Source organism: Nocardia araoensis NBRC 100135, from assembly GCF_000308435.1.
In the GTDB taxonomy this organism is placed as follows: domain Bacteria; phylum Actinomycetota; class Actinomycetes; order Mycobacteriales; family Mycobacteriaceae; genus Nocardia; species Nocardia araoensis.
In genome coordinates this window covers 1-57,671 of record NZ_BAFR01000164.1, presented here as the reverse complement: position 1 = coordinate 57,671, position 57,671 = coordinate 1, and the positions used below count along the sequence as shown (strand labels likewise).

The following is a 57,671-nucleotide window of genomic DNA, read 5'->3' as shown; positions in this document are numbered from 1 at the left end:
GGTGATGCCCATGATCACCGAGAAGTTCTCGACGAGGTACCTCATGCGGCCCTCCGGATTCCGGCGCAGCAGACGCCGTTTCGTTCGCGGCCGTTCACAGCACTCGTTCCTCGAAGAAGTGCCGGTTGCGTTCGGCGTCTTCGTTGGCGCGCTGCCCGGCCAACTGCTCGAGCACCTCGGTGGCCAGCACGCCGCCGCGCACCGCACCGGCGCTGTCTACGGCGACACCGATTCCGGACGGCGAGGAGATCGCGGCGTCCAGCGCCTGGCGCAGGTCGCCGGACGGGGTGAACAGCGAGCCGCCCGCCGACATGCTGTCGGCCAGTGCGCGGCCGGCACGGAATCCTTCCACGCCGGTGACGTCCATCCAGCCCATCGGCTTGCCGTCGGCGTCAACCACCAGCACCCACTCGCCCGCGTCCAGCCGCAGCTCGCGCACTTCGTCCGGGACGGCCGTCCGGATCTCCCGCAGCGGAACCTCGTTCGCGGACCGGAAGGACAACCCGCGGTAGCCGCGGTCGCGGCCGACGAAGTCGGCGACGAAATCGGTGGCGGGCTGGGCGAGCACGCGTTGCGGCGCGTCGTACTGCTGGAGCACACCGCCGCGCCCGAACACCGCCACCCGATCGCCGAGCGTGATCGCCTCATCGATGTCGTGCGTGACGAACACGATGGTCTTGTGCAATTCCGCCTGCAACCTTTGCATCTCGACTTGCAATTCGGCGCGCACCACCGGGTCGACGGCACTGAACGGCTCGTCCATCAGCAGCACCGGCGGGTCCGCGGCCAGCGCGCGGGCCACGCCGACGCGCTGCTGCTGACCACCCGACAGCTGCGCTGGGTACCGCTGAGCCAGCGAACGGTCCAGGCCGACCCGGTCGAGCACCTCGAGCGCCGCCGCGCGGGCAGCGCGGCGCGAGTCGCCGCGGAGCACCGGAACGGTCGCGACATTGTCGACGACCGTCCGGTGCGGCAGCAGGCCGCCGCTCTGGATGACGTACCCGATCCCGAGACGCAGCCGGACCGGATCGACGGTCGAGACATCCTGTCCGGCAATGGTGATCGTCCCCGAACTGGGCACGATCATGCGGTTGATCATCCGCATCGAGGTCGTCTTACCGCAGCCGGAAGGCCCGACGAACACGGTGAACGACCCGGACTCGATGCGCAGATCCAGGTCGGTGACGGCGTGTGTGCCGTCCGGATAGGTCTTGCTGATACCGGAGAATTCGATATCGGACACCGAATCTCCCTCCCTAGCCGACCGGCTTGTTCAGCCCCTTGGCGGCCACCCAGGCCGCGGCGGCGGCCTTGGGCTCGGTCTTGCCGGTCCCGGAGACCGCCTCGTTCAGCTTGATCAGCTCGGCGGTGGTCAGCTGCGCCGACACCGCGTTCAGCGCCGCGAGCGCCTTGTCCGACTTCTTGCTCGCGTTGAGCAGCGGCACCACGTTCTGCGCGGCGAAGTTGTGCTTCGGGTCGCTGAGCACCACGAGGTCGTTCTGCGGGATGGCAGGCGAGGTGGTGAAGATGTTGGCGGCGGTCACCTGGCCCTCGACCAGCGCACGCACCGTGGCGGGGCCGCCGCCGTCGGCGATCGGCACGAAATTGCTCGCCGCGATATCGAGGTCGTAGTTCTTCTTCAAGCCGGGAAGTCCGCCTGCCCGTTCCTGGAATTCCGCCGGGGCGCCGAATTTCACCTCGGCCGAGTGCGCGGCCAGGTCCGCGATGGTGCTGAGATTCCAACGCTGCGCGGTGGCGCGGGTGACGACGACGGCGTCCGAGTCCTCCCCGGGTGCGGGCGTGCCGATCGCGAGATCGGAACCGAGCGCCTTGCCGAGCGCGCTGTTCACGTCGGCCGCGCTGGTGGCGGTGGCGTTCTTGTCCAGGTACTGCAGCAGATTGCCGGTGTATTCGGGGATCACCGAGATGGCGCACTTCCGCAATGCGGGAACGTAGGCCTCTCTGCTGCCGATATTCAGCTTGGTGTCGACGCTGAAGCCGTTGACGCGCAGCACTTCCGCGTACACCTCGGCGATGGTCTCGGACTCGGGGAAGTTCGCCGAACCGACGATCACCCCGTCTCCCGAACAGCTGCCGCCCGTGGCGAGTGGATCGGAATTGCCACAGGCCGACAGGGACATCGCGACGGCGAGGGCCGTCGCGACGGCGAGGACACGGGCCGCGCGTAGCGCGACGCGCGCAGCGGGGCGCCGGTGCGCGGCGGCACCGGGGGTGCGGGTGGATTTCACGAGAGTCCTTCCGACATGACGGCGGGCGCGGTCTCGGCACCGAGCGGCCGCCGGTACATTCTGGGTGTCCATACTGCCCGCTTCCGGGTTTTTCTGTTGGCCGTGTCGAGTCGTCGGAGAGTTGGTGTCGCCGGATGGTGTTGGCCGCGTCACAGCGGGTGCTGGCCGGATTGCTGGTCGTCGCTTCGGTCGCGCTGGTGGTGTCCTGCGGGAACGACGAGCCACAGCGGTCGATCACGGTCGGCGCGGGTGACTCGATCGAGTCCTCGGTGCTCGCCGAGATCTACGCGGGGGCGCTGGCGCGTACCGGCCTGCGGACCGCGGTGGACCCGCGACTGGGCAGCCGCGCGGATTACCTCGCCGCGCTCGATGCCGACCGGGTCCAGGTGGTCGGCGAGCACACCGGCGCGTTGCTGGGCTATCTCGATCAGCACTCGACGGAGCGGTTGCCGAAGCAGGTGGCGGACGCGGTGAGCGCTGGGCTGCCCGAAGGTCTGGTCGTCTCCGATATCGCCGACGGCACCGATCTGCGACCGCGGGTATTGGTCACCGCGCAGGCGGCGGCGCAGGACAAGGTGCGTTCGGTCAGCGATCTCGCGCCCCGCTGCGCCGGGCTGACCGTCGGCGTGGCAGCCACGCCCGGCCTGCTGCCGCCGACTGGAACCGCTCGCGTCGCCAAGTGCGATTTCGCGGCTACCGTAGCCTTCCCGGATCCGGCGGCGCTGCGGAAAGCGTTGCTGGAAGGCCGGGTTCAGGCCGGTCTGCTCGGCGGTCCTCCTGAACTCGCGCCCGGCGCGACCGACGGATTGGCCGTGCTGTCCGATGACGAGTACGCCGTGCGAGCCGAGAACGTGCTGCCGCTGTTCCGCAAGGGACTGCTCGACCAGCGGCAGATCAAGAAGCTCAACTACGTCGCGGGCGAACTGACGACGGACGAGCTGGCGGTCATGATCCGCGATGTCCGGGACCGAGGCGCCGCGCCCAGCGAGGTCGCGCGTGCCTGGTTGGACAAACACTCGTTGTAGGAGCCGAAACCGAGAGGCCATCGAGATCCCACATCTCGATGGCCTCTCGTCGTGTACGGGCCGGGGCATCGGGAACGCGATACCCGAGGCCGTGGATTGTGGGGACCATCACGGATCGCGACGTCTTGTTCACAGGCTGTTCCACGCCGTATATTCCACGTGGAATATTTAGCGTGGAGCATGTCGGGACCGGGCGATAGCGTGCCGGTCGGCGGCAGGCTCGCAGCGTCGGCGGCCGACGGCCGAGACGATCGAACGACGGAGGTGAACAGGCATGGGGCAAGGGCAGGCGCATCCATCGGTGACGCCGTTGGCCATCGCCGTGCTCGCGCTACTGGAGGAGCGGCCCATGCATCCGTACGAGATGTTCCAGTTGCTGATCGCCCGGCGCGAGGACAAGCTGGTCAAGGTACGGCCCGGCTCGCTGTACCACACCGTGTCCCGCCTCGCCGACCAGGAATTGGTCCGCGCCGAGGGCGTCGACCGGGCGGGCAACCGGCCCGAACGCACCACCTACCGGATCACCGGGCGCGGCAGGGAGGCGCTGCGCAACCGGATCGCCGAGATCGTGCGGCGGCCCGTCCCGGAGTATCCGATCTTCCCGTTGGCGCTGGGGGAGTTGCACAACCTGCCCAAAGCGGAGGCGCTCACGCTGCTGCGCGAACGAATCGGCGTACTGGAAACCGAACTGGCCGATGCCGACATGCTGAGCGCGTGGGCCGAAGAACATGTCGTCCCCCGGCGCTACTGGGTCTCCCTGCCCTATCTGCGGGCGATGCTCACCGCCGAACTCACCTGGGTCAAGGAGTTCACCGCCGAATTGGCCGGCGGCGCGATCGAATGGCAGGACTTCGACCCCGTGACCGGCGAACGCTCCGAGCCCGCCGACTCCGGAGTGTCGCCGCCGGTGCCGCGCCGCGCCGCGGCGAACCCCGCCCCGAGCTTTTCAGATAATCCGAGTTAGGAAACGAAACAGATGTCCACACAACGCAATCCGTGGCTGGCGCTGTTCGCGCTGGTCGTCGGCTTCTTCATGATCTTGCTGGACATGACGATCGTCGCGGTCGCCAATCCCGCGATCATGACCAGCCTGCACGCCGACATCTCCCAGGTCATCTGGGTGACCAGCGCCTACCTGCTCACCTACGCGGTGCCGCTGCTGGTCACCGGTCGGCTGGGTGATCGGTTCGGCCCCAAGAACATCTATCTGATCGGCCTGACCGTGTTCACCGCGGCGTCACTGTGGTGCGGCCTGTCCGGCACCATCGGCATGCTGATCGCGGCCCGCGCCGCCCAGGGCATCGGCGCCGCGCTGATGACGCCGCAGACCATGGCCGTGATCACCAGGACCTTCCCGCCGGACCGGCGCGGCGCCGCCATGGGTCTGTGGGGCGGTGTCGCAGGATTGGCGACCCTGGTTGGTCCCATCCTCGGCGGTGTGCTGGTGGACGGTCTCGGCTGGGAGTGGATCTTCATCGTGAACGTCCCGGTCGGCGTCGTCGCCTTCGCGCTGGCGGTCTGGCTGGTGCCCGACCTGCCGACGCACGAGCACAAGTTCGATATTCCCGGCGTGGTGCTCAGCGGCGTCGGCATGTTCCTGCTGGTCTTCGGGATTCAGGAAGGCAACACCTACGACTGGTCGTTGCGCATCTGGCTGCTGATCGGTGCGGGCCTGGTGGTACTCGCGGTGTTCCTGGTCAACCAGGCCAGGAACAAGGGTGAGCCGTTGCTGCCGCTGAGCCTGTTCCGCGATCGCAACTTCGCGCTGTCGAATACCGCGATCGCCGCGATGGGCGCGGCGGTGACCTCCCTGATGGTGCCGACCTACTTCTACCTGCAGGCCGTGCGGGAGATGTCGCCGACCAAGTCCGCGCTGGTCTTCGCGCCCATGGCGATCGTGACCGGTTTCTCCGCGCCGCTGGTCGGCAAGTTCGCCGACAAGCTGCACCCGCGGATCGTGCCCACCCTCGGCTTCGGCCTGTTCGCGCTGTCGGTGTTCTGGTTCGCGGCGCTGATGAAGCCGGACTCGTCGCTGATCTGGTTCCTCGTGGCCGCGGCGCTGGCCGGTTTCGCCAACGCCTGCATCTGGGCTCCGCTGGCGTCCACCGCCACGCACAATCTGCCGATCCAGCAGGCCGGTGCGGGCGCCGGTGTCTACAACACCACCCGCCAGGTGGGCTCGGTGCTCGGCAGCGCGGCGATCAGCGCGCTGGTGGCGGCCCGGATGACGGCGAACGGCCTGGGCGGCGGCCCGGTCGCCGAAGGAGGCGCGGGTCAGGGCCCGCTCCCGGAGTTCGTCAAGGATTCCTTCAGCACGGCGCTCGGCCAGTCCGCGCTGCTCCCCGCGGCCGTCCTGCTCATCGGCGTCGCCGCCTCGGTGCTGTTCATCCGCCACGGGGAGTCCGCTCCGCCGCGGCTGGAGAAAGAACGGGTCGAGGCCGACTCCGTAGCGAGCTGACCGATCCAGACCATGCCCCGCAGAAGACATTCTTCTGCGGGGCATGTTCGTCAGCGAACCCGAGCCTGCGGAAGACAGCGGCGCGGGGGAAGGCTGGTGGATAGTCGGCTGTTTCAGGCGACCTGGACGGTGACCGTGGGGTAGCCGGTGGCGCCGTCGGGGATCACGTCGCGGCGTTCGGCGGTTTGGGTTTCGCCGGTGCCGTCGGTGGCGCGGGCGCGGAGGGTGTGCGGGCCGGAGGTGGCGTCCCAGTCGAAGACCCACTGGCGCCAGGTGTCGATGGACTGCTCTTCGGAGAGGCGGGCCTGTTGCCAAGGGCCGTTGTCGATTTGTACTTCCACGGCGCGGATGCCGCGATGCTGTGCCCAGGCCACTCCGGCGATGGGGACGCGACCCGGCTGGAGGCGGCCGCGGGCGCGCGGAGTATCGATGCGGGTGCCGGTCTTGATCGGTCCGCGTGCCGACCAGCCGCGCCGGGTCCAGTAAGCGGTGGCGCGATCGAAGCGGGTGACTTCGAGTTCGGTCACCCACTTGGTGGCCGAGACGTAGCCGTAGAGGCCGGGCACGACCAGCCGGGCCGGGTAACCGTGCTGCACCGGAAGGGGTTCGCCGTTCATGCCGACCGCGAGCAGCGCGTCGCGTCCGTCGGTGAGCACGGCCAGCGGCGTGCCCGCGGTCCAGCCGTCGGCACTGTGGGACAGGACCATGTCCGCGTCGGGGTGCGGCCCCGCCTCGGCCAGCAACTGATCCACGCGGTAGCCGAGCCAGCGCGCGTTGCCGATCAGGTCGCCGCCCACCGGATTCGACACGCAGGCCAGCGTGACCAGGTGTTCCTCCACCGGACGAAGCGCCAGATCCGCCCAGCTGAGCCGGATCTCGCGGTCGACCATGCCGTGGATGCGCAGCGACCAGCCGTCCTTGGACACTTGCGGCACGATCAGCGCGGTGTCGATCCGGTAGAAGTCGTCGTTCGCGGTGAGATACGGCGTCAGCCCGGGCACGCGGAGATCCACACCCGGCGCCACCGGTTCGGCAGGGGCGGACGGTTCCGGCAACTGCACCGCGGCTCGCTCACCGGACACATCGCTGCGGCGCGCACCCAGCACGCGTCCGCCGACTCCGGTGACCACGGCCAAGCCGCCGGCTACCAGCAGTCCTCGCAGAACTTGCCTGCGCTCCGGGGAGCGGGACCGGCTGACGGCGGGCGACTCGGTGGAGTACGAGGCAGGCTCTGCGGAGGCGCTATCGGCCGGTGCGAATTCACCTCCGCGCGAGCCTGTTTCCGGTTCTTGGTCAGGGGACTCCGTACTTTCTACGTTTCCCGGTATATCCGCAGCCGCACCGATAGCGGCGTCAGACCTCTCTCCGATACCCGCCACGCCCCCGGAACGGCCTACATTCGCACCTTTTTCGGTAGACGCGGCTCCCTCGGTCGCGGTCCGCGGTCCGGAATCGCCGGTCGACGGAACCGCATCGGTCGGCGTATCGGCAGACTCTTCGATCGCCGCGTCGATGCGACGGGTCAGCGCCCGTAGCGAGTAGACGCCGACGGCGACGCCGACGACCGTCGGCAACGCGGCGGACAGACCGGTACGCGCCACCGCCACCCAGGCCGTGATCACCCCGAACACGACGAACAACCACGACCCGGCGGCACGGGTGGTCCGCTCGATCGCTCCGGCCACTCCGGCGACCAGCACGGTGATCACGCCCATGATCAGGTACAGCGCGGCTTTGTCTTCGGTGCCGAAGGTGGTGATGGCCCATTCCCGCACCCTGTCGGGCGTGTGGTCGACCACGGCCGAACCGAGCAGGTGCAGCGGCGCGCTGTCGGGGCCGAGGAAAGCGGCGAGCAACTCGGCGACGCCCAGCGTGAGGCCCGCCGAGACGATCCCGGCCACCACACGCAGTCGCAGATCGGCCATGGCATCGAGACTACTGCCGGACGGCCGCCGCAGCCGCCGACCCGATCGGTCCGAGCTCCTCGGACCGCGACGGCGCGCTGTTCGTCGCGGACGGACCACGACACGCGAAAGGCGCTGCCCGCGAACGGACAGCGCCTCTCGACGATCGGCTCAGTTGTAGATGCTCGCCACGTCGTCGGCGTGCTGCTTCATCACGACCGCGCGCTTGAGCGACATCTTCGGGGTGAGTTCGCCGGTCTCCTGGGTCCAGTCGATGGTCAGCAGACGGATCTTCTTGATCTGCTCGGCGTGCGAGACCTTCTTGTTGGTCTCGGCCACCGCCGCGTTCACCTCGGCGAGCAGGTCGGGGTTCTCGATCAGCTTCTCGATCGGGGTGTCGGCGGGCAGGCTGTGGCGTTCCTTCCAGCCGGGCAGCGACTCCGGGTCCAGCGTGATCAGCGCGCCGATGAACGGCTGACCGTCGCCGACCACCATCACCTGGCTGATCAGCGGGTGCGCACGCAGCGAGTCCTCCAGCAGCGCGGGGGAGACGTTCTTGCCACCGGCGGTGACGATGATCTCCTTCTTGCGGCCGGTGATGGTGATGAAGCCGTCGCTGTCGATGGCGCCGAGGTCACCGGTCTTGAACCAGCCGTCCTCGAACGCGTCCTCGGTGGCCTCCGCGTTGCCCCAGTAGCCGCTGAACACGACCGAGCCGCGCAGCAGCAGCTCGCCGTCCTCGGCGATCTTGGCGCCGTGACCCTCGATCGGCCGCCCGACCGAGCCGACCCGGATGTGCTCCGGGGTGTTGACCGCGATGGCCGCGGTGGTCTCGGTGAGGCCGTAGCCCTCGTAGATGGTCACGCCGACGCCGCGGAAGAAGTGACCCAGCCGTGCGCCGAGCGGCCCGCCGCCGGAGACGGCGGCCTCGCACTGGCCGCCGAGCGCGGCGCGCAGCTTGGCGTACACCAGCTTGTCGAACAGCGCGTGCTTCAGCTTCAGCACCACGCCCGGTCCGCCGTTGTCGAGCGACTCGCTCCAGGCGATCGCGGTCTCGGCGGCGGCGTCGAAGATCTTGCCCTTGCCGCCGTCGTGCGCCTTCTGCTTGGCGCTGTTGAACACCTTCTCGAACACCCGGGGCACCGAGAGGATGAAGTGCGGCCGGTAGCTGCCGAACTGTTCGACCAAGGTGGACCAGTCGGCGGTGTGCGCGACGATCACCTTCGCGTCGAACGCGGCCAGCGCGACGGCGCGCGCGAAGACGTGCGCCAGCGGCAGGAACATGAGGGTCTTCTTGCCCTCGGTGACGTACTTGTTCAGCGCGATCCGATCGGACTTCGACTCCGCGTACAGGTTCGCGTGGGTCAGCATGACGCCCTTCGGGCGGCCCGTGGTGCCCGAGGTGTAGATCAGGGTGGCGGGAGACTGCGCACCCACCTGCGCGCGGCGCTCGTGCACAGCCTGGTCGTCCAGGGCGGCGCCCCGGCCGAGCAGTTCGTCCACCGCGCCCTTGTCGATCTGCACGATCTCCCGCAGGTCCGGCAGCGACCCGGCTTCGATCTCGTCGATCACCTTGCGGTGCTTGTCGCTGTCCACGATCAGCAGCTTGGTGGCCGAGTCCTGCAGGATCCACTTGGCCTGTTCGGCGGCGGAGCTGTCGTAGATCGCGACCGTGCAGCCGCCCGCGGCCCAGGTGGCGAAATCGAGGACGGCCCACTCGTAGCGGGTGGGGGCCATGATGGCGACGCGATCGCCGAGTTCGATACCCGAGGCGATCAGGCCTTTCGCCACCCCGGTAACGGTTTTCGCGAATTCCGCGGCGGTGACATCCCGCCAGCCGCCACTGCCGTTCGGCACGTTGAACAGCACCGTGTTCGGCGACTGCTCGGCGTGGCGGAAGACGTTGTCGGAATTGTTCGCGTCATCCGGAATGGTGTAGGAAGCCGGGACTTCGAACTCTCGCATCAGTGCCCTTCCACGTGGGTTTACTCGCCAGTAATCTACGACACCTGCGTCAGGGCCGTGAGGTCGACCACCGCCAATCGCCTCCGCGCATCACCGCAGGCTGGGGACCCGCTCGAATTTCATCCTAGTTCGCGCAGGTCCGCCGGTTGAATCGCTTCGCGAAGGAACTCGGCGAGTTCGCGCAGCGCGGCCGCGGCGGGCGCCGCCAGCGCGGCCTGCAACTGAGCGACGTGCCACAAGCCCTTGCTCTCGGTGAAGCGCACGTGTACCCCCGCCTCGCGCAGTGCGGCGACCAGCGCGACGCACTGCCGGTGCAGCAGCTCGCTGACGTCCACCTGCACGTACGTCGGCGGCAGGCCCCGCAGCTCGCCGGTCAGTGGCGCGTAAGCCGGATCCGCGGCATCGCCGTCGCCGAGGTAGGCAGCTGCGCAAGCGCGTGACCAGGGCTTGTTGATCACCAGATCGCGTTCCCGCTCCGGGATCTCGTTCGGGTCCGCCCAAGGCGCGATCAAACCGAGCGCGGCCGGGGTCTGCCCGTGGCGGGCGATCAGACGCTGCGCCAGCGCGAGCGACAGACCGCCGCCCGCGGAGTCGCCGGAGACGGCGATCCGGTCCGGCCGCAGACCCGACGCCACCAGCTCCAGGAACGCCGCCTCGGCGTCGTCCAGTGCCGCGGGGAAGGGGTGCTCCGGCGCCAGCCGGTAATCCAGCACGTAGACCGGGCAACCGGTGTCCAGCGCCAGCCGGGCCGCCAGCGAGCGGTGCGTGGCCGGCGAGCCGACCGCGTATCCGCCTCCGTGGAGATAGAGCACGGCGCCGTGCTCGGAGGTGTCCGCGAAGTCGATCCGCTCGGCGGGCCTGCCGCCGAGGCACACCGGCCGCACGACGGCGCCCGCGGGCAGCAACTGTGCCCGCGACGTCACGTCGAGCAGCCTGCGCTGCACCGTGAACGGCAATCGTTTGTTCAGTGTGACCCGGAAGATCGGATTCAGTATTGCCCGCGCGAGGGGCAGCGGAAAGTCGATGTCCCGCATTCGTCGTTCCTCGGCTCCCGGCTCAGGGAAGGAAGCGGCGTTCGACGTTGGCCGCGATCCGCTGGTAGCCCGACGCGGTGACCCGGACGAACAGATCCAGCAACTTGGCCTCCCAGCCGATCAGCACGCGGCCGTGCCCCTTGCGCACGCCGTCGACGATGGTCTGCGCCGCCATCTCCGGGGTGTGGATGGCCAGCTTCCGGTCGAACATCGACGCGGCCGACTTGGCGTCGATGCCCTCGGCGTAGGTGGCGTTGCGGGCGACGGCGGTCTTGATGCCGCCGGGATGAACGCAGGTGACCTTGACCGGGTGCCGCGCGACCAGCATCTCCTGGCGCAGCGACTCGGTGAATCCGCGCACCGCGAACTTCGCGGCGTTGTAGGCGCTCTGCCCGGGGATCGCGATCAGGCCGAACAGGCTGGACACGTTGACGATGTGGCCGTCGCCGGACTCGATGACCATCGGCAGGAACGCCTTGGTGCCGTTGACGACGCCCCAGAAATCGACGTCCATCACGCGCTCGAAGTCCTTGTACTCCGAGCGGACGACCTCGCCGTGGTGGGCGATGCCCGCGTTGTTGTAAACCTGGTGCACCGTGCCGAAGTGCGCTTTCACCGCGTCGGCGTAGAGGATCACCGCTTCGCGCTCGACCACGTTCAGCCGGTCGGACTTGACCTCGGCGCCGAGCTGCTCACAGCGGCGCACGGTCTCGGCGAGGCCGTCGACATCGATATCCGACAGTGCCAGTTTGGCGCCGCGCCGGGCCAGATTCACCGCCAGCGCGCGGCCGATCCCGGAGCCCGCTCCGGTGATCACACATACCTTGTTCTCGAAGTAAGCGTCACTGCTCACGATGCCACTGCTTTCAAGTCGGCGTTGGAAATGGAGATGTCGTACGCCGCCACGTCGAATGTCTTGGTCAGCCTACGGAATTCGAAAGTGAAGTCCGGCCACAGCGTGGTGTTGTTGCCGTGCTTGTCCAGGTACCAGCTCGAGCACCCGCCGGTCAGCCAGACGCTGCCCGCGAGCTTCGCCTGCAGATCGGCGTTGTAGGCATCCTGCACATCGCGGCGCACTTCTACGGTACGCAGGTCGAGGCGGTCGATGGTAGCCAGTGCGTCGGCGATGTAATTGATCTGCGACTCGATCATGTAGACCATCGAGGTGTGCCCGAGGCCGACGTTCGGGCCCAGCAGGAAGAACATATTGGGGAAATTCGCGATCGCGGAGCCCTTGTAGCCCTGCTGGCCGATCTCGTCGAACACTTCCGCCAGGGTGCGGCCGTCCCGGCCTGCGATGGTGTTGTACGTGGGGGAGTCGGTGACGTGGAAGCCGGTCGCCACGATCAGCGCGTCGATCTCGCGCTCGGTGCCGTCCTGGGTGACGATCGAGTTCGCGCGCACCTCGGCGATGCCATCGGTGACCACGTCGACGTTGGGGCGCGACAGCGCGGGGTAGTAGTCGTTGGAGATCAGCATGCGCTTGCAGCCGATCCGGAAATTCGGAGTCACCTTCGCGCGCAGCTCGGGGTCGCGGATCTCGTAGCGCAGTTTCGCCTTCGCGATCGCCTCGAACAACTGCATCAGGGCTGGGACCTTGGCCAGGCCGACGACCTGGGTCTCGCGGGCGGCGTAGATGGCGGCGCGGGACAGTCGCTGGAGGCCGGGTACGTGCTTGAAGGCCAGTCGCTCGGCCGTCGTGTACGGGCGGTCGAGGCGCGGCAGCAGCCACGGCGCGGTGCGCTGGTAGACGTCCAGGTGGCCGACCTGCCCGGCGATGGCGGGCACGATCTGGATCGCCGAGGCGCCGGTGCCGATGATGGCGACCCGCTTGCCGGTGAGGTCGGCGTCGTGGTTCCAGCGGGCGGAGTGGAAGATCTCGCCTTCGAACCCGCCGATGCCTTTGATGTCCGGGAGGGCGGGCTCGCACAGCGCGCCGACCGCGGAGATCACCGTGTTCGCGGTGAAGCTGCCCTTGGTCGACTCGATCTCCCAGAGCGCGGTCTCGTCGTTCCAGCGGGCGCTGGTCACGTCGCAGTCGAAGATGTGCTTGTCGCGCACGGCGTAGCGCTTCGACACATCCTGGATGTACTGCTGGATCTCGCCCTGCCGGGAGAAGGAGCGCGACCAGTTCGGGTTCAGCGCGAACGAGTACGAGTACAGGTGCGAAGGGACGTCGCAGGCCGCGCCGGGGTAGGTGTTGTCGCGCCAGGTTCCGCCGACGTCGTTGCCGCGTTCCAGCACGAGGAAGTCGTTGCGACCCTCCTGGGTCAGCCGGATGGCCAGACCCAGACCCGCGAACCCGCTGCCGATGATGATCGTCCTGGCGTGGCGCGTGGGTCGGCCGGCGACAGCTTTGTCTGTAACCTTGCGACTCATGTAACCGAGCCTACGATCCTATTGAGCGTGAGTCAACAGTGTATTGACTGACGTTCAGTAGGATTGGCGCGTGACGAGAACCCAGGGAGACGCCCCCAAGCGCACGCGGCTGAGTCCCGACGAGCGCCGCGAGCAGTTGATCACCTTGGGCGCGAAGATGCTCGGCGAGCGTTCCATCGAGGACATCTCCGTCAGCGAGATCGCCGCCGAGGCGGGCATCTCCCGCGGCCTGCTGTTCCATTACTTCCCGACCAAGCAGGATTTCCAGCTCGCGATCGTGCACCACGCCAACGCCGAACTGCTCGAGCGCGTCGCCCCGGATCGCTCGCTCGGCCTGTTCGAGATGCTGCGCGACTCGATCGAGCGCTACATCGAGTACGTCACGGAGAACCGGACCTCCTATCTGGCGCTCCTACGCGGCCCCACCAGCGTCAGCCCCGAGCTGGCCCCGCTGGTCGACCAGACCCGCGACGCCATCATCGGGATCATCCTGGCCGAGACCCCCGTGCCGGTCGCCGAAGCCGACCATCCCCGCCTCATGCTCGCCATGCGCGGCTGGATCGCGTTCGTCGAGGAATCCACGCTCACCTGGCTGCGCTCGGAGCCCATCTCGCGTACGGAGTTGATCGACCTACTGGTCGAATCGTTGATCGCCATCGCGTTCGCCGTTGACCCGGATCTGGCCGCGGCGCTGCGAGGTTGAGCGGGGCTCGCTCGCGTCCGCCGCGCCGGCCGTGTGCCGATCAGCCGTCCGCCGCGTTGTAGCGGACCAGGTACCCGGCGAGTTTCGCGAGGTCATCGTCGTCCCAGTCCCGGAACCGTTCGGCGAACGCCTCCCGGCGGCGCTGCTCGGCCTCCCGTGCGATCCGCTGCCCGGCGGGGGTGGCGCGCAGGATGTGGTTGCGGCGGTTGGCCGGATCGACCTCCCTGGTGAGATACCCGAGCCGTTCCAGCGCCGCCACCTGCCTGCTCACCGTGGATTTGTCCAGCAGGAAGTGCTCGGCCAGTTCGGTGGCCAGGCAGCCGTCGCGTTCGATGACCAGGTCCAGGATGCTCGACGCGACCAGCGGCAGTTCCGGATGCAGTTCGGCGGCTCGGCCACGGGCTCGGCGGGCGAATGCGGTGAGCTCGCGCTGAATGGTGTGGATCGCGGTCGAGCGAGTGGGGAATGCCGGAGATTGCCGCATGGTTGTATAGTACAACGAAGATAGTTGTATTTACCAACCGTTTGGGGAGTCGTCTCATGCACCAACTACGGCATGTCGCCGCGCATCTGCTCACCCCACTGCTGATGTGCCTCGGCATGGCACTGGCGTATCTGGGCGCGTTCCACCAACCCGAGCCGAACCACCTGAAGGTGGCGATCGTGGGTGACGCACCGCAGGTCAAGGTGCTGGCGCAGACGCTGAAGGACCGGGCCGGAGACGCACTGGAGGTGGTCACCCTGCCCGGCCGGGAGGAGGCGGTGCGGCAGTTGCGCGAGCGGACGCTGGCCGGCGCCTATGTGCCGGAATCGCACGAAGCGCTGGTCGCCAAGGCTGGTTCCGACACCACGGCGATGGCGGCCGAGGCCGTCTTCGGCCGGATCGCCGCCCAGCAGGGCGCACCGGTCGAGGTCACCGATATCGCTCCGCCGAGCACCGGCGATCCGACCGCGCAGGGCCTGTTCTTCCTGCTGGTGGCATTGAGCATCGGCTCCTACGGCAGCGTCGCGGCGATCGGCGCAGCCGGGGCGGGACTGAGCATGGGCGTTCGCGCATTGCTCGGCCTGGTCACGTCGCTGGCGGTGAGCGTCATCGGACTCGGCGTCGCGGGGCCGGTATTCCATGTGGTCGACCACGACTACGCCGCCGTCTGGGCGATGTCGTGGCTGTATTCGGCCGGGATTCTCGCGGTGGGCATCGGGCTGCACACCTTCTTACGGCGCTGGACCACGCTGACGATGATGGTGCTGTTCGTGATGCTCAACTTCACGACATCGGGCGGCGTGTACGGGCCGTGGCTGCAGAACGATTTCTTCGGCGCGCTGCATTCGTTCTGGAACGGAGCGGGTTTCGTCGAGGGCGCGCGCACCCTGTTGTACTTCGACGGCGGTGCGGGATTCGGCAACCGGGTGTTGAGCTTGGTGCTGTGGCTGGCGGCCGGTGCGGGACTGGTGCTGGTGGCGGGGGGCTACGAACGCAGGCTGCGCGGGCCCGCCCGCACCGAGACGGTTCGCGTCACGGAACACGCGGCCGAGGAAGAGATCGAAGAAGCGGTCGGAGTCTGACGCACCCGAGTGTGGCGCTGCCCACACGCCGTCCTTCGCACGCCCTTGTGCTGCCAATACCCGCCTGCTCCAGTGCCTTTCGATTTTGTGGCGGAAATCCCGGCGCATACCGTTGGGTGGTCGATGGTGTGGGACGGCGATGGAGGCCGCCGATGTTGGTCATCAATGAACGAACGACGGCGCCGCGATCCGAACAGCGCGTGCTCGACTGGATGCGTACTTGGACCGGCCAGTACGTCATTGTGGGACTCGCGATCTCGGGGTGTTACCTACCCGACCGCGAACGCAAGGACGAAACGCAGGAAGCCGATCTGGTGGTGATCACCCCCAGGGCGGCGGTCGTCATCGAGGTCAAGGGCACCGTCCCGGAGGCGACGAGCGGCGTCCTGTCGGTGCAGGCCAACGGCCGCTGGCGGCTGTCCGGCTACGCGGGCGACCCGATCCATGTGCGCGACCACGACAGCAGCCCGTTCGATCAGGTGACGAACAACGTCTTCAATCTGAAGGCGCTGGTGCGCAAGCACAATGCCGAAGCCTTCGTCGACGGCCTGATCGTGGTGGTGCCGCCGAGGGATTCGAACCTCACGCTGAACATCGAGTCCCGCAGGCGCGGTTGCGCGGTGGTGCTCGGAGCCGGGCAGGCCGATTTGCGAGCGTGGTTCCACCGCACCGCGAGCCGCAAGCTCATCTGGACCGCCGAGCGCACCCATGCCCTGCTGACCGAGTTGAACCTGGGCGATCAGGTCACCGTCGACGACCTGGTGGCCGACGGTTTTCCGCCGGAGCGGAAGTTGCGGGCCGGAACGCTGGCGGCGTTGGACAGCGTCACGCGAAAGGCTCCCGAGCTCGAGGGCCGGGCGTCCGGCGGGGGTTCCGACGCGGATGACGTGGCGGCTGGTTCGACGCCTGGAGATGCCGTGCCGGAGCAGCCGGATGCCGGGCCGGAGACAGCGGATGCCGTACCGGAGGCACCGGATGCTGTGCCGGAGGTGCCGGATGCTGTGCCGGAGGTGCCGGATGCCGTACGGGATCGGGATGTGCCGGAGGTGCCGGATGCCGTTGCGGAGTCGCAGGCTGCCGTTCTGCGGTCGCCGGCTGCCGTTGCGGAGGCCGCGAGCGCTGCCGTATCCGGTTCGACGGAAGCGTCCGGGAACGGGGACGAGCGAGAGGTAGATCGGCAGGTCCCGGAGTCGGATGAGTCACTTGCGTCGCCCGCGCCGAACGAGACCGATGCCACGGAAACCGGCGAGCGGCACGAGGACTCGGAGCCTGCGCCGTCGACGCGGTCCGGTTCCTCGAGCGCATCGCAAGCCGACCGGTCATCTCGGCAGGACACCGCCCTTCCGGACGGCAGTCACGACCCCGCGTCCGAGCCGCAGCCCGCGCACGCACCCGCTACGCCCGCGCGAGCCTCGGCCGCTGAAGTAGATCCGTTCGCACCGGAATTCCTCGCGCCGGAGCCGGTACCGGCGCCTGCGTCGTCGGACACGGCAGCACGTTCCGATCGGTACGCCCGGGAAGAACACCGTTCGGCCTCGTATCGCCCAGAGGCGCTGCCCGATTCCGATGTGTCGGAGCATGACCGGCTCGAGTCGCCTCGCTTCGAAGGCAGGCTCGCGGCGAGACCCGCAAGGGAAGGTGACGCCGAGCCGTATGCAGACGAAGCGCAACCATTGGCGACCGGAGCCGCGGCGTCGATACGGCGTGTCCCGGCCGAGCCCGCCGCGGCCGAGCTGACCGACAACGAACCCTATTCTGCCGATGAGGACTTCGACCCGGCTGCGCGCTCGGGTACCGCGCCGTCGTCGTTCACCGACAGTTGGTCGTCGTGGATCGATCCCGCCCCGGACCGTCCGCTGCGCCCACGTCCGGTGCAAGCCCCGGTGCCGAGCCGACCCGCGTCATGGTCAACACCTACCCGCGAACCCGAGCCACTGCGCCGTCCCACGCCGACCGCAGTGCTCGAGCGTCGCCCCCGGGTCGCGGTTCGCGAGCAGCTGACCGCACTGTCCGCGCGCATCCCCGGTCGCGGTTCCGAGAAATCGAAGCCACGCGGCCACCGCACGCAACAGATCGCCGCGATAGCGCTGATCGTGCTCGTCATCGGCACGCTTTGGATACTGGCCGCCTCCTGCTCGACACCCACGGGCGGCGCCGTACAACCCACCCCGGCACCCGTGCTGACCACCGAGGCAGTCCCACCACCGCCGACCGTCACGGAAACCCCGGCCCGCATGAACCTGCTGCCGTTGTGCACTCCACGCACCCCCGAATGCTGACGCCGCCGGGCTCCGCTCAGGAGTCTCGGTCCCGCGGCGCACTGACGGCTTGCCTCCATCGGGTCTCGCCCTCCGTGCCGGTGGGGGTGGGAAGCGCGTCGCGAGCGCGCCGCTGACATGTGAGTATCCCGCGAGATGGAGCGCCGAGGTGAGACGAACAGCTTCATCGAGGAGCCTGCCGTTGGCGGTGACGCGGGTCGACAAGTAGGCCAGCCGTCGACCGCAAAGCCCGCTCAGCCCCCAACTCGGCCCCCTCACCCCCCACCTCTGGCAGTTCACGGCAAGGCCCTGAAAGGACGCGCGGGCGTAGAGTGCTCCCAGCGCTCCTCCGTATGACTCCACGGCCTGACTTGTGTTCTGGCGGAACCCAATTGACGGAGGAGTGATGTTGACAGCACTGATCTCTGGAAGGACGCGTGTTCACCACCACCGACTCCGAGCTGGACGATCTCTACGCGGCCATTGAGAAATCCGCGCGGCTATGGGACGTGCCGTGCACCCGAGAAGCCGTCTGGCCCACTCTGTCCGCATACGGCGCGATGCTCACGCGCTCCGTGATTTCTCTCCGCGTTGTCACCGACGCCCGCCGCGCGGGAGACCTCGACTACCGCTTCTTGACGCTGCCCAGCGACGTCGACCCTTACCGCATCGCCCTTGCGAACGAACTCCTTCCCGAGACGGATCATCCGATCGGCACCCTGCTCGATCAGGTCCGCGAGCGGTGCCCCATCCACAGTTACGGGATAGACATCGGTGTAGTCGGCGGCTTCAAGAAAATCTGGCCGTTCTTTCCCGCCGATGGCATGCAGAAGGTATCGGAACTCGCCGAACTACCGTCCATGCCGCCCAGTCTCGCCGACCACGCCCGCATGTTCGCGCGTCACGGCTTGGAGGACAAAGTCGGCTTGCTCGGCATCGACTACCACGACAAGACGATGAACGTGTACTTCCCCGGCCTGTCGGCCGACTACTTCGAGCCCCGCGCCATCCTGGCGCTGCACCGGGACGCGGGACTCCCGGACCCGAGCGATCAATTCCTCTCGCTTACCGAGAAAGCATTCGATATATACGCCACCATCAGCTGGGAATCGGCCCGGATCGAGCGCCTCTGCTTCCCCGTGATAACACCGGACCCGAGAACGCTTCCGGTTCCTATCGAGCCACGCTTCGAGCACCTCGTCGACGAGGTGCCGATCAACACGCCCGACCGCCGCTTCACCTATGCCGCCACCTCGTCACCCGACGGCGAGTCCTACAAATTCAGTTGGTTCTACCAATGGCAGCCCAGAATTCTGGACAGGATGAAGACTTCCGATTCATAGAGCTGTGGGTAGGGCGTGTCAGCTGAAGAGTCCCACTCTGCTGACACGGCCCTTCGCTAGCAGTGCCGACCGGAGGAGTTGGACGGCCGCCTCGAACGGGGCGCCCTGCTGATGAAGATGTCGGCGCTGGTTTGCGAGTCCGGGGAATCGGTGGACCAGCGATCGCCTGGGGCCGGTGACAGGGCTGGGGGCTGCTGTGCGGTGGTCTATCCGTCGTGCTCGGACGACTTGTCCGCGGAGCGCCACCATGCTCGTTTCGCAAGCGATTCGGCTTCGTATGCCGAGGCCGGGCATGTGTCTCCGCCGATGAGGTACCCGACGCGCAGACCGTGACGGCGACGCGACAGCACAAGAGGCGGTGACGAAGAGTTCGTGCATGGATCACCTTCGAATGAGTTGTACGGTGGGATGACGAATCGGATCAGCAGTCGATCGGCGACGTATCAGGTCAGCCTGTGACCGGTTCCGGGGCGGCGGCTGAAAATTCGCGTCGGCGAGGAAGTTCGGGGAAATCAGGCGCTGCGCCGCACTCCGACGCTGGGCGCGTGGCCGTCGCCGATGCCCTACTGCTGGTCGACGGGTACATGAATTGGCCAGTCCCACCAGCCGCGTGCCAGACGGTGAGTGATCGAAGGGTTTCGGTGAACAGGCGCGGATCGCGCTGACGGCCGGTGCTTCCACGGCCGTCCGCGGTGAGAGTTCTACCGGGCTGCCCGGTGACATGCGCGCTAGAGCCGTTCGAGGGCACTGCCGGGAGCCGCCGTCGGGTCCACTCGCGCCGGTGAGCGCAATGCCGATATGGGCGGTGTCCGCCGCGTCAGCACCTGCGTGGTGACACCGGAGGGTCACGTCAAGGCCGTCTGCGACGTGGGAGATCGCTACTCATCCCACAACAATCATCACTTGTGTGTTCTACGACGGGGATTCGCGGATCGGCGGCGTGGGCCTACACGAGGCGAGGGGACGATCTGACCAGGTGCCCTTCGCCCGTTCGCGCGTGAAGCCGGTGGGCTGAACCGCTCTACCTGGAAGCGGCCTGGTGTCGGGTCGTGATCTATCCCTTCGTCTCATCGGTGGCGGGCGAGTTCGCGCGCTGGTAGCCGGGGTGCACGCCCACGTCCAAACCTTGCTGTTCGGCGATGCGCACCAGCAGTGACGCCAACTGATCGCGTTCGGCGGGTGAGAGCGCGGCGGTGAGGTCGGCTTCGTGGGTTTGGAGCACCGGCCAGAGTTCCCCCATCAGCTGGTAGGCCGCCGGGGTCGGATGCAGTTCGTGGTTGCGGCGGTCTGTGGTGCTGCGGCGGCGTTCGACGAGGCCTTTGCGGTCGAGGTTGTCGAGGAGGGCGACGACTCGGCTGGGGACCACGCCGAGTTCTTCGGCCAGGGCGCGCTGGCTGCGGCCGGGTGACATGGCGATCATGCGCAGCACCCCGATATCGGGGGGAGTCAGACCGAGCGGGGCGATGCGGTCGGTGAACCGCTGGGTGGCGTGCGCGCCGAGTTGTGCGAGCAGGAACGAGACCTGCCGGGTGAGGGCCTGTCGCGGAATCGGGTTGTCACCCGCTTGCTCTCCTGCTGTCACGGGGTTATCGTACACACGCTCAATAGTTCATATCAGTGAACGATTCACTCACTAGAACGGAATCTCGGCATGACCACTCCCGCAATCGCTTCCACTCCACTGCGGCCGGATATACCGAAGCCGGGCCCGCCGCCGGGAGTCTTCGCCGCGGCGTCGGCGGCGCTGTTCGTCGCCGGGTTGGCCGCGAGCACCGTCGCGGCCGGCGGCGACGTATTCCCCTCCCCGTTCGCCGCGCCGGAAGAAGCGCTGTTCTACTTCACCGACCACCGCGACGCGGTCCGGCTGGGGGCGACGTTGCAGTTCGCCGCCGCGATTCCCGGCGCCCTGTTCGTCGCCGCGATCACCGCGCGGCTGCGGACGCGGGGCGCGCTCGCCCTCACCGGAGGCGCGCTCGCCACCGGATTCCTGATGCTGTCGGCGGTGGTGACCTGGGTGCTGACCGTGCCGGAGGTCATCGACTCGTCGCACTTGGTGCGCGCTCTGCACACGCTGGCATTCCTCGCGGGCGGCCCGGCGAACGTCGTCTCGACCGGTTTGCTCGTCGCGGGAATCGCGCTGCCCGCTTTGATTCTGCGGCCCTGGCTGGCCAGGACCGGGCTCGTCATCGCCGTCGCCGGACTGGCTACCACGGCGACGCTGCTGCGCACCGAGGCCGCCGTGCTGCTGCCGCTGGCCCGCTTCACCGGGATGGCGTGGTTGATCGCCGCCGGTTTTCTCGTCTCGAAATCCACTGTCGCAGAAACGGAATGACCGATGAATTCGCACACCGAGAAGCTCGTCCGATTCCAGCGTCCCGAACGTTCGCTGCCCTACCTCCCCGGTCTCGGCGCCGACCGCGTCGCACCGCTGTTCGGTCTGACTGTCGACGACTACGAGAAGCTGTGCGCCGATCTCGATGAACAGGCGCGCTGGGCGGCGGCAGCCCTGCTCGACGACGCCGCGGTGGCCGCCGCGGTGGACCGGTTGCCGTTTCGAGCCGACCAGCACGTGGTCGCCCTGGGCGAGAGCTCGACCGCCGACCGGCTGTCGTGGTTCGAGATCCTGCGCCATCTGCTCGACCTGCGCAGACCCCACGACGCCATCCGGCTCACCAATCTCGCCGTCTCGGGCGCGACCACGACTCAGACGCTGACACTCGCTCCCGCTCTGTGGTTTCACAATCCCGACTGGGCGGTCTGCCAGCTCGGCGCAAACGACGCCCAGCGTATCGGCGGCGTCGGCGGTCCGCGCCTGGTCGGCCTGTCCGAAACCGAGCGCAACCTGCGTATCCTCCGATCCCGCGCACCTCGAGCGGCGCAGTGGATCTGGCTCACCCCGACCACGGTCGACGAAGCCCGCATCGCCACGTTCGAACCGTTCAAACGAATCGGCATCGCCTGGACCCGAGCCGACATCGCCGACACCTCGACCGTGCTGCACGACCTGGCCGACCTGACCGTCGACGTGGAGAACGACACGATTCCTGATGGTGAGGACCCGTTGCTGCTCGACGACGGTGTCCACGCCACGCTGGCCGGTCAGCAGGCGGTGGCCGCGTCGTTCGTCGCCGCGTTGGCGGAGTCGTGAAGGGATTAGCGGCGTTGTGGGGCCGCGGCGGTGGTCGGGTTGTGAGGGATGAGGTGGGGCTGGTCGCGGATCGCCGTGATGGTGGAGTCGCGGGGCCGCTGGCTGGTGGCGGACGTGCCGAGGTTCTGAGGGTCGAGCTGGAGGCGGTCGCGGGTGACCGTGATGGCGGGATCGCGGGCACGCAGGCAGGTCGCGGCCGTGCTGGTCTTGTGAAGGCGGACGTGGGGGCGTTCGTGGGTCGCCGTGACGGCGGCGTCGTGGGGACGCCGGCCAGTGGCGACTGTGTTGCGGCCGCGAAGGCCGTTGTCTCGGCTGTCGGACGCCGCCGCCATGCCGGAATGTTGGTCGGCACGGTGTCGGCGCTCGCGTCGACCGCCGTCCTCGCTGCGGGTCCCTCCGGAGCAGAGGCGGATTCGCGCCCGATAGGCTTCAACGCCCACGCTACGTCCACCTCGGCCGTCATCGAGATCGACGCGGGCTCGCTCACCGTCGAAGACGGCGTCCTGCGGATCGCAGCGGACGACGGCCGTGTGCTCGCCGCTGCCGAACTCGCTGCCCGCGTAGACGATTTCGTCTTCCCGATCGCCGCCGAGATCACCGACCGCACAGTCGTACTGACCCCGCAACTGGATCCCGAGCACGCGACCTACCGCCCGGTGACCCTGCCTTTCGAGGACCAAGCCCCGTGGCGTTCGGAATACGACCGCGAACGCGACGCCTGGACCCGCCTGACCTCCACCATCGCCACCGGCGTAATGATCGGCACGCTGGTCGGCGGAATCGGCGGCGCCGCAACGGGCTGTGTCCTCGGCGGCCTGGCCGGAGCGACCATCGCCTCGGCCACGATCATCGGCCTGTTCGGCCCCTTCCTCCCCGCCGCCCTCCTCGGCTGCCTGGGCGGCGTCGTGGCGATGGGCCCCCTCGGCGCCGTCGCGGGCCAACTACTGGTCTCGGCCCCGATCGCGATACTGGCCGCGGTGCAGTACTTCACCACGATCACCGCGGCCATGCCCACTCGATGACGCCCGGTCGGCACGCCGAACCATGGCGACGTGCCGACTCGGCATCCGAGGGAGTCAGGCGGCCGATCAAAGCGGCCACAGTCGCCCCTCGGGGCGGTGTTTTCGGACAGTCCCACGCCCCGGCGGCCCAGAGCGAGGGAATGGTGGGAAGCACCACGCACGTTGTGGATGGCGTGGGGCAGCGCGTCGCGGCATCGGTCATGTTCGACACGCCCAGAACGCGTCGGCGATTCAGTCGGTCACGGATCCAAGTAGAGGCGCTCACACGGTAACCGGACGAGACCGCGCGTTGGGCCGGGCATGACTGTGATCGGTTCACGCTCGTGGGCGTGCCACTCAGCGATGAAGCGGAGAGCTGCAGTGCGGCACGCGGCATAGTCCAGTCGGATTCCATGCAGGAAGATGCTCAGGTGGAGGTCCGGTTCGCCGGGACGGGGTGTGCTGGGATCGGTCACGCGGCGCAGGCGACGAGGGCGTCGAGGACTGTTTTCAGGCACGGACGGTAGCCGTCGCGAGCTGGTTCTATCCATCTGCGGTAGGTCCCTTGGTCCGTGGGAGAGGGCAACGCGACAATGCCGAGTGGCGGAATGATGATCGAGTTCGTGCGGAGCAAGGTGCGCGTGTAGAGCGAATGGTCATCGACCTCAGCCGAGTAGCCCGTGAGAAACGTGTACCTACGCGATCGGTGCCATACGATCGGTCCCGTCCACGACCGGGCGAGTAGGTACTCCCGGATGGCGGTGCCGAGTGGTTCCGGCGTGGTGACCGCGCGGACTCGACCGCCGATGGTGACGGCGATGCGTCCGGATTCATCAATGTGGCAGGGCAATTGGCAGACGGTGCGGTAGTAATGGCAGCGGCCGAGCGCGTCCGCTACGGCGGATACGGACATAGTTACCCCCTGGATGCTCGTACGTGTGGGTGCGCCCGGTCCGACATGTTGACGGCGTCGGATCAGGTGCGAAGGGGTTCGCGGCGTCACTTACTCCGGGCGCAGTGATAGCTTGACGCTTCAAACGAAAGTGATCCACGGCACTTAAGAGATGCCTATGATGTGCCCATGCGACGCAAGCGGCTGATCGACGCGCGGAAGGCATCGGGGAAGACTCAGGAGCAGATCGCAGAGTTCGTGGGGGTCGACAGAACGACACTAGGTAAGTGGGAGCGTGGTGAGTCCACGCCGCAACTGACGCAGCGGGAGCGGTATGCCAACGCGATCGGTGTGTCCATGCGTGAGTTGGACGCGATGCTGAACGGTGTCGTCCCGCAGGTCGACGAGGTACCAGAGTGGGTGGTGGCTTATCTCGGAATGGAGCAGTCGGCGACCAGGATTCGCACCCACGAGCCTCGCGCTGTGCACGGGCTTTTGCAGACTCCCCGGTACCTTGCGAGCATCGGCAGCACCGTGGGAATCGTCGGAATGTCGGAAACGTCTATCCAGCGGACGATCGACCAGCGACTTTATCGACAGAAGCGGGTACGCAATGGTGATTTGACGATTGACGTCGTCCAGCCGGAGTCGGTTCTGCATCTTCGTACGGGCGACAGTTCGGTGATGGCCGAGCAGCTGACTGCGATGGCTGATTTAGCGGACCTACCGAACGTGACGATCAGGATTGCCCCCTTCGACGCAGGGATGTACGAAGCTCTGCGGATGGGGGACTTCACGATCATGGCACACCCGTGGGGAGGTGCCGAGCGGGTGCATTTCGAAAGGCATGGGAGCGGGCAGTTCGTCACCGACGTCGCCGAAGTTGCTTCCTTTTCCGCTGTGTTCGACCACGCGTGCCGGACAGCGCTGTCCCCGAGAGAGTCGCGCCAGTACATATTGCAGCTGGCCGAGCAATGGAGTCAGCGCTCGTGCTGAGCGGGGTTGAGGTGCAGCGCTCGAGCTCGGTGCGGGGCTGAAGAACATTGAATCTGGGAGTAATTCAGCTCTACCAGCCCGAGGACTTGCATCGAGGTCGCTGCGGTTCCAAGGGGACTGGTCCGCAACACCAACGCACCAGAAGCCGAAGCACTAGAATTCACCCGAGCCGAGTTCGCCGGTTGGCCGGAGGGATGCAAAGCGGGAGAGTTCGACGACCTCGCTGTCTGACGCCGTGGGTGGCGTGAGCGCTCCTCGATCTTGTTGCGGCGCACGACCGACCCGACCGCACCGATCAATCGTCTGCGAACGCCGCGGCCGCCGAGTTACCGCGGTGCCGTTGTTGTCGCAGGCGGAGCGGGGTCGACGAGTCGTACCTCCAAAGGGGCTACGTTTGCGTCGAGACGTACGGCAGGGCTGTAGACGCCGTCGGGAGGAAGATACCCGCGGATGTACGCGGCTCGTTGAACCGCACCGTCTTTTGTGAACACGAGAATGCTGCCACGCTCGGTGAAGATGGGTTCCATCTCGACCTGAGCGCCGACGAACGCCTCGACTTTCGCACGTGTGTCGGCGGTCATGACGTAGACCCGGTCCCAATCGCCGCCGGTGAGATCGCGGAGCAAAGCTGAGCCGTGCGTGCGGAAGAGTTCGTCCTTCTTCGCCTCCAGATCGGTGTCCTCGATCAGGTGTGGACCTGTCGGCCGAGGCTCCACGAATTCGAGATTGCGCGGGTGGCCGGGCGCCAGAATCTCGACGTCTGCGGTGTAGAGCCCTGAAATCAAGGGCACATCAATCCAACTCGCATGCTGAACACCGTTCCCTCGCGCGAAGACCAGCACTGACGCGCCATTCCTGGAGAAGGTGTCCTCCATCTCCACTGGTGCACCGACTTCTCGCTCCACCTGTTCCCGGCCGAGGTATTCCTGCTGGTACACGTAGACGCGGTCCCAACTTCCGCCGGCAAGGTCGCGCAGCCGCGCGGAGCCGCCCTTCCGCCACAGGTCGTTCAACTGTGCGGACAGCGCCTTGTCCTCACTCAAGTGCGGTTCGAACGGGCCGCCAGCCACATATGCCAGAAGTCCGACCACCGCCAACACCGGCACAGCGACGAGAAGAACGCCCCACAGCGCCCTGCGAAGCCACTTTCCCTTAGTAGTAGGTTCCGTTCTTGGGCTCACCGCGCGTCACCTCCGGGTCGTGACCACCTCGCGCCGGGGGCTCTCTGTCGGTAATCCCCGTATCGCCGAATGGCACCTGGTTGCTGTACTTCAGTTGTCCGTCGGGTCCGACGACAACCAATTGACCGTTTTCTACCGCCTTCTTCGCAAGCTCCTTCAGTTCGGTGGGCGACGCATTCGGATGCTCGGCTTGGATTCGACGACCGACCTCGTTGTTGTGCAGGTCCATCGCCTCCGCACTCGCGTGTGAAGTCGGACCGTCGATGCGCTCGTGCGCAGTCGTGTACGCGTTTGCCCAGTCCTGGCCGAATTCTTTGGACAGCAGAGTGTTCCAGTAGGCGTGCCGGAATGCGTCGGCGTGACCGTCGCCCACACCGCCCGCACGCGGCTTGTCCTCGAAGATCGTCGTTCCCTCCTCCGAGGCGGCCTGCTCGATCATGGCGAACGTCAAGACCCCATGCAAGTCCAGTTCTGACAGCATCCGCGCCTCACTGGCGGTAACTCGTCTGGGCTCGAACCCGGCGGCGGCCAAAGCCTTGCCGAACGCGCTGTCCGGATCGGTAGGGAACATGACCATTCCGTCTGGATCGGGTGTGACATTGTATTTGGCCAGCAGACGCTCATGGAGCGTCGCCGGTCCTGCCCCGGCGGGTCTGCCCTTGATCTCGGCTACTTCGGCTGGATCGGTCGCGAAGCGGTCCGCTGCCGACGGCGGCGCCAGCAGTCGAATATCTTTGATGACCTGAGTGATCTGAGGTGCCCACGTATCCATGGAGGAACCGATGTGCTTGGCTTGAGCCTGCAGACTGACGGTGTCATTGGTGGCCCGATCCTTGTCACCGCCGTCGGGCGCATGAACCGTCCAGTCCTGGTCAACCGTAAAGCCCTCGGACATGAGCAGCAGCGCTGTGGACGTCAAAAATGAGACGGCGTAGGACATGTCGTTGTAAGCGCCGGTCGCCAGTTCACCGAGCCGACCGTGCGCATCGGCGATCCTGCGAACGTCCTGGTACTCCTGATCGGCGCGATCTGTCGCGGCGCGGCTCGCGGCGCCCGACCACTCCAGTGCCTGGATCTGCCTGCGCATCGCGTCGGCCGTGGCGTTGAGCCCCTTCTCGACATTCTCTGCACGTTCGCCGAGCGCCTTCAAGGCCGATACGTCCAACGATCGAGACTCCGTACCAGCAGAGATACTGATGAGGTCGGCGAGCTTCGGAATCCACATCGGTAGGTTCTCGATTCAGTTCAACTCGCCCATGGCGTTCAACTGGTTGGCCAGATCGACGTCCACGCCGTGGAACGTTGTCGCCGTGAGATACAGCAGATGGGCCATCCATCGGTACCGTTTCTCGATCACGATCTTGGCCTGCTCGCTCGCGCCATCGGCGTCGCCGAGCGCGGTGGCGATCGGCGAATCACGCAGAGACTTGATGCAGTCAGCGGCATCCAGACGTGGCGTCTTCACTGGATCTTTGACGTCGTCGGCAATGAACTCCAACACGCGCGCTGCGTCTGTCAGCGTCACGGGGTCGATCTGCACTCCAGCCACCCCCACATCAACGGTTCCGGAGCGTACAGCGTACATAGCGGCATGATCAGGCTGCCAGGGGTGGGGTATGAAGTCGCTGCGCGTGGGCTTCTTCAGGCGAGCAGCCGGTCGAGATTCCGAAGCCTGCGGTGAACCCTACGCCCTCGAAATCGTTGTGGGCGTGCCGGTCACAGGTCATTGCCGCAGCGCTTGCGCGGCATCATGCTCCATTCTGTGTGCGGGCTACCGGGATGTGTGTGACCATGTCTTGCTCCAGACCTGCGTCACCAGGGGGAATAGTGAGGCAACACCGGAAAGAAATGCTGGTAAAAACTATTCGCGAATTGGTCGCGAATCGCCGTATCTCGACCGAGGAGCTGCTCGCCCAGCTCGACGTCCGGGGGTTCCGGCGGCTGGAACCAACGGATCTGTTCATGCTTTGTCATGAGCACCGCATCGCGGAGTTCGACAAAACCACGGAGCATTGGTACGACCCGGGGCGTCCGGAAACGAAAGCGGCCAGCGAGACCGCGGAGCGGGCGCACGACGCGGTCGCGGACAAGACGGCCAAGACCAGCGCGGCGTTCCGCCATGAGCTTCACCTGCTGCGTGAGCGTGTCGTTCGGACCTTTGAGGCGCCCGTGACCGCTGCCAGCCCAGTCGCACCTGGCTGGAAAGATATGGCCACAGCCGCACGCTCGGCGCTGACCCGGGAGAAGAGCGCGGTCGTCAGCAAGACGGGATGGCAGAACATCGAGCTGATCGACGGAGAGATTCTGGAGGAGACTCCAACCCGGCGGATCGTGCGGTACGAGATCCAGGGCAGCGATAACGTGCGTGAGGGGACCGTAGCGTCTCTCCTGCCACCGACCGGCGCGGCAAAAGACCATAGGGGCGGGGTGGATGTCGAAGTGCTCACCCAGTACGGGTCGGAAATCACGCTGGACATGCGCGCGAACGAGCCTTTCTGGAAGCAGGCTCGTCTCAAATGTGATCTGTCGTATCTCGTAACCGAGCAGATCGGGAAAATCTCCGAGCTACTCCAGGGGCCGACGCAAGGATTCGATTCCGCCGCCGCCATACAACCCGTTTCGACTGCCGGCGTGCTCGAACGGGTGCCGCCGATCGAGCCATATCCCGTGGCGGGACTGAACGAACGACAACGCCTGGCGGTCGCGCACGGACTGTGTTCTCGCCTCACTTGGCTGTGGGGGCCGCCGGGCACCGGTAAGACGACGACGCTGGCCGTCCTGCTCGCCGAACTTCTCGATGCGGGCAAGACAGTGCTGCTTGCTGCCCCGACCAACGCGGCCATCGATGTTGCGTTGAGCGCTCTCCTCAGGCGCCGACCGCAGTTCTCGACCGGCGAGGTGGTGCGAATCGGGCCGACCGTCGACGACTTTCTGACAGACCGTCGTCCCGCCGTCCTCCTAGACGAGATCGCCGCCGCTCAGGGAGCCGAACCGGCACGCAGACTGGTGGAGATCCGGCGCGAACTGGCCGAGCTGCGCGCTCGCCACCGCGCCATCCCCGCACGCGAGGCGAACCGCGCCCAGGAACGTGTCGCGTTGGTTCGCAAGATCGCCGATCTAGAAGGATTCTCCAAGGGGCTCGTCGCACTGCTCGGCGAAATACGCGATCAGGTGATCCAGGAAGCGCAGCTGATCGCGTGCACGGCACACCAGGTGGTGCTGAAAGAACCGGTGCGAGGCAAGGACTTCGACGTGGTCGTCATCGACGAGGCGAGCATGATGACCGCGGCTATGACAATGCTCGTCGCGGGTACCGGTATCGGGCACACGATCGTGGCGGGCGACTTTCGGCAGCTTCCACCGATAGTGCAGTCCAACGACCCGGAAGCTCGTGAATGGCTGAGTCAAAGTGCATTCGAAAAGTCTGGGGTGGCGAAGGCCGTGGGCTCGGCTTGTCCGCCCGCGAACCTTGTCGCACTCGAGACCCAACATCGGATGCGGCCGGAGATCGGCGATGCTATCGGACGGTCCTTCTATGCTGAGGTGGGACTTCGGACGGCGGCGTCGGTTCGTAGCCGACCGGCTCGCACGATCCCACTCGGCGAACCGGAGATGATCCTGATCGACACCGCGGAGCTGCGGGCTCCGCTCGCTCGACGCGAAGGCATGTCGTCTCGATACAACGTGATGCACGCCCAACTGGCTGCCAATGTCCTCGCGGGCCCATTGAGCGCCGCCGCCGCATCAGGAAGCATAGGCCTTATCAGCCCGTTCGCGCCGCAGGCGAAGCTGATGCAAGCCCTTGCGCCCGAGGATGATCCGCGAGTTCTCGCCTCCACCGTGCACCGATTTCAAGGCGGTGAGACCGATGTGGTGCTGTACGACGCCGTGGAAAGTAGCGGCAGCGGACTCGACCTTCACGACTGGTTCAAGAGAACATCCGCGGGTAGTGAAGGCGCCCGGCTGCTCAACGTCGCCATGAGCAGGGCGCGGGAGCAGGCGATCATGCTCGCCGACATGGGCCGTATCCACCGCAGCCGGCCGGCGTTGCGGACGCCGGTGCGGGAGTTCCTGCAGAACCTGAGTCAGGATGCGCGGCAATGGACGTGGCGTGAGGTAGCGCATGGATCAGGGCCCACACGCATCGAATACAGCCTGGCACTCCTCTGTGACGATATCGCGCACGCGGCGGATAGCGTCCAGATCTTCTCGGCCACGGTGGACGGACCGGTAACCCCGTCGATACTCGATGTGCTCACGAACCTTCCCGACAGGGTGAAGATCGAGTTCTGGTTCGGCCCCTCGGGTATCGGCTCCCTGGTCGAGCGTGCGCTACGCGACCACCACACCACACTCCATCCACTGCAACAGTGCCGTGAGTCGTTCGTGGTCACCGATTCCGTGCTCTGGTCAGCGCAGGCCCCGATCCTCGGTCGGGATCCTGGCGTGCTGCTGCGCAGCGAACACCCCGACCTCGCCCAAGCGGTACGACGCCAATCGTTGCGCCGCCACATCAACGGCGTACCGGGCACGGGCGACGACCCCGAACGGTGCGCCTGCGGGACACTCCGGATGCGCGCTGAGATCAATGGCGGGCCGAGGGCAGGAATACGCAGTGTGTGCCCACGGTGTGGCGAGTGAACGTCGCTCACCTCAGCCGTTCGTTCTTGTGAGTCCCCCAACGAATCTACCCCTACACTTGGACAGGAAGGATCGAAACGGGTTGGCCCGCAGCAAAGTTCGATTCCGACTCCTATGCTCGTTCCGTGAACCCACCGCCTAGATCGGTTGCCGAGAGCTGGGCCGATTCCCGAAATTTCTATGCAGCAGTGCTTTTCGCGGAGGCGCGAACAGTGGCGCTGCCGCCTGGTCAGCCTGTGCTGAGCGGTTGGTACCTGCTTCGATTCCACGATGACAGCTTCTATGTCGGCGAATCTGTGAACCTCCGAGGCCGGATGGTTGGGCACCGCGCGAAGTGGGGCGACGAGATCGCCACGGTGCGGTTTCGGCCGGAGATAGCGTCGAAACAGAAACTCAAGCGGCGTGAGCGAACCTTCACCCATGAGTTGGAGGCGCTCGGCGTACCGCTACGGAATGTGATCAACGCGAGAGTCACCGCTGGGCGCGACGCCCTCGAGGAATTGCTGCCCGTCGGTGAGCAGGATCGGTGGCTGGCCGACCCGCTGGTCTACAACTCCGCCGATGCGACACCGCTGAAGCCGATGCCGGCGCAGGAGGTCCGATACGCGGCAAACGCGCGTCGGTACCAAGCGAGGCCGGGGGCTGATGAGGTCACCGCGCTGCTTCGCGCCTTTTTGGACTCTTCGGTTCCCGTGCCGCGCGCGACTGAGTTCCAGTATTGGTCGGTCAGCACCGGGACCTATGGCGGCAAGCGCCGTTTCTGTGTGAGCGTCGGTGCGATGGAGGTATTCGTCGTCTCCGACGAGTTGTCGGGCTTTCTCAATGTCCGCCGCAGCCTGCTGGTTCCCACCGCCGAGGCCGAACACGAATTCCTGCGTCGACATCCTCGGGTGCGGTTGTCGTACGGCCGGTATGCCGACGCGGGAAGTGACGATATCGCGGTGCAGTGCTGGACTCTGGACAGTCTCCAGCGCCTTGTCGATGACCCACGCGTCACCACCGCAGCGGCCCGATTAGTCCTCGACATCATGCGTAAGCACTTCTGCATCTACACCCGTTACCACTGTCCGCAACTGGTGCAAGCGGTGTACCCCGAACACCCGCGGCCAGGGTTGCCGAGGGATGCCCCGACGAAAAGCGCCGAAGCCGTGCGGCAACCGCCCACATTTCAGGACAGCAGCGAATCCGTCGACGACGGGGCATGGGTATCGCTCAGGCGTTCGATGCCGATGGGTTGAGCGGTTCGGTAACTGGTGAAGTGATCACATGAGTTGTGGCTAGTCATCAGCGCGACGGCCGACGTGAGGGGGTTGGTCGCATGTTCCTACCATTGGTAGCATTCAGGTCATGGGCAGTAGTAAGAAGTACTCGATCAGCCTCCCGGAGGAGCTCGCTGAGCAGGCTCGAGCCCATGTTGGCCCGGGCGGCTTCTCCGCCTATGTCGCCGAGGCGTTGGAGCAGCGTGTCGCGATGGACAAGTTGGGGGAGCTGGTGGCCGATTTCGAGAAGGACAACGAGCCGCTGACTCGTGCGGAAATCGATGAGGCGCGGGCGGAGTTGGGCTTCGAGCGGCGGCGTCGGGGTTCGCGCGGATCGGCCGCCTGATGCCGGATGTGCTGTTCCTCGACAGCGAGAGTCTGTCCCTGCTGTACCGGAAAGATCGCCGCATGCTTGCGTGGGTGCAGGCTGCCAAAGAGGACGGCGTGCGAGTGGCCACCACGGCTATGACGACGGTGGAAGCGGACTACAGCAAAGTGCATGCTGCCCGGATCGCATGGACACTCTCGCAGATCGACGTGCATGCCGTGACTCGAGAGTTGGCTGCGCAGGCCGCTGCACTGTTGCGCGAGCGTGGCCTTGGTGGCCACAAGTACGCGATCGACGCCGTTCTGGCTGCGTCGGCCCGCTCCGTTGGTGGGCTGGCGACGGTGGTGACCTCGGACCCCGAGGACATGGCCTTGTTGTGTGGCCCGGAGATCGAGATCGTCAAGGTGTGAGCTTGTTGGAGCAGTGAGCAGCGATCGGGGCAAGACGCTGTATCGCAGCTCTGACAGCGACCTCGCTCGGTGTCTCGACCGTCATCGTCCGCAGATACGAAACCGGGCCGGCTCGCTCAAAGGATTGAGCGAGCCGGCCCGGTGTCAGTTCAAGGAACTAACTAGTCGGCTCGAACGCCTCCGCGATGATCTCCGCCTGCTCCACCGCGTGCACCTTGCTCGACCCCGAGGACGGGGCCGACATCGCGCGGCGGGAGATGCGGCGCAGTCGGGTGTTGGCGAAGCGGGCCGGGAGGGTTTCGGGGAGGTTGAGGCCGAAGAAGGGCCAGGCGCCCTGGTTGGCCGGTTCCTCCTGGACCCACGCCAGGTCGGTGGCGTTGGGGTAGCCCTCCACGGCCTCGTTGAGGCGGCGGGTGGGCAGCGGGTAGAGCTGCTCGATCCGCACGATGGCGACGTCTTCGCGCTTCTGCTTGGCCTTTTCGGCGGCGAGTTCGTAGTAGAGCTTGCCGCTGGTCATCAGGACGCGCTTGACCTTGCTGCGGTCGCCGATGCCCTGCTCGTAGGCCGGTTCGTCGAAGACCGAGCGGAACTTGCTCTCGGTGAAGTCCTTGAGGTCGGAGACCACGGCCTTGTTGCGCAGCATCGACTTCGGGGTGAAGACGATCAGGGGGCGGCGGATGCCGTCCAGTGCGTGGCGGCGCAGCAGGTGGAAGTAGTTGGCCGGGGTGGACGGCACCGCGACGGTCATCGAGCCCTCCGCGCACAGCTGGAGGAAGCGCTCGATGCGGCCGGAGGTGTGGTCCGGGCCCTGACCCTCGTGGCCGTGCGGCAGCAGCAGCACGACGTCGGAGAGCTGGCCCCACTTGGCCTCACCGGAGGAGATGAACTCGTCGATGATCGACTGCGCGCCGTTGACGAAGTCACCGAACTGCGCCTCCCACAACACGAGAGCGTTGGGGTTGCCCAGGGAGTAGCCGTATTCGAAGCCGACGGCGGCGTATTCGCTCAGCGCCGAGTCGTGCACGGCGAACCAGCCGGGGTTCTCGCTGCCGATGTTGTGCAGCGGGGTGTACTCCTCGGCGGTCTTGCGGTCGATGATCACCGCGTGCCGCTGGGTGAAGGTGCCGCGGCGGGAGTCCTGACCGGTCAGGCGCACCGCGCGGCCCTCGTCGATCAGCGTTCCGAACGCGAGCAGCTCGGCGAAGGCCCAGTCGACCTTGCCCTCGTAGGCCATCTCGCGGCGCTTCTCCAGCACCGGCTTGACGCGCGGGTGCACGTTGAAGCCGTCGGGCACGTTGAGGAACGCGTCGCCGATGCGCTGCAGGATCGACTTGTCCACGGCCGTCACGACGGACGCGGGCACCGGCTGGTCGCCCTCGACCGACTCGCTCGGCCCCGGCGAGTACTTCTCCAGCTCGCGGACCTCGTTGAACACCCGCTCCAGCTGGCCCTGGTAGTCGCGCAGCGCGTCCTCGGCCTCTTTCAGCGAGATGTCGCCACGGCCGATCAGGCTCTCGGTGTACGCCTTGCGGACCGAGCGCTTGGTGTCGATGACGTCGTACATGTACGGCTGGGTCATCGACGGGTCGTCGCCCTCGTTGTGGCCGCGACGGCGGTAGCAGATCATGTCGATGACGACGTCCTTGCGGAACTTCTGCCGGAAGTCGACCGCCAGGCGCGCCACCCAGTCGCACGCCTCCGGGTCGTCGCCGTTGACGTGGAAGATCGGAGCGCCGATGAACTTCGCGATGTCGGTGGAGTACTCGGTGGAGCGGCTGTTCTCCGGAGCGGTGGTGAAGCCGATCTGGTTGTTCACCACGATGTGGATGGTGCCGCCGACCCGGTAGCCGCGCAGACCCGACAGGTTCAGCGTCTCGGCGACCACGCCTTGACCGGCGAACGCGGCGTCGCCGTGCAGCATGAGCGGCACGACCGAGAAGCCCTCCGGGCCGTCGCCCTTGTCCAGCAGATCCTGCTTGGCGCGGACCAAGCCCTCGAGCACCGGGTCGACCGCCTCCAGGTGCGAGGGGTTCGCGGTGAGCGAGACCTCGATCTCGTTGTCGCCGAACATCTGCAGGTAGGTGCCCTGCGCGCCGAGGTGGTACTTCACGTCGCCGGAGCCGTGGGTGGCGGCCGGGTTCATGTTGCCCTCGAACTCGGTGAAGATCTTCGAGTAGGGCTTGCCCACGATGTTGGCCAGCACGTTGAGCCTGCCGCGGTGCGGCATGCCGATGACGACCTCGTCGAGGCTGTGCTCGGCGCACTGGTCGATCACCGCGTCCATCATCGGGATGACGGCCTCGGCGCCTTCCAGCGAGAAGCGCTTCTGCCCGACGTACTTGGTCTGCAGGAAGGTCTCGAAGGCCTCCGCGGCGTTCAGCCGGTTCAGGATGTACTTCTGCTGCGCGACCGTCGGCTTCGCGTGCTTCTGCTCGACCCGCTCCTGGATCCACTGCAGCTGCTCGGGCTCGAGGATGTGGGTGTACTCGACACCGACGTGGCGGACGTAGGCGTCGCGCAGGACCGACAGCACGTCGCGCAGCTTCATCTGGTCCTGGCCGTGGAAGCCCGCCACGTTGAACGTGCGGTCCAGGTCCCACAGGGTCAGGCCGTGCTGGGTGACGTCCAGGTCTGGGTGGCTGCGGAACTTGTCCTTGACCAGCCGCAGCGGGTCGGTGTCGGCCATCAGGTGGCCGCGGTTGCGGTAGGCCGCGATCATCTCCAGCACGCGCGCGCTCTTGTCGACGCCGCGTTCGCGGATGTCCTTGCGCCACCGGATCGGCTCGTACGGCACGCCGAGACCGTGGAAGATCTCGTCGTAGAACTCGTCGGCGATCAGCAGCTGGTGAATGGTGCGCAGGAAGTCACCGGACTCAGCGCCCTGGATGATGCGGTGGTCGTAGGTGGAGGTGAGCGTCATCAGCTTGCCGACGCCCAGATCGGCGATGCGCTCGTCGGCCATGCCCTGGAACTCGGCGGGGTACTCCATCGCGCCCGCGCCGATGATCGCGCCCTGACCGTTCATCAGGCGCGGCACCGAGTGCACGGTGCCGATGGTGCCCGGGTTGGTCAACGAGATGGTGACGCCGGAGAAGTCCTCGGCGGTGAGCTTGCCGTCGCGGGCGCGGCGGACGATGTCCTCGTAGGCGGTGTGGAACTGTCCGAAGGTCATCGCCTCGCAGCCCTTGATGGCCGCGACGACCAGCGAGCGGCTGCCGTCCTTACCGGGAAGGTCGATGGCCAGGCCGAGATTGGTGTGCGCGGGGGTGACCGCGTTCGGCTTGCCGTCGATCTCGGCGTAGTGCCGGTTCATGTTCGGGAACGCCTTCACCGCCTGCACGATGGCGTAGCCGAGCAGGTGGGTGAAGGAGATCTTGCCGCCCCTGGTGCGGGCGAGGTGGTTGTTGATGACCAGGCGGTTGTCGATCATCAGCTTGGCCGGGATGGCGCGCACGCTGGTCGCGGTGGGGATGCTCAGCGAGGCGGACATGTTCTTCGCCACCGCGGCGGCGGCGCCGCGCAGCACCTTGGACTCGTCGGCAGCGGTGTCGGCCTGCTTCGGGCCGGAGGTCGGCGCGGCGTTGGACGTCGGCGCGGGGGTGGTCTTCGGGGTGCGTGCGGTCACAGCGGCGGGCTTGGCGGCGGCCGGGGCGGGCTTGGCGGCGGCCGGGGCGGGCGCCTTCGGGGCGGCGGGAGCGGCGGCAGGCTTGGCGTCGTTGCGCGTGGCGGCGGCGGGCTTGGGGGCCGTCGGAGCCGGTGCGGGAGCGGCAGCCTGCGCGGGCGCGGGGGCGGACTGGCTGTTGCCGGAGTCGCCACTCGCGTCAGGCGTGTAGTCGGCCAGGAACTCGTGCCAGCTCTCGTCGACCGATGATGGATCTTGTTTGAACTTCTGATACATCTCGTCGACTAGCCACTGGTTCTGTCCGAACTGGGATGTTGAGCTGCTCACAGCAGGTGTTCGCCTCATTTCGTTCTTCGCGCTGCGACGTTTGTGACGTGCCCGGCACGGGGATCAGCGGATTGCGCGCCGATGCGCCCTATCTGAGGATAGGCCCCGCAGCAAATCGGCCGATTCACTGACCACCCGACACCCCCGACCCTATTGGTGATGACCCGGCGTCTTCCGAGAATATTCCCTCCGACGCCTGCGCCGCTGCCCACAGCCGGGCATAGGGGCCACCCGCCGCGAGCAGTTCCGCGTGCTCGCCGAATTCCACGATTCGCCCGTGGTCGACCACCGCGATCCGGTCGGCGCGCGCGGCGGTGCCGAGGCGGTGCGCGACGATCACCGTGGTGCGGTCGCGGCTCAGCGATCGGCTCGCTGCCAGCACCGATGCCTCGGTGTCCGGGTCGAGCGTCGCGGTGGCCTCGTCGAGCAGCAGCAAGTCCGGAGCGACCAGTTCGGCGCGGGCCAGCGCGATCAGCTGCCGCTGTCCGGCCGACAGGCCGCGGCCGCGCTCGCCGACCGGGTGGTTCATGCCTAGCGGGAGGCCGGCGATCATCTCGGTCGCACCCACCGCCGCGGCCGCCGCGGCGATCTCCTCCGGGGTCGCGAATGGTTTCCCGAATGCAATGTTGCTCGCCACATCCCCCGTGAACAGGTGAGATTCCTGGGGGACGATGCCCAGCCGTGAGCGGTAGTCGGCGAGGCGGTAGTGGCGGACGTCGACGTCGTCCACCCGGATCGCACCCGGAGCACTTCCTTCGGGCGGAGCGAGGGCCGTGCGGTCGCCGGAATCCGCGGGCAGGTCGTACAGCCGCGCGAGCAACTTGACGACGGTCGACTTGCCCGCGCCCGTCGGACCGACCAGGGCCAGGGTGGAACCCGCCGGAATACGCAGCGAGACGCCGTCCAGCGCAGGAAGGCGACTGCCCGGGTAGTGGAAGCGGACGTCGTCGAACGCCACCTCACCGCGCAGCCCGGATCCGATGGGCACCGGGGCGGCCGGGTCGGCGGCGATCGAGGAGGGGGTGCGCAGCAGGTCGCCGATCCGGCGCAACCCCACCCTGGCCTGCTGGTAATTGTCGAAGACCTGGGACAACTGCAGGATCGGCACGAACAGCAGCTCGAGATACAGCACGAAGGCGACCAGGGTGCCCGCGCTGGTCGCGCCGGTGGCGACCTCACGCGCGCCGAAGAACACCACCGCAGCCAACGCCACGTCCGCCCATCCGACGACGAACGCGAAGTACAGCGCGATGGCCCGCTGCGCTCGCAACCGGCTGTTGCGGTAGCGCTGCGAGTACTCGGCGAAGCGGCGGGCGGCGCGCGGCTCGTGCCGGTTCGCCTGCACCGCGCGCAAGCCCGTGACGTTCTCCTGGAAGTCGGCGTTGACCGCCGACACGTGCTCCCGCGACACGGTGTAGGCGGCGGAGGAGACCCGCCGGAACAGCACCGTCGCGATCGCGAGGGCGGGCACCGTCGCCAGCACGACCAGAGCCAGCGACACATCGATGACCAGCAGCGCGACCGTGATGCCGACCAGCGTCAGCAGCCCGACCAAGCTGGTGGCGACGCCGGTCTGCAGGAAGGTCGACAGCGCGTCGACGTCGGTGGTCATCCGCGTCATGATCCGCCCGGACAGCTCGCGTTCGTAGTAGTCCAGACCGAGCCGTTGCAGGTGTGCGAAGCTGCGCACCCGCAGGGCGAACAGCACCCGTTCCCCGGTGCGCGCGGTGAGCAACGTGGTGGCCGCGCCGACCGCCAATCCCGCCGCGGCCAGGACCGCGCCGAGCACCGTCGCGCGGACCAGCGCCGCGCCGTCGTCGCCGAGCACGCCGCCGTCGATCGCGTAGCGCACCAGCGGCGGGAACGCGATGGCGATCACCGCGTCCGCGGCCAGCAGCGCCATCACGGTGAGCACCAGCCCGCGGACGGGGCGCAGCAGGCGTGCGAGCCGGAACTGCGGATCCGGCTCGCGGATGCGTTCGGAATCCATGCCCGGCTGCTCGGTGGCGGGCGGCAGTTGCGCGATGGTCCGGCGCAGCTCGGGCGTCTCGCTGATGTCGGCCGCCGCCGCGCCGAAGCGCCTGCCACCGTCGCCGACTCGCCTGTCCGGGGCCGAGGTCGCGTCCGGCTCGGGAACGGGGTGCCCGGCGGGCGCGGGCAGGCGGATCACGCGATCGGCGTGGGCGAGCGTCGACTCCCGGTGCGCGAGGATCAGCGTGGTCCGTCCGCCCCGATCGGGCAGCGCGTCGAAGATCGCGGCCTCGGTCACCGCGTCCACCGCGGAGGTGGCGTCGTCGAGCACGAGGATGCGCGGACGCGCCAGCAGTGTCCTGGCCAGCGCGATCCGCTGGCGTTGGCCGCCGGAGAGGGTGAGGCCGCGCTCGCCGACCACCGTGTCGTAGCCGTCGGGCAGTTCGGCGATGAATTCGTCCGCCGCGGCTTGGACGGCCGCCTGCCTGATCTCCTCGTCGGTGGCATCAGGTCGCCCGAGCGCGATATTGGCCGCGATGGTGTCGGAGAACAGGAACGGATCGTCGAAGACGACGCCGATGGCGGCGCGCAGGTCGGCGGCGCGCACGTCGGCGATGTCGACGGCGCCACGGGTCCCGGCGCGCGAAGTCGCGGCGTCGACCGCCCCCGCGTGCGGCCCGGTGGCGTCGGTGAACAGCCGGATGCGGCCCGCGTCCGGCGCGTAGAACCGTGGCAGCAGCAGGGCCAGCGTGGACTTGCCCGAGCCCGCCGGGCCGATGACCGCCACCGTCTCGCCGGGTCGTACGCGCAGGTCCAGCTCGCGCAGCACCGGCCGATCGGGATCGAAGCCGAAGCTCAGCGCGTCGATCTCGATGCCGAGCGGGCCGTCCGGCAACTCGACCGGGCGCTCGGGATCGGCGATGACCGGCGCGGTGTCGATGACTTGGAAAACTCGCTCGGCCGCGGCCCTGGTCAGCTGCGCCATGACGATCACGGAGGAGAGGATGCGCGCGGTGCCGGTCATGACGGCGACGTAGGCGGCGAACGCGACGAAGGTGCCGATGCCGATGCTGCCGTGCAGCGCGAGCAGTCCGCCGAGCGCGATGACCGCGACCATCCCGAGCTGGGGAATCGCCGCGACGGTCGGCGCGAAGCCCGCGTCGATCCGCGCGGCGCGCATGCGCTCGGCGAACAGCTTCCGACCGTGCCGCTCCAGCAGATCGACCATCCGCGCTTCCTGACCGAAGCCCTTGACCACCCGCACCCCGGTGACCGTCTCTTCGACGTGCTGGGCGAGATCGGCGGCGCGCTGCTGGGCGGACCAGGTCGCCGCGTGCAGGCGCGGCCGCATGCGGTAGACCACCACACCGATCACGGGCACCACCAGCAACGCGACGGCGGCCAGCGGCGGGGAGAGCCAGATCATGACCGCGGCGGCGAGCCCGAATTCCAGCAGCGCCATGCCCGACAGCGGCACCATGGCCAGCAGGCCTTGGACGAGTTGCAGATCGGTGATCGATCGCGACACCACTTGCCCGGTGCGCAGGGTGTCCTGCCCGACGCCGTCGAGCCGCTGTAGCGCGCCGAGCAGCTGGACCCGCAGCGCGTGCTGCACGTCGAGGGAGAGCCGCCCGGCCAGCCAGCGCCGCCCGAATCCGGCCCCGGACCGGCTCACGGCCAGTACCAGGATCAACCCGGCGACAACGCTGATCACCGCCGTGTCACCGACCCCGGCCGCGTCGACGGCCCGTTTGGTCAGCAGCGGACCCGCGGTCTCGACGATCGCACCGCCGAGCACCGCAGCGGCGAGGCCGCCCAGCACCGCGCGGTGCGGCAGGCATTCGGCCCACAGCCTGCGTATCCAGCCCGGACTGCATCCCCCGTCCACGTCGTTCGCCCGTCCCCTTCGTCGTACCGTGTTCGTCATCGACGGTACCGACACCGGCCGACAAGCCGTTGTTCCCGGCGGACGCTCAGGTCACAGGTCGCGGGTGCGCAGCTGCCACCAACCGGCGGCGCCCAGACCGATGGTCCACAGCAGCAGGACCACCACGGCGGCCGGGGTGGGAGCGAGGAAGTCGCTGTCGGGATAGGAGCCGACCGCCACGGTGCCGACGGTGGCGGAGACGGGCAGCAGGGTGACCACGCCCGCGATGCCGAGACCGCGCGCGATCAGCCAGATCAAGGGCTCGGCGATCACACTCCAGCCGAGCACCAGCGCCACCGCCCTGGTCGAGGACCGCAGCAGGATGCCCGCGCTCGCGCCGATCAGCGACCAGCAGACCGCGGCGAGCAGCCCGCCGCCGAGCACCGCGAAGAACTCCCCGCCGACCGCGATCTTGTCGTGGCCGACGCCGAACAGCGCACCGACCGAGACCAGTTCCACGGCCACCGCCGCCGCCAGCGCGCAGCCTCCGATGACGAGGAACTTCGCGGCGGCGAGCCGGTCGCGGTCGGGAGAGAACAGCGTGGTCACGGCCATGCTGCGGTACTGGTACTCCGCGCCGGTGGCCACCGCGCCGAAGACCGCCGCAGCCAGCACGACGAAAGCGAGGCCGACGTAGAGCCCGATCGTCGCCGCGCCGGTGGCGGGTTGCCCGCGCGGATCCGGCGGCCCGGCCAGGCTCGCCGACGCGACACCGGCCAGCAGCGCCACGACGAGCGGCGCGGCGGCGAGCGCCCGCCCGCGCGGCACGGTGACGACCTTGCGCACCTCGGAGTTGACGTTCGGCACCAGGTCCGCGGGCAGGATGGCGATCATCGTGGGATTCCGTAGGGCGTCGGCGAAGGTGGCTGGGCGACGGGCGCGGAGAGGCCCGGGTAGTGCGGTGCGGGCGCGGCGGTGGATTTGGTCAGCGACGCGAGCACGCGGTCGGGATGGATCGGATCGGGCACGATGCTATCGATGCGCACCTGCGCCGCCGTGGCCGCCGTCCTGATCTGTGCCTCGCTCGCTTCGGCGACGGCGAGGCGGCCGTCCGGCCGGATCACCGCGTCCGTGAATCCTTGTGCCGCGAGCACGGTGGCCAATGCGATGGGCGTGGACGCGGCGACTACCAGCCGGTCCGGATGCCCGCGCCGCAAGCGCGCCGGGGTGCCTTGATACACCACCGCGCCCTCGCTCAGCACGACCAGTTGGTCCGCGGCGGGCAGCACGGCGCCGAGGCTTTCACTGGTCAGCAGGACTGTGCCGCCGCGACGGCTGTGCTTGCGCAGGAAGTCCTGCAGCCAGCCGCGTTCGGCGGGGTCGAGTCCGTCCATCGGGTCGTCCAGTACCAGCAGCGGGGGATTGCCGAGCAGCGCGGTGGCCAGGGCCAGCCTGGTCTGCTGCCCGGTCGACAGGACGCCGATCTTCGTTCCGGCGTGCTCGTCCAGGCCGACCAGCTCCAGCACTTCGCTCACCCGGCTGTCGACGACGTTCGCCGCGGCGGCGTAGATCCACAGGTGTTCGCGCGCGGTCCGGGCCGGATGCAGTCCGCGCGGCGCGAGGACGCCGCCGATCACGCTCGCGGAGCCCGCGCCGTCCGGCCTGGAACCGGGCCCGCCGACGGACGCCGTCCCCGAGGTCGGGGTCAACAGCCCGAGCAGCACCCGCAGGATGGTGGTCTTGCCCGCGCCGCGCGGACCGACCAGTGCGGCGACGGTGCCGGAGGGCACGGTGAAGCTGACGTCCGTCACGGCGGTCGCCAGCTCGTACTGCTTCGTCAGTCCCCGGACCGCGAACGCGATCGGTCGCGTCCCGCTCATCGCGGAGTGGCCGGAGGTCGTGGCTTGGCCGGGTCGATCGCGGTGAGCGGATCGGCCTCGACGACCAGGTGCCGGTCGACCGGCCACGTGGCGGGCGGAGGCCCGAATGCCTTGCGCGCGTTGGTGATCGTGGCCTTGCCCAGGGCGCGGTTACCCGCGCCGCCGATCACCGCGCCGATGCCGGCGGGCAGCACCTTGCCCGCCATCAGCGCGGCGCGCTTGGTGATGAACCGGACGATGAACCGCTTCAGCAGCGAGTCGTTCATGCTCGACAGTCCGGGGATGCGATTGGCGAAGGCCGTGCCCCAGTTCTTCGCCGACGTGCCGACGCTCTTCTGGACGATCTCCATACCGCTCTCGCCGAGCACGACCGCCAGTACGAGGGCCCTGCGCTGCTCCTTGTCTTCCGGTGTGATGCCGTGCACCGCGGCAACCGCGAGCGTGAACACCGCCGACGCCTCCATGAAGAAGGTGGTCTCCGCGCTCACCGCGGCGATGGCCGCGACCGTGCCGACGCCGGGTAGGGCCGCGGTCGCGCCGACCGCGCCGCCGCTGCCGGTCACCGCGAGCAGGTACTGCTTCTCCAGCCGGTCGATGATCTGTGCGGGGCTCTCGTCGGGGTGGGAGCGGCGAATACGGTCCACGTACTTGGCGACCGCGGGGGCCTGCAGGCGGGACCCGGTGTCGAGCAGTTCGACCACCGTCTTCTCGAACGCGCCTTTGAGCATCGGCGGCATCCTCCTCTTCCGGTCTGCTGGGTAGAACTGTATGGCACCGGTTGCCGTCAGCTCGTCATGACAACGAAGTACCCAGCCGCATCGGTTCCACCGGCGGCTGCCTCGCTTGCGACCCGGACGGGTGTGCCCTCAAACGGAAGTGTGGATCGCGGGCACGCGTTCGTCCGATGGCGGAGGGGGCGGCGGGGTTCCGTCGCCGAACGGTCTGCCGCCCAGGGCCTCTCGGCCGTGCGGGGTCAGCCAGTTCGCCAGATCGGGGCCCTTGGGGACTATGCCGGTCGGGTTGATGTCCCGGTGCACGACGTAGTAATGCTTCTTGATCTGCTCGAAGTCGATCGTGTCGCCGAAGCCGGGGGTCTGGAACAGGTCGCGCGCGTACGCCCACAGCACCGGCATCTCGTCGAGCTTGGACCGGTTGCACTTGAAGTGCCCGTGGTAGACCGCGTCGAAGCGGGCCAGCGTGGTGAACAGTCGCACGTCGGCCTCGGTGATCGTGTCGCCGACCAGATACCGTTGTGCGGCAAGGCGTTCGGAGAGCCAGTCCAGCCGGGCGAAGAGCCGGTCGTAGGCGGCGTCGTAGGCGTCCTGCGCCCCGGCGAACCCGCAGCGGTAGACGCCGTTGTTGACGTCGCGGAACACCGCGAGGTTCACCTCGTCGATCTCCGCGCGCAGGGGCTCCGGGTACAGCTGGGGCGCGCCGGGCCGGTGGTACTCCGTCCACTCGGTGGAGAAGTCGAGCGTGATCTGCGCGTAGTCGTTGGTGACGACCTGGCCGGTGGGCACGTCCACCACGGCGGGCACCGTGATGCCGCGCGGGTAGTCCGGGAACCTGGCCAGGTAGGCGTCGCGCAGCCGCGGGATGCCGAGCACCGGGTCGACACCGCCGGGATCCAGATCGAAGGTCCAGCTCAGCTTGTCGTGCGTGGGTCCGCACAGGCCCAGCGAGAGCACCGGCTCCAGCCCGAGCAGACGGCGCACGATCAGCGTGCGATTGGCCCACGGGCAGGCCCGTGCCGCGACGAGCCGGTAGCGCCCCGGCTCGACCGGATAACCGTCGCGGCCGTCGGCCGTGATCCGGGTGGTGATGTAGTTCGTGTCCCGCTTGAACTCGCCGGGCTCGACGTAGGAACCGCTTGCGCTGGCCGACTTGGTCACATCGACAGTCTTGCAGATCGACCTCGTACGCTGACCGGATGAGTGAAACGAAGGCCACCCGCCTGGAACGAGAAGTCACCGACGGCGGAGCGGAGGTGGCTGTCCTCACGCTCGCCCATCCGCCGCTGAACCTCTTCGACCGGTCGATGCTGGACGCGCTGATCGCGGACCTCGCCGAGCTGTCGGCGCGGCCGCCGCGCGCGGTGCTGCTGCGCGCCGAGGGCAAAGTGGTCTCCGGCGGCGTCGACGTGCACGTCTTCGACGGCCTGACCCCCGAGCAGGGCGCGGAGTTGTGGCGCACCCTGTTCGCGCAGATCATCCATCCGCTGGAGGCGCTGCCGTGCCCCGTGGTGTTCGCCGCGCACGGGTTGACCCTGACCGCCGCCTTCGAGATCGCGCTCGCCTGCGACATCCTGCTCGCGGCGCCGAAGGCCAAGTTCGGACTGGTGGAGATCGTGGTCGGGCTGACTCCGTCGATGGGCGGTCCGCAGCGCCTGGCCGAGCGCGCGGGCTCGGGACGGGCCCGCGAGTTCGTGATGACCGGCGACCTCTACGACGCGGCGACCATGGCCGAGTGGGGCGTGGTCAACGCCGTGCACGAGGACCTCGACGCCGCGGCGCGAGCGCTGACCCACCGGCTGGCCGAGGGGCCGACGAAGGCGCACGCGGCGACCAAGCAGATCATCGAGGCCTGGCGTTCCGGCGGTGTGGCACACGCGGATTCGGTGACGCCGGAGGTGTCCGGCGTGCTGTTCGACACCGAGGATCTGCGGGGCGGTGTGCGCAGTTTCCTCGAGCAGGGGCCGGGGAAGGCGCGCTACGCGGGGCGGTGACAGCTAGGACACGTTCATCGCCTATTCCAGCGAAGTTGTGACATGCGTCATATAGTCGCAGTGCCTGATAACTCGAGGCACGCGGAGGACGAATGTCGCAGTTGCTCGTCGAATATCCCCTCACCGGCCCGCACGTCTGGGACAACCCGCTAGCCCGGGGCGCCGACGGAGTGCTGCGCTACGGAAACCTCACACCCGCGCTGACCGAACTACTCGATCTGCAGGTGCACGCCTTCGGTAGCCGCGAAGCCGTGGTTGAGGTCGGCGGTCCGCGCCTGACCTATCGGGAGCTGTGGCACTCCGCGTCCCGGATCGCGGGCGGCTTGCAGGAGCACGGGATCGGTTACGGCGATCGGGTCGCCGTCCACATGCCCTCCGGCGCGCGGTGGGTGCAGGCATTCCTCGGCGCCCTGCTCAGCGGCGCGGTGCCGGTGCTGGTGCACGACGGGCTCCCGGAAGCGGTGGCCGAGCGCGTGATCGCCGACAGTCGTGCCGATTTCGTGCTCGGCGACAAGGACGCCGAGACCGAGCTGCCCGACGGGGCGGCCTACATCGATGACGGCGCGGCGCTGGGCGATCTGGCGCTGCTGTGCTACACGAGCGGGACGTGCACGCCCAAGGGCGTGGAGCTGACCAACGAGAACCTGCTGTCGGCCGTGCGCTCGGTGGTCGCGGCGCTGGACCTGCCGACCGACGGCCTGCGCAACCTGGTGCTGCTGCCGTTGGCCCACGCGGGTGGCTGTGTGGATCAGCTGTTGCCGACCTTCGCCGTCGGCGGCACCGTGGTGCTCACCCGCGACACCCGCGGCATGGCCGAAGCCATCACCGCCGAGCGCATCGACATGGTCTCCGCGACGCCGGGCATCTTCGCAGGCCTGCTGCCCCGGCTGGCGGAATTGCGCGCCGACGGACTGCGCACCGAGGGCATCGCGCGGATCAGCAAAGCCGGTCACCGCGCCGCCTCTCCGGCCGACCTCGCGGCCGGACTGCGCGGCGTGTTCCCCGCCGCCAGGCAGTGGTCGGTGTGGGGCGCGACCGAGACCAGCGGCATCGGTCTCGCGGTGGACGACGCCGAGCGGGCGGACTCGTCCGATGGCGCCGCAGTGCTCGGTTTCCCGTTCGGCGGAACGGAATTGGCGCTGTGGGGTCCGCAGGCGACTACGGGACACGGCGAATTGCTCTGCCGCGGGCCCAATGTCACCCCGCGCTACTGGGACGACCCGACCACGACCGCGGCGCGCTTCACCGGAACCTGGTTCCACACCGGTGATCAGGTGACGATCGACGCCGACGGCTTGGTGCGCAGGGAAGCGGTGCCCGTCGAGTGAGGTTGTCTCACTCCAGCATTCGCTCGCGCAACCGCCCGAGCAGATCGGGCGTGAGTCCGATCGCCGCGAGATAGCCGTCCAGATCGCCGTGCAACTCGTGCATCGAGGCGGTGGCGATCTCCAGGTATTCCTCCCGCACGCCGAGCAGGTCGATGGAGAGCTCCTCGCCGCCGAGCAGCTTGGTCGTCATGAGGGCCCGCAGCGCGGGGACGGCCCCGTTGCTGAGCAGATAGTCGGCCTGGACGTCGGCTTCGGTGACGCCGACCGCGCGCAGCAGCGTCGCGACCGCCCACCCCGTGCGGTCCTTGCCCGCCGCGCAGTGCACCAGCACGGCGCCGTCGCCACGTAGGACGGACTCGGCGAGGGAAGCGATGGCGGTATGCGCCTCGGGGAGCGCCGGGAACATGCGGTAGACCTCGAGCATGTGCGTGTAGGCGGTCCGCGCGCTCGCCTCGTGCGGCGGCGCCTCGGCCATCCGCGAGTCGAACGGTGTGATGGCCAGGCGGACGTCCGCGGGCAGCCGGTCGGCGCCGATGTGGTCGATCTCGCGCTGTCCGCGCAGGTCGTGCACGGCGCTGACGCCCAGTTCGCGCAGCGCGACGTGGCCCGCGTCGTCGAGTCCGCTCAGTTGCGCAGAGCGCAGCAGGACACCGGGGCGGACTTTGGCGCCGTCGTCGGTGCGCAGCCCGCCGGTGTCGCGGAAGTTGAACGTGCCGGAAAGGAAGTACTGGTCGGCGGGGGGCGAGAGAGTCACCGATCCAGGCTATCCGCCGCGCGGAACGAAAGGGTGTCGGTGCCGGATCGAACTCCACACGATAAGCTGACCGTTTTGGGCGGTTTCACTGTGGGATTCGCCACAGGATTTGGGCCGCGCGGCACCCGGACCGTACCGTTGTCAACGGTCTGCCGAGCGGCCGGGCGCCGCCGAGATCCACCGTCATAGCGTGATTTCCGGGCGACACGGGGGGATCGCATACCGATCGCGGTTGGGTAACAAAACATTCTTCCAGTTTGGAATTACCCATCGAACCCGTTCTCAAACCCCGAAAGCGCACTACCATTGGTGAGCGTTGGACCGGGCAGCGTGGATGTTTCCCCTATGTTGCCCGCCCTGTTCAGCGAGTCGCGCCGACGCAGGTGCGTGAGTTCTTTCGCCGAGAGGGAGTCGTCGTTGAGCGCACGTGGAGAAGTGATAACAGAAATCCGGCTACGACCCGCCGTCATCGAGGCGGTCGAAGCGGCGGCGGCCACGGTCGACTACAAGGGCCTCCGTGCGCTGCGCGTGCTGCTGCACGCCGGGGTCAGCGCCTACTGGCCGCTGGTCAAGGCCACACCGGAGAAGCAGATCAGGTCGTATGAGATGACCTTGCAGGCGCTGCGCGCCCGCTGGGCGGTCAAGACCGATTGCTTCCCGGATCCGATCGCCACGGAGTTCTACCGTGAGAAGGACGCGGAAGTCGCCGCGTTCCTGGAACTGTGTGCCGAACGGTCGGGCACGCACTGGCTGGAGCCGGTGGAGGCGATCGCCTGCAATGTCGTGTCGATCGTGCAGGGCACGGTGCTGCGCTGGCTGGCCGATTGCAATGACGAGACCGTGCTGGTGGTGCTCGACGAGATGGTCAGCGGACTGGCCACCAAGGCCGCGGAGATCTGACAAATACTGGACGTTTGACCAACTTGGTGGTTGAGTTGTCCGGGTGACCGAGACGTCGCCGATCGCGGGGCTGCACGCGGCCACCGCCGAACTCGACCCGCCGCTGGCCGCCCTCGACCTGTCCACCCTGCGCGCGAACGCCGCCGACCTGGTGCGGCGAGCCGGTGGCACACCGGTGCGGGTCGCCAGCAAATCCGTCCGCTGCCGCGCCGTGCTCGCCGAAGTCCTCGGCGCCGACCTCACCGCTGCGGGCGGCTTCGCGGGCATCATGTCCTACTCCTTGCGCGAGGCGCTCTGGCTCGTGCGCCACGGGGCGCGCGATGTCCTGCTCGGCTACCCGAGCGTCGACCGTGCCGCGCTGGCCGAACTGGCGGCCGACGATACCGCGCTGCGCTCGATCACGCTGATGATCGACGACGCCGCCCAACTCGACCTGATCCGCGCCGCCGCCGGCTCCGACCGGGTGCGGCCCCGGGTCTGCCTCGACGTGGACGCCTCCCTGCGGATCGGCCCGCTGCACCTGGGTGTGCGGCGTTCTCCCGTCCGCACGCCGCAGCAGGCGGCCACGCTCACGGGCGAGGCGCGGCGGCGGGGCTTCGACGTGGTGGGCGTGATGACCTACGAGGCGCAGATCGCGGGGCTGCCGGACGCGAACCCGGCGGTGCGCTTGGTGAAGCGGGCGTCCGCGGCGGAGATCCGCAAGCGCAGGGCCGCGGTGCTCGACGCGGTCCGCTCGGTGACCGGCGAGCTCGAGATCGTCAACAGCGGCGGCAGCGGATCCATCGAGGTCAGCGTCGCCGATCCGGACGTCACCGAGGTGACCGCCGGGTCCGGGCTGTATGTGCCGACGCTGTTCGACGACTACCGGTCGTTCGAGCCGAGACCGTCGCTGTATTTCGCGATGCCCGTGCTGCGGCGTCCGGCGGACGATATCGCCACCGTCTTCGCGGGCGGCTACATCGCCTCGGGTCCCGCCGGGCGGTCGCGAGTGCCCAAACCGGTGTGGCCGCGCGGACTGAAGCTGCTCGGCACCGAGGGCGCGGGCGAAGTGCAGACCCCGCTGTCGGGCGCCGCGGAACTGCGGATCGGCGACCGGGTGTGGTTCCGGCACGCGAAGGCAGGTGAGTTGTGCGAGCGGTTCGACGCCGTGCATGTGGTCGAGGAGGACGGCTCCCGCGTGCGCGTGCCGACCTATCGGGGCGAGGGCGTCTGCTTCGGCTGACCCGCGCCGGTCAACCGCAGGAACGCCCCGAGATCGGCGAGTTCGTCGGGGTTCGCGGGCAGATACTCGGTGAGCAGCGGTGAGCGGATGACGATCGCCTTCCACATGGCGCGGCACAGTGCGTGGATCAGGCCGCGCGACAGCAGCGCCGGCATGCCGTAGGGCGCGTCGGCGGGGGAGGAGGTGGTCATGGACAGCAGCACCACCGCCGCCTCCCGGCCGCGGAAGCGGTCCGGCGTGCCCACCAGGACGTCCTCGATCTTGGCGCGGGCCAGCAGCGTCCGGATGCGCCCCACCTGAGCGGCGTATGGAGCGACCACGAAGATGTCGTGGGGATGCAGCCTGCGCGTGGTCGCGCCGCTGGTCCAGGACCTGCCGAGCAGCACGCGAACCCGGCGCACCACTTCGCGCGCCTCCGCCGGTGACTCGGTGGCGTTGCCGTAGTGGTCCACCAGGACGGTGTCCACCCCGGGATCCTCGCCGTGCAGTTGCCGGGCCAGGGTGACCGTTTCGTTGGCACGCAGGCGGCCGTCGTAGTACAGGCGGGAGACGGGTTCGCACACCGCCGGGTGCATCCGCCAGGTGCGGTCGAGGAAGTAACCGCGCTCGGTGGGCAAGGTCTGTCGTCCGTCGGCCAGCCAGCCGAGCACCGATTCACCGACCGGGGCCGGATGGGCGCCGCGCGCGATCGACGCCACCGGGTCGCCGAGCAGCAGCACATTGCGCGCGCACCCCGCGACGGACACGGTCTCGGCCAGCGGGAAACGGCCCGCGTCGGCGATCACGAGCAGGTCCAAGCCCGCACGGGGCACCAGCTCCTCGTTGGTGAAATCGGCCGGGTCGCCGCCGAGGACGCAGCCGCTGATCGCGTTGTCCAGGAACCGCGGATAGCGGGCCGCGTCGATCACCACCCACTCCGGCGCGACCGTCGCCGCGTCCTTCTTGGCGACCAGTTCCGGCAGCACGCCCGCCCGCACCACCGCGTCGAGCAGGTTCTCCACGGTGGCGGGCGATTGCGCGACGATGCCGATCCGCCACTTGTTCCGGGTGATCAGCCGCTCCAGCACCCGGGCCGCGGTCGCGGTCTTCCCGGTACCCGACGGCCCCTGCACCGCGACGTAGGAATGGTCGAGAGCGCACAGCGCGGCGGTGATCGCCGCGGCGTAGTCGCCGTGCACCTCGGGCAGCCGGGCGTCGTCGTGCAGCCGGGGCGGGCGGCGCGCGAGGATGTCGAACACGGCCGTCCGCGGCGTGTCCGGCAAGGTCATCAGCAATTGCTGCGCCGCGAGTTCGATCGCCAGTTCGGCGTTCTCGTCCCACTCCGGGAGGCCGGGCGCGATCGCCGAGGGCAGTTCGTCGTAGGGTTCGCAGCCTTCGGGCAGCGATTCCTCCAGCCGGACGGCGTCGTCGAATTCGGTGTCCACCGAGCAGCCGAGCACCGTCGCTGTCGCGGTGGCCCGCCGTCCCGCAGTGGTGACCATGCCCTCCGGCATCGGCTGGTCGTAGAAGGTGTAGACGGCGGTACCGGGAGTGAGCGCGCTCGGGCCGGGGGCGCCGCTCGAACCGGTGCCGATCCGTCCGGTCAGGGTGAGATAGCGCCGCATCGCCGGGCGGTCGGGGCGGCGATGCCACTTGGTGTCGACGGTGCCCCAGTCGGCCACCAGCACTCCCGGGGCCTCCGGCCATTCCCGCACCGGGTGACTGAGCCGGTCGGCGTGCGCCCACCACAGCGGCTGCCGCTCGCGCCGGTGGTAGCCGAGCGTCGCGGCCATCAGCGCGGCGGGATGCAGCGGGTCACCCTGTGCGGCGGCGTATTCCGCGAGCGCGGCCTCCAGCGACGACGGCCGCGACGACGGCGGTGCCGGCTCGCCGGGAACCGCGGGGGCGCACCACGCTTCCGCTCTCCCGGTCCGCGTGGCGACGCCTTGCTCGGCCGCGCGATCGAGCAGCCAGTCGCGCAGGCGCAGCACCGTGCGGCAATCGTGTTCGGCGGTCGAATCGGTCGAGCCGGGGAGCAGCCGGCGCAGCTCGCGTAGCCGGTAGGAGGTTTCCCCGATGAGCAGCGCGCCGCGCACGATCGGATACAGATCGACCAGGACGCCCTCGCGCAACAGCTCGTCCACGAGTTCCTCGTTGACGCCGTGCCGTCCGGTGCAGCGCAGCAGCGCCGTTCGCACCGCCGCGGAGTAGTGGTAGACGTGCAGGCCGGGATCGATCCGGCGGCGCTGGGTCAGATAATCGAGCACCTGCTCGAGCACCCTGCGTTCGGCGGCCGCGGCGCGGCCGGGCTCGCTCGAACCGCTCGGTCCCCGCAACGAGAGGTGCACCGTGTCCGGCCCACCGACCTCGACGACGAGCGGAGTCCGTCCGCCGCCCGCGATGGTGAGCGAGAGATCGCCCGGGGAGGGCGCGGGCAGCGCCCCGAGCACGGTCGCGTCGAGCACCGCATAGGTCGGCTCGCCCGAAACTTCCCGCCACAGTTGGATTTCCGCCTGGCGGCGCAACGCGGAGACGGTGCGCGGCGGCACGCCGGGAACCGTGATCTCGGTGGTGGCCAGCCGATCGATGGTGTTCACCCCCGCTTCGCGCAGCCGGGCGCGCGCGGCGGGCGGCATGCCGGCCACCAGCAGCAGGTCACGCGCGGCGGAGAGGGCCGCGACGCAGGTGCGGCAGCGGCCGCAGGCGAGATAGCGGGGATCGCCCCACTGCACGGGCAGCAGTTCGCCGAGCTTCTCGTCCACGATGCGCTCCACCCGGCTGCGGCGCGCCCGATACAGCGGAAGCAACTCGCTCAGCGCTCGGGCGCTGCTCTCCGCGCCGAGATGCAGCCGGACCAGCGGCGCGGTGAGCGCGCCCGAGTGGTCGAGCGCTTCGGCGCAGGCGGCCAGTTCGAGCGCGGCGGACACCCGATCCGCGGTCGTGGGCGCGATGCCGTGCACGGTGTAGCGGACCCGATGTTCGGCCCGCACCAGGAAGTCGGCGGAGCAATGGAATCGGCCGTCGAAGAAGGTGGCCCCGTGGACCACGTGTGCGCCGGAGCGCAAGGCGGCGACCGTGTCGGCGTGCGCGGCGGTCAGTGCCGCGGCATGGCGGGCGGGATGGCCCGGTTCGTCCGGCGGGCGGTCGATCTCGACCACCGCGCCGCCGAACCGCGCGCGGTAGTCGTCGAGCAGGCGGCGGCGGACGTCATCGGTTCCCGGCGCGGGCTCGTACCCCGGCGCGGTGTCGTCGGGGTCGGCCGGGATGGTCCCGTGTTCGGCGTCGAGGGCGCGCAGCAGGGCGAACTCACAGTGCGCCGCGCGGACGAGGTCGACGGCGGTGCAGACGACACGATCACCGAACACGAACAAACGCGGCCCTCCTGTGTCTTCGCGGGACACCCGCTGCCGGCGTGCGCCGAATTACACACGGACCGCAACACTGTAGCCAGCGCGCCTGACCTCGACGTACCCTGCCCGGCTCAGGAACGCGGCTTACGGCGCTCGGGCCGCTTGCCGCCCTCGCGATCCCGGCGCTGGCCGCGGCTGAACGTGCGCTGCTGCGGCGGACCCTGATCCAGTTGCAGCTGAATGAGCACCCCGCTGATCCGCGTGCGCCGCAACGCTTCCAGCGTTTCCTCCGGCAGCTGCGCGGGCAGTTCCACCAGGCTGTGATCGGGGCGGATGCTGATGTGCCCGAAGTCGCTGCGACGCAGGCCGCCTTCGTTGGCGATGGCGCCGACGATCGCGCCGGGCACCACGCGATGCCGCTTGCCCACGCTGATCCGGTAGGTCGCCAGCTCGGTTCCGGTGACGCTGTGGGCCGGGCCGCCGGACCGCTCCTCGTCGAAGCGGCGGGCGGGACGCTCGCGCGGCGTCCGCTCGCGGTGCGGGCGCTCCACCGCCTCCGGCTCGGGCTCCATGAAGAAGTTGTCGCCGTCGTAGGAGCCCACCGCCAGCGCCGCGGCGATGTCGGCCAGCGGGATGTTGTGTTCGCGCTCGTAATCCTCGATCAGCTTGCGGAACAGCGGGAGATTCGACGAGGCGAGGTTCTCGGTGATGGTGTCGCCGAACTTGGTGACGCGCTGGGCGTTGACGTCCTCCACAGTGGGCAGCTGCATCTCGGTGAGCGGGTGCCGGGTGGCCCGCTCGATCGACTTGAGCAGATGCCGCTCGCGCGGCGCGACGAACAGCAGTGCCTCGCCGCTGCGCCCGGCCCGGCCGGTGCGGCCGATGCGGTGCACGTAGGACTCGGTGTCGTGCGGGATGTCGTAGTTGACCACGTGCGAGATGCGGTCCACATCCAGCCCGCGTGCGGCCACGTCGGTGGCGACCAGGATGTCCAGTGCGCCGGACTTGAGCTGGCCGATGGTGCGCTCGCGCTGGTTCTGCGCGATGTCGCCGTTGATCGCCGCGGCGGAAAAGCCTCTGGCGCGCAGCTTCTCGGCGAGTTCCTCGGTGGCCTGCTTGGTGCGCACGAAGATGATCATCGCCTCGAACGACTCCACCTCGAGCACCCTGGTCAGCGCGTCCAGCTTGCGCTGGTGCGAGACCAGCACCCAGCGCTGGGTGATGTTGGTGTTCGTCGAGGTCTTCGCCTTGACCGTGATCTCGACCGGATCGTGCAGGTACTGCTTGGAGATCTTGCGGATCGCGGCGGGCATGGTCGCGGAGAACAGCGCCACCTGCTTGTCGGCGGGCGTATCGGCGAGGATGCGCTCGACGTCCTCCTGGAAGCCCATCTTCAGCATCTCGTCGGCCTCGTCGAGCACCAGATACTGCAGCTGAGACAGATCGAGCGTGCCCTTCTCCAGGTGATCGATCACCCGGCCGGGCGTGCCGACCACGACGTGCGCGCCGCGGCGCAACCCCGACAGCTGCACGCCGTAGCTCTGCCCGCCGTAGATGGGCAGCACGTGCAGGCCGGGAATGTGCGAGGCGTAGCGGCCGAAGGCCTCGGCGACCTGGATCGCGAGCTCACGGGTCGGCGCGAGCACGAGGGCGCGCGGACTGCGGCCGACGGGCTCCAGACCCATCAGGATCGGGATGGCGAAGGCGGCGGTCTTGCCGGTGCCGGTCTGCGCGAGACCGACGACATCGGCGCCGGAGAGCAACGGGGGAATCGTCGCGGCCTGGATGGGGGAGGGCGATTCGTAACCGACATCGGCGATGGCCGCGAGGATGCGGTCATCGATGCCCAGATCGGCGAAGGACGGGCCGTCGGTGTCCCTGTCGTCGTCGCCAGGAACGCTGTCGACCTGATTGGTGCTCATCATTGACCAGGAGTTTACTGCCTCATACTGGTCGTCCCGGCCACCGCCCCAATACGGTGAGACCTATGCAACTGGAGACCTCGCCCGCGTATCGGGATGCGACGCCGGATCAGCTGGACGTGGCGGTCGTCCAGTTCGCCCCTTCGACCGACCCCGCGCAGAACCTCGTCGCGGTGCGCGAACACGTGCGAACGGCGCGCGAACGGGGTGCGCGCGTGGTCGTCGCACCGGAATACTCGATGTTTGCCGTGACCCGGCTCGACGAGCGGGTCGTGGCCGTCGGCGAACCGCTGACCGGCCCGTTCGTCACCGGCCTCGGCGCGATCGCGCGCGAGTTCGACGTGTTCCTGGTCGCCGGAACGGTGGAACAGGTCGAGCCCGGCGGCGACCGTATTCGCAACACCCTGGTCGTGCTCGGCCCGGACGGTTCCCTCGTCACCCGGTACCGGAAGGTCCACCTCTACGACGCCTTCGGACACCTCGAATCCGACGTGGTCGAGCCGGGCGTGATCGAGGCGCCCGCCACCTTCACCGTCGGCGATGTCACATTCGGCATGCAGACCTGTTTCGATCTGCGCTTCCCGGAAGGCGTGCGCCGGGTCGCGGCGGCGGGCGCGCAGGTGCTGCTGCTGCCCGCCCAGTGGATCCCGGGACCGGGCAAGGTCGACCAGTGGACCACGCTGGTGCGGGCGCGGGCGATCGAGAACACCGTCTACGTCGCGGCCGCCGACCAGGCCGCACCCCGCGGCGCGGGCGCGTCGATGATCGTGGACCCGGTCGGCGCGGTGCTCGCCGAACTCGGCGACGAACCGGGCGTGCTGACCGCCGGAATCGACCTGGCGTATCTGAGCAAGGTGCGCACGACGAACCCGAGTCTCGCGTTGCGTCGATTCGCGATCACCGAGCGTGGACCGGAGTAGCGTTCGAATCGATGGTCTACACCGATCGGACCTCGGCGGGTCACGCGCTGGGTGCGCATCTGGAACACCTACGCGCGTCGGACCCGCTGGTGCTCGGACTGCCGCGCGGCGGAGTTCCGGTGGCCGCGGCGGTGCGCGAGGTGATCGGCGGTGACCTCGACATCCTGCTGGTTCGCAAGCTGGGTGTGCCGTGGCAGCCCGAGTTGGCGCTCGGCGCCATCGGGGAGGACGGGGTCCGGGTGCTGAATCAGGATGTGCTGGGGCACACCGGGATAACCCTGAAGAAGGTCGACTCGATCGAGGCGCGGGAGCGGGCCGAGTTGGAGCGGCGCAGGCAGGTGCTGCGCGGTGCGTCGCGGCCGATCCCGCTGACGGGGCGCACGGTGGTGATCGTCGACGACGGCATGGCGACCGGCGCGACGGTCGTGGCCGCCTGCCGGGTCGCCCGCCTGCACCGGCCCGCGCGCGTCGTGGCCGCCGTCCCGGTCTCCTCGACGGAGGCGATGCGCCGGGTCGCCGACGAGGCCGACGAGGCGGTCTGCCCGTGGGTGCCGCGCTCGCTCGGCGGCGTCGGCGGCGCGTACCGCGACTTCCATCAGCTCGAGGACGCCGAGGTCACCGCGTTGCTGTGCTGATCAGACCTCGGTGATGCCGTTGCGATGACGCTGCGCCAGCTCCGCGTAGAAGCCCGGGTTGAGCTGGACCCACATCTGTGCCTGGGTGCCTTCGATCTGCCGTTTCACCTCGGCGGGCGATCCGGCGGCGAGCACGCCGTCGGGAATCTCCGCTCCCGGTGGCACCAGCGAGTGGGCGGCGATCATGCTGCCCGCCCCGATCTTGGCCAGGTCCAGCACCGTGGTTCCGTTGCCGACGATGGCCTCGGCGCCGACCGCGGCGCCGTGGAAGACCACGCTGTGCGCGATCGTCGCGCCGGGCCCGATCTCCATCGGCACGTCCGGCGGCACGTGCAGCACCGCGTTGTCCTGGATGTTGGCCCGTTCCCGGATGACGATCGGCGCAAGATCCGCGCGCAGCACCGCGCCGTACCAGATCGAGGCGCCCGCCTCGACCCGGACGTCGCCGATCAGGGTCGCCGTCGGCGCGACGAACGCGGTCGGATCGACCTGCGGACGTTTGCCTTCGAATTCGTAGAGTGGCACGCGTCCACCGTAAATGGTTCGGTCGCGCCGCCCCGGAGCGGTGTCGGGCAGCCGCCGCCGCGTGGCTCAGCGACGAATCCGATGTCGGCCGAGGTGACGCTGTCCCGTCGTCGGTGCGGCCGGACTCGCATCGAGCCTGCGCGTTGTTCAGCGCCCGGCGTAGGCCGTCGACGTGCGCGCGGCCGCTGCCACCAGCGGTCGAAGCTGGGCGGCCAAACGCTCCGCGGTCACCGCGACGACGTCGACGTCCGTGCCGGTGCGCACCGCGTACCTGCCGTCGGCGACCACGTCGATCCAGCAGAGCACGCCGAACGGGCGCAGTTCCCCCGCGCCGCGGCGGGCGGAGACGACCATCTGTCCGATGCCTTCGCGCGGCTGCCTGAGCAACTTGCGGATCCGGGACGGAGTGGACGGACCGGCGACCGGAACGGTGACCAGGTTGCGGCTGTCCTCGCCGACCTGGGACAGGGGAGCGGTCAGGCGCGGGAGCGTGCCGGGGCTGCTCTCCGGGAGCATCGAAACGATCCGCGGACACAGGGTTTTCGAACTGCCCGCGAACAACCGCACGTCGCCGCCGCGATCGGGTGTAGCGCCGGGGCGCTGCGCCGCGACCACCGCGATGTTCCCTGCGGCGGCGCCGAGGATACGGATCGGCCGTGCCGCCGACTCGGGTTCCCGCCCGGCGCCCGTCGGCGGGCGTGGTCCGCCGTTTTCGAGCGGTGCCGGGCTGGGCGCCGCGTCACGCTGACCGAACACCTCGACCCGCAGATCCGGCTGGGCCAAAATGCGCAGCGCCGCTTCCAGATCCGCGTCCAGCACCTGATCACACCAGCGATCCAGCGCCGGAAGCTGCGCGGTGCGTTCCGCGGTGTCGCGCGCCGACAGGCGCACGGCGAGTGGATAGGGAATGCGATCCCCGTCGGTGCGTGACCAGGCCAGCGCGAACTGATCCGGGGTCAGCGTCCAGTTCACTCGTACTCGGTCCATTCGCCGAGCACGGGCGG

At 68.4% G+C, this 57,671-nt stretch carries 47 protein-coding genes and 1 pseudogene (1 of these 48 running past the window's edge); 22 read left to right on the top strand and 26 right to left on the bottom strand.

Features of this window, described 5'->3' with window-relative positions:
* The 3 genes in view from ON21_RS22710 to ON21_RS22700 are tightly spaced (at most 49 nt apart) and all read right to left on the bottom strand, a layout consistent with a single transcriptional unit that may run on beyond the window.
* Window positions 1-45, bottom strand: partial view of an ABC transporter permease gene (locus tag ON21_RS22710; RefSeq protein ID WP_039800512.1) — the start only. It extends 615 nt beyond the left edge of the window; only the first 45 of its 660 coding nucleotides appear in the window; it begins with the start codon at window positions 43-45; the stop codon falls past the left edge of the window.
* A 49-nt stretch (window positions 46-94) separates the two neighbouring features.
* Window positions 95-1,243, bottom strand: coding sequence for an ABC transporter ATP-binding protein (locus tag ON21_RS22705; protein ID WP_039800511.1), 1,149 nt, complete (start codon window positions 1,241-1,243; stop codon window positions 95-97).
* Between the two features lie 13 nt (window positions 1,244-1,256).
* Entirely contained in the window at window positions 1,257-2,141 is an 885-nt protein-coding gene (locus ON21_RS22700; RefSeq protein ID WP_051021232.1) for an ABC transporter substrate-binding protein, read from the bottom strand.
* A 242-nt stretch (window positions 2,142-2,383) separates the two neighbouring features.
* Between ON21_RS22700 and ON21_RS22695 the strand changes: the two genes are divergently transcribed.
* The 3 genes from ON21_RS22695 (at window position 2,384) to ON21_RS22685 (ending at window position 5,732) form a co-directional block, all read left to right on the top strand.
* Window positions 2,384-3,274: a glycine betaine ABC transporter substrate-binding protein gene (locus ON21_RS22695; RefSeq protein ID WP_039800507.1), complete on the top strand. Its 891-nt coding sequence runs from the start codon at window positions 2,384-2,386 to the stop codon at window positions 3,272-3,274.
* Between the two features lie 274 nt (window positions 3,275-3,548).
* Window positions 3,549-4,238, top strand: coding sequence for a PadR family transcriptional regulator (locus ON21_RS22690; protein ID WP_039800506.1), 690 nt, complete (start codon window positions 3,549-3,551; stop codon window positions 4,236-4,238).
* Window positions 4,239-4,250: 12 nt separating this feature from the next.
* Entirely contained in the window at window positions 4,251-5,732 is a 1,482-nt protein-coding gene (locus tag ON21_RS22685; protein WP_039800504.1) for a DHA2 family efflux MFS transporter permease subunit, read from the top strand.
* A 113-nt stretch (window positions 5,733-5,845) separates the two neighbouring features.
* On the opposite strand, the gene ON21_RS22680 is transcribed toward ON21_RS22685, so the two are convergent.
* From ON21_RS22680 to ON21_RS22660, 5 genes are all read right to left on the bottom strand, one after another.
* Window positions 5,846-7,657, bottom strand: coding sequence for a molybdopterin-dependent oxidoreductase (locus tag ON21_RS22680; protein ID WP_039800503.1), 1,812 nt, complete (start codon window positions 7,655-7,657; stop codon window positions 5,846-5,848).
* A 150-nt stretch (window positions 7,658-7,807) separates the two neighbouring features.
* Entirely contained in the window at window positions 7,808-9,601 is a 1,794-nt protein-coding gene (locus tag ON21_RS22675) for an AMP-dependent synthetase/ligase (RefSeq protein ID WP_039800502.1), read from the bottom strand.
* Between the two features lie 119 nt (window positions 9,602-9,720).
* Window positions 9,721-10,635, bottom strand: coding sequence for an alpha/beta hydrolase (locus ON21_RS22670; RefSeq protein WP_039800501.1), 915 nt, complete (start codon window positions 10,633-10,635; stop codon window positions 9,721-9,723).
* Between the two features lie 22 nt (window positions 10,636-10,657).
* A complete protein-coding gene (locus tag ON21_RS22665; RefSeq protein WP_039800500.1) occupies window positions 10,658-11,488 on the bottom strand; it encodes an SDR family NAD(P)-dependent oxidoreductase in 831 nt (276 codons plus the stop codon).
* Entirely contained in the window at window positions 11,485-13,014 is a 1,530-nt protein-coding gene (locus ON21_RS22660) for a flavin-containing monooxygenase (protein ID WP_039800498.1), read from the bottom strand. Before ON21_RS22660 ends, ON21_RS22665 begins: the two co-directional genes overlap by 4 nt.
* 70 nt (window positions 13,015-13,084) lie before the next feature.
* On the opposite strand from ON21_RS22660, the gene ON21_RS22655 reads away from it, so the two are divergent.
* Window positions 13,085-13,717 (top strand): TetR/AcrR family transcriptional regulator, encoded by a 633-nt coding sequence (locus ON21_RS22655; protein WP_039800496.1) that lies wholly within the window; start codon window positions 13,085-13,087, stop codon window positions 13,715-13,717.
* Between the two features lie 40 nt (window positions 13,718-13,757).
* Here the strand turns inward: ON21_RS22655 and ON21_RS22650 are convergent, their stop codons facing one another.
* The gene (locus ON21_RS22650) at window positions 13,758-14,201 is read right to left on the bottom strand and encodes a MarR family winged helix-turn-helix transcriptional regulator (RefSeq protein ID WP_039800495.1); all 444 of its coding nucleotides are present in this window, start codon (window positions 14,199-14,201) and stop codon (window positions 13,758-13,760) included.
* Between the two features lie 56 nt (window positions 14,202-14,257).
* Between ON21_RS22650 and ON21_RS22645 the strand changes: the two genes are divergently transcribed.
* The 3 genes from ON21_RS22645 to ON21_RS22635 all read left to right on the top strand — a co-directional run bounded on the left by ON21_RS22645 (window position 14,258) and on the right by ON21_RS22635 (window position 18,884).
* Window positions 14,258-15,283, top strand: coding sequence for a hypothetical protein (locus ON21_RS22645; protein WP_051021226.1), 1,026 nt, complete (start codon window positions 14,258-14,260; stop codon window positions 15,281-15,283).
* 152 nt (window positions 15,284-15,435) lie between these two features.
* The gene (locus ON21_RS22640; protein WP_039800492.1) at window positions 15,436-17,562 is read left to right on the top strand and encodes an NERD domain-containing protein; all 2,127 of its coding nucleotides are present in this window, start codon (window positions 15,436-15,438) and stop codon (window positions 17,560-17,562) included.
* 416 nt (window positions 17,563-17,978) lie between these two features.
* Window positions 17,979-18,884: an aromatic prenyltransferase gene (locus tag ON21_RS22635; RefSeq protein ID WP_039800491.1), complete on the top strand. Its 906-nt coding sequence runs from the start codon at window positions 17,979-17,981 to the stop codon at window positions 18,882-18,884.
* A gap of 1,054 nt (window positions 18,885-19,938) precedes the next feature.
* Here the strand turns inward: ON21_RS22635 and ON21_RS22630 are convergent.
* A complete protein-coding gene (locus ON21_RS22630; RefSeq protein WP_245562688.1) occupies window positions 19,939-20,466 on the bottom strand; it encodes a MarR family winged helix-turn-helix transcriptional regulator in 528 nt (175 codons plus the stop codon).
* Window positions 20,467-20,535: 69 nt separating this feature from the next.
* On the opposite strand from ON21_RS22630, the gene ON21_RS22625 reads away from it, so the two are divergent.
* Window positions 20,536-21,216 carry a hypothetical protein gene (locus ON21_RS22625; protein ID WP_039800490.1) on the top strand — a complete coding sequence of 227 codons (681 nt, stop codon included), beginning with the start codon at window positions 20,536-20,538 and terminating at the stop codon, window positions 21,214-21,216.
* A gap of 3 nt (window positions 21,217-21,219) precedes the next feature.
* Window positions 21,220-22,032 carry an SGNH/GDSL hydrolase family protein gene (locus ON21_RS22620; protein WP_051021225.1) on the top strand — a complete coding sequence of 271 codons (813 nt, stop codon included), beginning with the start codon at window positions 21,220-21,222 and terminating at the stop codon, window positions 22,030-22,032.
* Between the two features lie 5 nt (window positions 22,033-22,037).
* On the opposite strand, the gene ON21_RS22615 is transcribed toward ON21_RS22620, so the two are convergent.
* A complete protein-coding gene (locus ON21_RS22615; protein WP_039800488.1) occupies window positions 22,038-22,364 on the bottom strand; it encodes a hypothetical protein in 327 nt (108 codons plus the stop codon).
* Window positions 22,365-22,370: 6 nt separating this feature from the next.
* On the opposite strand from ON21_RS22615, the gene ON21_RS22610 reads away from it, so the two are divergent.
* Window positions 22,371-23,054 (top strand): DUF8020 domain-containing protein, encoded by a 684-nt coding sequence (locus tag ON21_RS22610; protein WP_039800486.1) that lies wholly within the window; start codon window positions 22,371-22,373, stop codon window positions 23,052-23,054.
* Between the two features lie 451 nt (window positions 23,055-23,505).
* Here ON21_RS22610 and ON21_RS22605 read toward each other — a convergent pair whose 3' ends face one another.
* Complete coding sequence (locus ON21_RS22605; protein ID WP_039800484.1) at window positions 23,506-23,946, bottom strand: hypothetical protein; 441 nt, start codon at window positions 23,944-23,946, stop codon at window positions 23,506-23,508.
* A 168-nt stretch (window positions 23,947-24,114) separates the two neighbouring features.
* Between ON21_RS22605 and ON21_RS22600 the strand changes: the two genes are divergently transcribed.
* Window positions 24,115-24,921 carry a helix-turn-helix domain-containing protein gene (locus ON21_RS22600; protein WP_157170923.1) on the top strand — a complete coding sequence of 269 codons (807 nt, stop codon included), beginning with the start codon at window positions 24,115-24,117 and terminating at the stop codon, window positions 24,919-24,921.
* An 81-nt stretch (window positions 24,922-25,002) separates the two neighbouring features.
* Window positions 25,003-25,152, top strand: a pseudogene (locus ON21_RS37290) (DUF397 domain-containing protein); the annotation flags it as partial.
* Window positions 25,153-25,247: 95 nt separating this feature from the next.
* Here the strand turns inward: ON21_RS37290 and ON21_RS35995 are convergent.
* The 3 genes from ON21_RS35995 to ON21_RS22585 are packed head-to-tail and all read right to left on the bottom strand — an operon-like array spanning window position 25,248 to window position 27,642.
* Window positions 25,248-26,027 (bottom strand): hypothetical protein, encoded by a 780-nt coding sequence (locus ON21_RS35995; protein WP_051021224.1) that lies wholly within the window; start codon window positions 26,025-26,027, stop codon window positions 25,248-25,250.
* A 46-nt stretch (window positions 26,028-26,073) separates the two neighbouring features.
* Window positions 26,074-27,327 carry a DUF6973 domain-containing protein gene (locus tag ON21_RS35990; protein ID WP_157170922.1) on the bottom strand — a complete coding sequence of 418 codons (1,254 nt, stop codon included), beginning with the start codon at window positions 27,325-27,327 and terminating at the stop codon, window positions 26,074-26,076.
* A gap of 15 nt (window positions 27,328-27,342) precedes the next feature.
* Entirely contained in the window at window positions 27,343-27,642 is a 300-nt protein-coding gene (locus ON21_RS22585) for a hypothetical protein (protein WP_039800482.1), read from the bottom strand.
* Between the two features lie 308 nt (window positions 27,643-27,950).
* Here ON21_RS22585 and ON21_RS22580 point away from each other — a divergent pair, with 308 nt between their 5' ends.
* From ON21_RS22580 to ON21_RS22565, 4 genes are all read left to right on the top strand, one after another.
* Window positions 27,951-30,743 carry a DEAD/DEAH box helicase gene (locus tag ON21_RS22580; protein ID WP_169332721.1) on the top strand — a complete coding sequence of 931 codons (2,793 nt, stop codon included), beginning with the start codon at window positions 27,951-27,953 and terminating at the stop codon, window positions 30,741-30,743.
* Between the two features lie 125 nt (window positions 30,744-30,868).
* Window positions 30,869-31,981 carry a GIY-YIG nuclease family protein gene (locus ON21_RS22575; RefSeq protein ID WP_157170921.1) on the top strand — a complete coding sequence of 371 codons (1,113 nt, stop codon included), beginning with the start codon at window positions 30,869-30,871 and terminating at the stop codon, window positions 31,979-31,981.
* Between the two features lie 109 nt (window positions 31,982-32,090).
* Window positions 32,091-32,348, top strand: coding sequence for a hypothetical protein (locus tag ON21_RS22570; RefSeq protein ID WP_039800480.1), 258 nt, complete (start codon window positions 32,091-32,093; stop codon window positions 32,346-32,348).
* On the top strand, window positions 32,348-32,740 hold the full coding sequence (locus tag ON21_RS22565) for a hypothetical protein (RefSeq protein ID WP_039800479.1): 393 nt from the start codon (window positions 32,348-32,350) through the stop codon (window positions 32,738-32,740). Before ON21_RS22570 ends, ON21_RS22565 begins: the two co-directional genes overlap by 1 nt.
* Before the next feature lie 157 nt (window positions 32,741-32,897).
* On the opposite strand, the gene ON21_RS22560 is transcribed toward ON21_RS22565, so the two are convergent.
* The 6 genes from ON21_RS22560 to ON21_RS22535 all read right to left on the bottom strand — a co-directional run bounded on the left by ON21_RS22560 (window position 32,898) and on the right by ON21_RS22535 (window position 44,299).
* A complete protein-coding gene (locus ON21_RS22560; protein WP_083880808.1) occupies window positions 32,898-36,707 on the bottom strand; it encodes a multifunctional oxoglutarate decarboxylase/oxoglutarate dehydrogenase thiamine pyrophosphate-binding subunit/dihydrolipoyllysine-residue succinyltransferase subunit in 3,810 nt (1,269 codons plus the stop codon).
* Between the two features lie 106 nt (window positions 36,708-36,813).
* Window positions 36,814-40,587 carry an ABC transporter ATP-binding protein gene (locus tag ON21_RS22555; protein ID WP_051021221.1) on the bottom strand — a complete coding sequence of 1,258 codons (3,774 nt, stop codon included), beginning with the start codon at window positions 40,585-40,587 and terminating at the stop codon, window positions 36,814-36,816.
* Window positions 40,588-40,638: 51 nt separating this feature from the next.
* Window positions 40,639-41,421, bottom strand: a complete 783-nt coding sequence (locus ON21_RS22550) for an ABC transporter permease (RefSeq protein ID WP_039800477.1) — start codon at window positions 41,419-41,421, stop codon at window positions 40,639-40,641.
* Window positions 41,418-42,407 (bottom strand): ABC transporter ATP-binding protein, encoded by a 990-nt coding sequence (locus ON21_RS22545; protein ID WP_039800476.1) that lies wholly within the window; start codon window positions 42,405-42,407, stop codon window positions 41,418-41,420. Before ON21_RS22545 ends, ON21_RS22550 begins: the two co-directional genes overlap by 4 nt.
* Complete coding sequence (locus ON21_RS22540; RefSeq protein WP_051021220.1) at window positions 42,404-43,135, bottom strand: hypothetical protein; 732 nt, start codon at window positions 43,133-43,135, stop codon at window positions 42,404-42,406. The genes ON21_RS22545 and ON21_RS22540 overlap by 4 nt, the downstream gene beginning before the upstream one ends.
* Window positions 43,136-43,273: 138 nt before the next feature.
* Entirely contained in the window at window positions 43,274-44,299 is a 1,026-nt protein-coding gene (locus ON21_RS22535; RefSeq protein WP_039800474.1) for a glutathione S-transferase family protein, read from the bottom strand.
* A 38-nt stretch (window positions 44,300-44,337) separates the two neighbouring features.
* Here ON21_RS22535 and ON21_RS22530 point away from each other — a divergent pair, with 38 nt between their 5' ends.
* Window positions 44,338-45,132: an enoyl-CoA hydratase/isomerase family protein gene (locus tag ON21_RS22530; RefSeq protein ID WP_039800473.1), complete on the top strand. Its 795-nt coding sequence runs from the start codon at window positions 44,338-44,340 to the stop codon at window positions 45,130-45,132.
* 92 nt (window positions 45,133-45,224) lie between these two features.
* Window positions 45,225-46,460: a class I adenylate-forming enzyme family protein gene (locus ON21_RS22525; RefSeq protein WP_039800472.1), complete on the top strand. Its 1,236-nt coding sequence runs from the start codon at window positions 45,225-45,227 to the stop codon at window positions 46,458-46,460.
* A 7-nt stretch (window positions 46,461-46,467) separates the two neighbouring features.
* On the opposite strand, the gene ON21_RS22520 is transcribed toward ON21_RS22525, so the two are convergent.
* The gene (locus tag ON21_RS22520) at window positions 46,468-47,214 is read right to left on the bottom strand and encodes a tyrosine-protein phosphatase (protein ID WP_039800471.1); all 747 of its coding nucleotides are present in this window, start codon (window positions 47,212-47,214) and stop codon (window positions 46,468-46,470) included.
* Between the two features lie 417 nt (window positions 47,215-47,631).
* Here ON21_RS22520 and ON21_RS22515 point away from each other — a divergent pair, with 417 nt between their 5' ends.
* Together ON21_RS22515 and ON21_RS22510 are read left to right on the top strand one after the other, a co-directional pair.
* Window positions 47,632-48,114: a hypothetical protein gene (locus tag ON21_RS22515; RefSeq protein WP_039800523.1), complete on the top strand. Its 483-nt coding sequence runs from the start codon at window positions 47,632-47,634 to the stop codon at window positions 48,112-48,114.
* Window positions 48,115-48,157: 43 nt separating this feature from the next.
* Window positions 48,158-49,336, top strand: coding sequence for an amino acid deaminase/aldolase (locus tag ON21_RS22510; protein WP_039800470.1), 1,179 nt, complete (start codon window positions 48,158-48,160; stop codon window positions 49,334-49,336).
* On the opposite strand, the gene ON21_RS22505 is transcribed toward ON21_RS22510, so the two are convergent.
* Window positions 49,306-52,680 (bottom strand): AAA domain-containing protein, encoded by a 3,375-nt coding sequence (locus ON21_RS22505; protein WP_245562687.1) that lies wholly within the window; start codon window positions 52,678-52,680, stop codon window positions 49,306-49,308. The genes ON21_RS22510 and ON21_RS22505 overlap by 31 nt on opposite strands.
* A gap of 116 nt (window positions 52,681-52,796) precedes the next feature.
* Window positions 52,797-54,587 carry a DEAD/DEAH box helicase gene (locus tag ON21_RS22500; protein ID WP_039800521.1) on the bottom strand — a complete coding sequence of 597 codons (1,791 nt, stop codon included), beginning with the start codon at window positions 54,585-54,587 and terminating at the stop codon, window positions 52,797-52,799.
* Window positions 54,588-54,652: 65 nt separating this feature from the next.
* Between ON21_RS22500 and ON21_RS22495 the strand changes: the two genes are divergently transcribed.
* Both ON21_RS22495 and ON21_RS22490 read left to right on the top strand, forming a co-directional pair.
* A complete protein-coding gene (locus tag ON21_RS22495; RefSeq protein ID WP_051021219.1) occupies window positions 54,653-55,507 on the top strand; it encodes a carbon-nitrogen hydrolase family protein in 855 nt (284 codons plus the stop codon).
* Window positions 55,508-55,518: 11 nt separating this feature from the next.
* Window positions 55,519-56,142 carry a phosphoribosyltransferase gene (locus tag ON21_RS22490; RefSeq protein WP_039800469.1) on the top strand — a complete coding sequence of 208 codons (624 nt, stop codon included), beginning with the start codon at window positions 55,519-55,521 and terminating at the stop codon, window positions 56,140-56,142.
* On the opposite strand, the gene ON21_RS22485 is transcribed toward ON21_RS22490, so the two are convergent.
* Window positions 56,143-56,667 (bottom strand): gamma carbonic anhydrase family protein, encoded by a 525-nt coding sequence (locus tag ON21_RS22485; protein ID WP_039800468.1) that lies wholly within the window; start codon window positions 56,665-56,667, stop codon window positions 56,143-56,145.
* A gap of 147 nt (window positions 56,668-56,814) precedes the next feature.
* On the bottom strand, window positions 56,815-57,671 hold an 857-nt coding region (locus tag ON21_RS22480), incomplete at its 5' end, for an ESX secretion-associated protein EspG (protein WP_306307709.1).

Bases quoted from the DNA above. Each gene is read 5' to 3' on its own strand.
- ON21_RS22570 (WP_039800480.1), top strand. From the start codon at position 32,091: ATGGGCAGTAGTAAGAAGTACTCGATCAGCCTCCCGGAGGAGCTCGCT.
- ON21_RS22670 (WP_039800501.1), bottom strand. From the start codon at position 10,635: ATGCGGGACATCGACTTTCCGCTGCCCCTCGCGCGGGCAATACTGAAT.
- ON21_RS22700 (WP_051021232.1), bottom strand. From the start codon at position 2,141: ATGTCCCTGTCGGCCTGTGGCAATTCCGATCCACTCGCCACGGGCGGC.
- ON21_RS22645 (WP_051021226.1), top strand. From the start codon at position 14,258: ATGCACCAACTACGGCATGTCGCCGCGCATCTGCTCACCCCACTGCTG.
- ON21_RS22650 (WP_039800495.1), bottom strand. From the start codon at position 14,201: ATGCGGCAATCTCCGGCATTCCCCACTCGCTCGACCGCGATCCACACC.
- ON21_RS22615 (WP_039800488.1), bottom strand. From the start codon at position 22,364: ATGGCGGCGGCGTCCGACAGCCGAGACAACGGCCTTCGCGGCCGCAAC.
- ON21_RS22555 (WP_051021221.1), bottom strand. From the start codon at position 40,587: ATGACGAACACGGTACGACGAAGGGGACGGGCGAACGACGTGGACGGG.
- ON21_RS35990 (WP_157170922.1), bottom strand. From the start codon at position 27,327: ATGTGGATTCCGAAGCTCGCCGACCTCATCAGTATCTCTGCTGGTACG.
- ON21_RS22500 (WP_039800521.1), bottom strand. From the start codon at position 54,587: ATGAGCACCAATCAGGTCGACAGCGTTCCTGGCGACGACGACAGGGAC.
- ON21_RS22660 (WP_039800498.1), bottom strand. From the start codon at position 13,014: ATGAGTCGCAAGGTTACAGACAAAGCTGTCGCCGGCCGACCCACGCGC.
- ON21_RS22620 (WP_051021225.1), top strand. From the start codon at position 21,220: ATGAATTCGCACACCGAGAAGCTCGTCCGATTCCAGCGTCCCGAACGT.
- ON21_RS22605 (WP_039800484.1), bottom strand. From the start codon at position 23,946: ATGTCCGTATCCGCCGTAGCGGACGCGCTCGGCCGCTGCCATTACTAC.
- ON21_RS22610 (WP_039800486.1), top strand. From the start codon at position 22,371: ATGTTGGTCGGCACGGTGTCGGCGCTCGCGTCGACCGCCGTCCTCGCT.
- ON21_RS22495 (WP_051021219.1), top strand. From the start codon at position 54,653: ATGCAACTGGAGACCTCGCCCGCGTATCGGGATGCGACGCCGGATCAG.
- ON21_RS22695 (WP_039800507.1), top strand. From the start codon at position 2,384: ATGGTGTTGGCCGCGTCACAGCGGGTGCTGGCCGGATTGCTGGTCGTC.
- ON21_RS22525 (WP_039800472.1), top strand. From the start codon at position 45,225: ATGTCGCAGTTGCTCGTCGAATATCCCCTCACCGGCCCGCACGTCTGG.
- ON21_RS22530 (WP_039800473.1), top strand. From the start codon at position 44,338: ATGAGTGAAACGAAGGCCACCCGCCTGGAACGAGAAGTCACCGACGGC.
- ON21_RS22540 (WP_051021220.1), bottom strand. From the start codon at position 43,135: ATGCTCAAAGGCGCGTTCGAGAAGACGGTGGTCGAACTGCTCGACACC.
- ON21_RS22640 (WP_039800492.1), top strand. From the start codon at position 15,436: ATGTTGGTCATCAATGAACGAACGACGGCGCCGCGATCCGAACAGCGC.
- ON21_RS22490 (WP_039800469.1), top strand. From the start codon at position 55,519: ATGGTCTACACCGATCGGACCTCGGCGGGTCACGCGCTGGGTGCGCAT.
- ON21_RS22675 (WP_039800502.1), bottom strand. From the start codon at position 9,601: ATGCGAGAGTTCGAAGTCCCGGCTTCCTACACCATTCCGGATGACGCG.
- ON21_RS22625 (WP_039800490.1), top strand. From the start codon at position 20,536: ATGACCACTCCCGCAATCGCTTCCACTCCACTGCGGCCGGATATACCG.
- ON21_RS22690 (WP_039800506.1), top strand. From the start codon at position 3,549: ATGGGGCAAGGGCAGGCGCATCCATCGGTGACGCCGTTGGCCATCGCC.
- ON21_RS22685 (WP_039800504.1), top strand. From the start codon at position 4,251: ATGTCCACACAACGCAATCCGTGGCTGGCGCTGTTCGCGCTGGTCGTC.
- ON21_RS22680 (WP_039800503.1), bottom strand. From the start codon at position 7,657: ATGGCCGATCTGCGACTGCGTGTGGTGGCCGGGATCGTCTCGGCGGGC.
- ON21_RS22565 (WP_039800479.1), top strand. From the start codon at position 32,348: ATGCCGGATGTGCTGTTCCTCGACAGCGAGAGTCTGTCCCTGCTGTAC.
- ON21_RS22560 (WP_083880808.1), bottom strand. From the start codon at position 36,707: ATGAGGCGAACACCTGCTGTGAGCAGCTCAACATCCCAGTTCGGACAG.
- ON21_RS22545 (WP_039800476.1), bottom strand. From the start codon at position 42,407: ATGAGCGGGACGCGACCGATCGCGTTCGCGGTCCGGGGACTGACGAAG.
- ON21_RS22550 (WP_039800477.1), bottom strand. From the start codon at position 41,421: ATGATCGCCATCCTGCCCGCGGACCTGGTGCCGAACGTCAACTCCGAG.
- ON21_RS22600 (WP_157170923.1), top strand. From the start codon at position 24,115: ATGCGACGCAAGCGGCTGATCGACGCGCGGAAGGCATCGGGGAAGACT.
- ON21_RS22580 (WP_169332721.1), top strand. From the start codon at position 27,951: ATGCTGGTAAAAACTATTCGCGAATTGGTCGCGAATCGCCGTATCTCG.